The 54,605-nt window shown below is 58.1% G+C and carries 62 protein-coding genes and 3 pseudogenes (1 of these 65 running past the window's edge); 24 read left to right on the forward strand and 41 right to left on the reverse strand.

Translation table 11 applies throughout. The features are described 5' to 3' along the window. Window positions 1-108 precede the first annotated feature (108 nt). Window positions 109-870 (reverse strand): alpha/beta hydrolase family protein, encoded by a 762-nt coding sequence (locus PY650_RS26225; protein WP_285882513.1) that lies wholly within the window; start codon window positions 868-870, stop codon window positions 109-111. Between the two features lie 41 nt (window positions 871-911). Beyond that, window positions 912-1,184 (reverse strand): hypothetical protein, encoded by a 273-nt coding sequence (locus PY650_RS26230; protein WP_285882514.1) that lies wholly within the window; start codon window positions 1,182-1,184, stop codon window positions 912-914. A gap of 90 nt (window positions 1,185-1,274) precedes the next feature. On the opposite strand from PY650_RS26230, the gene PY650_RS26235 reads away from it, so the two are divergent. After that, window positions 1,275-2,066 carry a LytTR family DNA-binding domain-containing protein gene (locus PY650_RS26235; protein WP_285882515.1) on the forward strand — a complete coding sequence of 264 codons (792 nt, stop codon included), beginning with the start codon at window positions 1,275-1,277 and terminating at the stop codon, window positions 2,064-2,066. 258 nt (window positions 2,067-2,324) lie between these two features. Here PY650_RS26235 and PY650_RS26240 read toward each other — a convergent pair whose 3' ends face one another. Together PY650_RS26240 and PY650_RS26245 are read right to left on the reverse strand one after the other, a co-directional pair. Further along, complete coding sequence (locus PY650_RS26240) at window positions 2,325-2,492, reverse strand: hypothetical protein (protein ID WP_285882516.1); 168 nt, start codon at window positions 2,490-2,492, stop codon at window positions 2,325-2,327. Between the two features lie 739 nt (window positions 2,493-3,231). Further along, on the reverse strand, window positions 3,232-3,975 hold the full coding sequence (locus tag PY650_RS26245) for an ROK family protein (protein WP_285882517.1): 744 nt from the start codon (window positions 3,973-3,975) through the stop codon (window positions 3,232-3,234). A gap of 160 nt (window positions 3,976-4,135) precedes the next feature. Between PY650_RS26245 and PY650_RS26250 the strand changes: the two genes are divergently transcribed. The 3 genes from PY650_RS26250 (at window position 4,136) to PY650_RS26260 (ending at window position 7,356) form a co-directional block, all read left to right on the forward strand. Next, a complete protein-coding gene (locus PY650_RS26250) occupies window positions 4,136-6,544 on the forward strand; it encodes a glucan 1,4-alpha-glucosidase (protein WP_285882518.1) in 2,409 nt (802 codons plus the stop codon). Between the two features lie 149 nt (window positions 6,545-6,693). Further along, window positions 6,694-6,867 carry a hypothetical protein gene (locus PY650_RS26255; protein ID WP_285882519.1) on the forward strand — a complete coding sequence of 58 codons (174 nt, stop codon included), beginning with the start codon at window positions 6,694-6,696 and terminating at the stop codon, window positions 6,865-6,867. Window positions 6,868-6,894: 27 nt separating this feature from the next. Beyond that, on the forward strand, window positions 6,895-7,356 hold the full coding sequence (locus tag PY650_RS26260) for a hypothetical protein (RefSeq protein WP_285882520.1): 462 nt from the start codon (window positions 6,895-6,897) through the stop codon (window positions 7,354-7,356). A gap of 74 nt (window positions 7,357-7,430) precedes the next feature. On the opposite strand, the gene PY650_RS26265 is transcribed toward PY650_RS26260, so the two are convergent. Both PY650_RS26265 and PY650_RS26270 read right to left on the reverse strand, forming a co-directional pair. Then, entirely contained in the window at window positions 7,431-8,438 is a 1,008-nt protein-coding gene (locus PY650_RS26265; protein ID WP_285882575.1) for an alpha/beta hydrolase, read from the reverse strand. A 201-nt stretch (window positions 8,439-8,639) separates the two neighbouring features. Continuing rightward, window positions 8,640-9,083, reverse strand: coding sequence for a hypothetical protein (locus PY650_RS26270; protein WP_285882521.1), 444 nt, complete (start codon window positions 9,081-9,083; stop codon window positions 8,640-8,642). A 97-nt stretch (window positions 9,084-9,180) separates the two neighbouring features. Between PY650_RS26270 and PY650_RS26275 the strand changes: the two are divergent. Then, window positions 9,181-9,760: pseudogene (locus tag PY650_RS26275) on the forward strand (TetR/AcrR family transcriptional regulator). Between the two features lie 115 nt (window positions 9,761-9,875). Here the strand turns inward: PY650_RS26275 and PY650_RS26280 are convergent. Then, window positions 9,876-11,048, reverse strand: a complete 1,173-nt coding sequence (locus PY650_RS26280) for an MFS transporter (RefSeq protein ID WP_285882522.1) — start codon at window positions 11,046-11,048, stop codon at window positions 9,876-9,878. 115 nt (window positions 11,049-11,163) lie between these two features. Here PY650_RS26280 and PY650_RS26285 point away from each other — a divergent pair, with 115 nt between their 5' ends. After that, entirely contained in the window at window positions 11,164-11,487 is a 324-nt protein-coding gene (locus PY650_RS26285) for an ArsR/SmtB family transcription factor (protein ID WP_285882523.1), read from the forward strand. Between the two features lie 680 nt (window positions 11,488-12,167). On the opposite strand, the gene PY650_RS26290 is transcribed toward PY650_RS26285, so the two are convergent. Genes PY650_RS26290 through PY650_RS26305 form a run of 4 tightly spaced genes read right to left on the reverse strand, consistent with a single transcriptional unit; the run spans window position 12,168 to window position 14,742 of the window. Next, window positions 12,168-12,677: a DoxX family protein gene (locus PY650_RS26290; RefSeq protein ID WP_432761587.1), complete on the reverse strand. Its 510-nt coding sequence runs from the start codon at window positions 12,675-12,677 to the stop codon at window positions 12,168-12,170. Between the two features lie 2 nt (window positions 12,678-12,679). Beyond that, on the reverse strand, window positions 12,680-13,450 hold the full coding sequence (locus PY650_RS26295; protein WP_285882525.1) for an HvfC/BufC N-terminal domain-containing protein: 771 nt from the start codon (window positions 13,448-13,450) through the stop codon (window positions 12,680-12,682). A gap of 16 nt (window positions 13,451-13,466) precedes the next feature. Then, window positions 13,467-14,399 carry an MNIO family bufferin maturase gene (gene bufB, locus PY650_RS26300; RefSeq protein WP_285882526.1) on the reverse strand — a complete coding sequence of 311 codons (933 nt, stop codon included), beginning with the start codon at window positions 14,397-14,399 and terminating at the stop codon, window positions 13,467-13,469. Between the two features lie 37 nt (window positions 14,400-14,436). Next, window positions 14,437-14,742: a BufA1 family periplasmic bufferin-type metallophore gene (locus PY650_RS26305; protein WP_285882527.1), complete on the reverse strand. Its 306-nt coding sequence runs from the start codon at window positions 14,740-14,742 to the stop codon at window positions 14,437-14,439. Window positions 14,743-14,863: 121 nt separating this feature from the next. Here PY650_RS26305 and PY650_RS26310 point away from each other — a divergent pair. Then, window positions 14,864-15,617 (forward strand): annotated as a pseudogene (locus PY650_RS26310) (methyl-accepting chemotaxis protein); the annotation flags it as partial. Between the two features lie 7 nt (window positions 15,618-15,624). On the opposite strand, the gene PY650_RS26315 reads toward PY650_RS26310, so the two are convergent. From PY650_RS26315 to PY650_RS26335, 5 genes and pseudogenes are all read right to left on the reverse strand, one after another. Beyond that, window positions 15,625-16,260 (reverse strand): NrsF family protein, encoded by a 636-nt coding sequence (locus PY650_RS26315; protein WP_349644516.1) that lies wholly within the window; start codon window positions 16,258-16,260, stop codon window positions 15,625-15,627. Between the two features lie 163 nt (window positions 16,261-16,423). Continuing rightward, window positions 16,424-16,634: pseudogene (locus tag PY650_RS26320) on the reverse strand (aspartate aminotransferase family protein); the annotation flags it as partial. A gap of 59 nt (window positions 16,635-16,693) precedes the next feature. Further along, window positions 16,694-17,329, reverse strand: a complete 636-nt coding sequence (locus PY650_RS26325; RefSeq protein WP_285882528.1) for an NrsF family protein — start codon at window positions 17,327-17,329, stop codon at window positions 16,694-16,696. Further along, window positions 17,326-17,883 (reverse strand): sigma-70 family RNA polymerase sigma factor, encoded by a 558-nt coding sequence (locus PY650_RS26330; protein WP_285882529.1) that lies wholly within the window; start codon window positions 17,881-17,883, stop codon window positions 17,326-17,328. Before PY650_RS26330 ends, PY650_RS26325 begins: the two co-directional genes overlap by 4 nt. A 109-nt stretch (window positions 17,884-17,992) precedes the next feature. After that, entirely contained in the window at window positions 17,993-18,607 is a 615-nt protein-coding gene (locus PY650_RS26335) for a TetR/AcrR family transcriptional regulator (RefSeq protein WP_285882530.1), read from the reverse strand. Between the two features lie 334 nt (window positions 18,608-18,941). Here PY650_RS26335 and PY650_RS26340 point away from each other — a divergent pair, with 334 nt between their 5' ends. The 3 genes from PY650_RS26340 to PY650_RS26350 are packed head-to-tail and all read left to right on the forward strand — an operon-like array spanning window position 18,942 to window position 20,250. Then, window positions 18,942-19,091: a hypothetical protein gene (locus PY650_RS26340; RefSeq protein WP_285882531.1), complete on the forward strand. Its 150-nt coding sequence runs from the start codon at window positions 18,942-18,944 to the stop codon at window positions 19,089-19,091. A gap of 34 nt (window positions 19,092-19,125) precedes the next feature. Then, window positions 19,126-19,932: an SDR family NAD(P)-dependent oxidoreductase gene (locus tag PY650_RS26345; RefSeq protein ID WP_285882532.1), complete on the forward strand. Its 807-nt coding sequence runs from the start codon at window positions 19,126-19,128 to the stop codon at window positions 19,930-19,932. 15 nt (window positions 19,933-19,947) lie between these two features. Next, window positions 19,948-20,250 (forward strand): putative quinol monooxygenase, encoded by a 303-nt coding sequence (locus tag PY650_RS26350; protein WP_285882533.1) that lies wholly within the window; start codon window positions 19,948-19,950, stop codon window positions 20,248-20,250. A 51-nt stretch (window positions 20,251-20,301) separates the two neighbouring features. Here the strand turns inward: PY650_RS26350 and PY650_RS26355 are convergent, their stop codons facing one another. After that, window positions 20,302-21,048 (reverse strand): alpha/beta hydrolase, encoded by a 747-nt coding sequence (locus tag PY650_RS26355; protein WP_285882534.1) that lies wholly within the window; start codon window positions 21,046-21,048, stop codon window positions 20,302-20,304. Between the two features lie 174 nt (window positions 21,049-21,222). Between PY650_RS26355 and PY650_RS26360 the strand changes: the two genes are divergently transcribed. Further along, complete coding sequence (locus tag PY650_RS26360) at window positions 21,223-21,921, forward strand: DUF1223 domain-containing protein (protein ID WP_285882536.1); 699 nt, start codon at window positions 21,223-21,225, stop codon at window positions 21,919-21,921. A 433-nt stretch (window positions 21,922-22,354) separates the two neighbouring features. Here PY650_RS26360 and PY650_RS26365 read toward each other — a convergent pair whose 3' ends face one another. From PY650_RS26365 to PY650_RS26415, 12 genes are all read right to left on the reverse strand, one after another. Further along, complete coding sequence (locus tag PY650_RS26365) at window positions 22,355-22,771, reverse strand: CopD family protein (protein WP_285882537.1); 417 nt, start codon at window positions 22,769-22,771, stop codon at window positions 22,355-22,357. Further along, entirely contained in the window at window positions 22,771-23,520 is a 750-nt protein-coding gene (locus PY650_RS26370; protein WP_285882538.1) for a haloacid dehalogenase type II, read from the reverse strand. Before PY650_RS26370 ends, PY650_RS26365 begins: the two co-directional genes overlap by 1 nt. 36 nt (window positions 23,521-23,556) lie before the next feature. Beyond that, window positions 23,557-24,924, reverse strand: a complete 1,368-nt coding sequence (locus tag PY650_RS26375) for a 50S ribosomal protein L11 methyltransferase (RefSeq protein ID WP_285882539.1) — start codon at window positions 24,922-24,924, stop codon at window positions 23,557-23,559. 257 nt (window positions 24,925-25,181) lie between these two features. Further along, the gene (locus tag PY650_RS26380; RefSeq protein ID WP_285882540.1) at window positions 25,182-27,800 is read right to left on the reverse strand and encodes an MGH1-like glycoside hydrolase domain-containing protein; all 2,619 of its coding nucleotides are present in this window, start codon (window positions 27,798-27,800) and stop codon (window positions 25,182-25,184) included. A gap of 56 nt (window positions 27,801-27,856) precedes the next feature. Continuing rightward, complete coding sequence (locus tag PY650_RS26385; RefSeq protein WP_285882541.1) at window positions 27,857-28,012, reverse strand: DUF2934 domain-containing protein; 156 nt, start codon at window positions 28,010-28,012, stop codon at window positions 27,857-27,859. 137 nt (window positions 28,013-28,149) lie between these two features. Further along, window positions 28,150-28,332, reverse strand: coding sequence for a sigma factor-like helix-turn-helix DNA-binding protein (locus PY650_RS37470; RefSeq protein WP_432761588.1), 183 nt, complete (start codon window positions 28,330-28,332; stop codon window positions 28,150-28,152). 340 nt (window positions 28,333-28,672) lie between these two features. Beyond that, the gene (locus PY650_RS26390) at window positions 28,673-28,882 is read right to left on the reverse strand and encodes a hypothetical protein (protein ID WP_285882542.1); all 210 of its coding nucleotides are present in this window, start codon (window positions 28,880-28,882) and stop codon (window positions 28,673-28,675) included. After that, window positions 28,879-29,649 carry a hypothetical protein gene (locus PY650_RS26395; protein ID WP_285882543.1) on the reverse strand — a complete coding sequence of 257 codons (771 nt, stop codon included), beginning with the start codon at window positions 29,647-29,649 and terminating at the stop codon, window positions 28,879-28,881. Before PY650_RS26395 ends, PY650_RS26390 begins: the two co-directional genes overlap by 4 nt. Then, entirely contained in the window at window positions 29,649-30,737 is a 1,089-nt protein-coding gene (locus tag PY650_RS26400) for a Rieske 2Fe-2S domain-containing protein (RefSeq protein ID WP_285882544.1), read from the reverse strand. Before PY650_RS26400 ends, PY650_RS26395 begins: the two co-directional genes overlap by 1 nt. Next, window positions 30,734-30,895 carry a hypothetical protein gene (locus PY650_RS26405; protein WP_285882545.1) on the reverse strand — a complete coding sequence of 54 codons (162 nt, stop codon included), beginning with the start codon at window positions 30,893-30,895 and terminating at the stop codon, window positions 30,734-30,736. Before PY650_RS26405 ends, PY650_RS26400 begins: the two co-directional genes overlap by 4 nt. Further along, window positions 30,896-31,111: a hypothetical protein gene (locus PY650_RS26410; RefSeq protein WP_285882546.1), complete on the reverse strand. Its 216-nt coding sequence runs from the start codon at window positions 31,109-31,111 to the stop codon at window positions 30,896-30,898. It abuts the gene before it with no gap. Between the two features lie 7 nt (window positions 31,112-31,118). Next, window positions 31,119-31,835: an SDR family NAD(P)-dependent oxidoreductase gene (locus PY650_RS26415; protein ID WP_285882547.1), complete on the reverse strand. Its 717-nt coding sequence runs from the start codon at window positions 31,833-31,835 to the stop codon at window positions 31,119-31,121. Between the two features lie 237 nt (window positions 31,836-32,072). Between PY650_RS26415 and PY650_RS26420 the strand changes: the two genes are divergently transcribed. From PY650_RS26420 to PY650_RS26440, 5 genes are all read left to right on the forward strand, one after another. Beyond that, window positions 32,073-33,401 carry a tetratricopeptide repeat protein gene (locus PY650_RS26420; protein ID WP_285882548.1) on the forward strand — a complete coding sequence of 443 codons (1,329 nt, stop codon included), beginning with the start codon at window positions 32,073-32,075 and terminating at the stop codon, window positions 33,399-33,401. Window positions 33,402-33,430: 29 nt separating this feature from the next. After that, entirely contained in the window at window positions 33,431-33,913 is a 483-nt protein-coding gene (locus PY650_RS26425) for a hypothetical protein (protein ID WP_285882549.1), read from the forward strand. 92 nt (window positions 33,914-34,005) lie between these two features. Further along, window positions 34,006-35,634, forward strand: a complete 1,629-nt coding sequence (locus PY650_RS26430; RefSeq protein WP_285882550.1) for a thiamine pyrophosphate-binding protein — start codon at window positions 34,006-34,008, stop codon at window positions 35,632-35,634. After that, window positions 35,606-36,763, forward strand: a complete 1,158-nt coding sequence (locus PY650_RS26435; RefSeq protein WP_285882551.1) for an OpgC family protein — start codon at window positions 35,606-35,608, stop codon at window positions 36,761-36,763. Before PY650_RS26430 ends, PY650_RS26435 begins: the two co-directional genes overlap by 29 nt. Before the next feature lie 7 nt (window positions 36,764-36,770). After that, window positions 36,771-37,976 carry a CaiB/BaiF CoA transferase family protein gene (locus PY650_RS26440; protein WP_285882552.1) on the forward strand — a complete coding sequence of 402 codons (1,206 nt, stop codon included), beginning with the start codon at window positions 36,771-36,773 and terminating at the stop codon, window positions 37,974-37,976. Between the two features lie 75 nt (window positions 37,977-38,051). Here PY650_RS26440 and PY650_RS26445 read toward each other — a convergent pair whose 3' ends face one another. The 8 genes from PY650_RS26445 to PY650_RS26480 all read right to left on the reverse strand — a co-directional run bounded on the left by PY650_RS26445 (window position 38,052) and on the right by PY650_RS26480 (window position 44,619). Next, window positions 38,052-38,312: a hypothetical protein gene (locus tag PY650_RS26445; RefSeq protein ID WP_285882553.1), complete on the reverse strand. Its 261-nt coding sequence runs from the start codon at window positions 38,310-38,312 to the stop codon at window positions 38,052-38,054. A gap of 109 nt (window positions 38,313-38,421) precedes the next feature. Beyond that, entirely contained in the window at window positions 38,422-39,027 is a 606-nt protein-coding gene (locus PY650_RS26450; protein ID WP_285882554.1) for a DsbA family protein, read from the reverse strand. A gap of 40 nt (window positions 39,028-39,067) precedes the next feature. After that, a complete protein-coding gene (gene dsbD, locus PY650_RS26455) occupies window positions 39,068-40,897 on the reverse strand; it encodes a protein-disulfide reductase DsbD (RefSeq protein WP_285882555.1) in 1,830 nt (609 codons plus the stop codon). 41 nt (window positions 40,898-40,938) lie between these two features. Then, window positions 40,939-41,172, reverse strand: coding sequence for a hypothetical protein (locus tag PY650_RS26460; RefSeq protein WP_285882556.1), 234 nt, complete (start codon window positions 41,170-41,172; stop codon window positions 40,939-40,941). A 78-nt stretch (window positions 41,173-41,250) separates the two neighbouring features. Then, a complete protein-coding gene (locus PY650_RS26465; protein WP_285882557.1) occupies window positions 41,251-41,712 on the reverse strand; it encodes a YHS domain-containing (seleno)protein in 462 nt (153 codons plus the stop codon). A gap of 104 nt (window positions 41,713-41,816) precedes the next feature. Continuing rightward, complete coding sequence (locus PY650_RS26470; protein ID WP_285882558.1) at window positions 41,817-42,362, reverse strand: hypothetical protein; 546 nt, start codon at window positions 42,360-42,362, stop codon at window positions 41,817-41,819. 136 nt (window positions 42,363-42,498) lie between these two features. Beyond that, window positions 42,499-43,113, reverse strand: a complete 615-nt coding sequence (locus PY650_RS26475; protein WP_285882559.1) for an alpha/beta hydrolase family protein — start codon at window positions 43,111-43,113, stop codon at window positions 42,499-42,501. 594 nt (window positions 43,114-43,707) lie between these two features. Next, window positions 43,708-44,619, reverse strand: coding sequence for a LysR family transcriptional regulator (locus PY650_RS26480; protein WP_285882560.1), 912 nt, complete (start codon window positions 44,617-44,619; stop codon window positions 43,708-43,710). Window positions 44,620-44,737: 118 nt separating this feature from the next. On the opposite strand from PY650_RS26480, the gene PY650_RS26485 reads away from it, so the two are divergent. Both PY650_RS26485 and PY650_RS26490 read left to right on the forward strand, forming a co-directional pair. Continuing rightward, a complete protein-coding gene (locus tag PY650_RS26485) occupies window positions 44,738-45,295 on the forward strand; it encodes a carboxymuconolactone decarboxylase family protein (RefSeq protein WP_285882561.1) in 558 nt (185 codons plus the stop codon). Between the two features lie 331 nt (window positions 45,296-45,626). Next, window positions 45,627-45,893, forward strand: a complete 267-nt coding sequence (locus PY650_RS26490) for a hypothetical protein (protein WP_285882562.1) — start codon at window positions 45,627-45,629, stop codon at window positions 45,891-45,893. Window positions 45,894-45,937: 44 nt separating this feature from the next. Here the strand turns inward: PY650_RS26490 and PY650_RS26495 are convergent, their stop codons facing one another. Then, window positions 45,938-46,225, reverse strand: coding sequence for a hypothetical protein (locus tag PY650_RS26495; protein ID WP_285882563.1), 288 nt, complete (start codon window positions 46,223-46,225; stop codon window positions 45,938-45,940). Between the two features lie 276 nt (window positions 46,226-46,501). Between PY650_RS26495 and PY650_RS26500 the strand changes: the two genes are divergently transcribed. Then, window positions 46,502-47,482 (forward strand): MYG1 family protein, encoded by a 981-nt coding sequence (locus PY650_RS26500; protein WP_285882578.1) that lies wholly within the window; start codon window positions 46,502-46,504, stop codon window positions 47,480-47,482. A 20-nt stretch (window positions 47,483-47,502) separates the two neighbouring features. On the opposite strand, the gene PY650_RS26505 is transcribed toward PY650_RS26500, so the two are convergent. After that, a complete protein-coding gene (locus PY650_RS26505) occupies window positions 47,503-47,706 on the reverse strand; it encodes a hypothetical protein (protein WP_285882564.1) in 204 nt (67 codons plus the stop codon). 92 nt (window positions 47,707-47,798) lie between these two features. Beyond that, complete coding sequence (locus PY650_RS26510; protein ID WP_285882565.1) at window positions 47,799-48,488, reverse strand: DJ-1/PfpI family protein; 690 nt, start codon at window positions 48,486-48,488, stop codon at window positions 47,799-47,801. A gap of 85 nt (window positions 48,489-48,573) precedes the next feature. Here PY650_RS26510 and PY650_RS26515 point away from each other — a divergent pair, with 85 nt between their 5' ends. Both PY650_RS26515 and PY650_RS26520 read left to right on the forward strand, forming a co-directional pair. Further along, a complete protein-coding gene (locus PY650_RS26515) occupies window positions 48,574-49,524 on the forward strand; it encodes a GlxA family transcriptional regulator (protein WP_285882566.1) in 951 nt (316 codons plus the stop codon). A 284-nt stretch (window positions 49,525-49,808) separates the two neighbouring features. Then, the gene (locus PY650_RS26520) at window positions 49,809-50,246 is read left to right on the forward strand and encodes a hypothetical protein (RefSeq protein WP_285882567.1); all 438 of its coding nucleotides are present in this window, start codon (window positions 49,809-49,811) and stop codon (window positions 50,244-50,246) included. A 200-nt stretch (window positions 50,247-50,446) separates the two neighbouring features. On the opposite strand, the gene PY650_RS26525 is transcribed toward PY650_RS26520, so the two are convergent. Beyond that, window positions 50,447-51,361, reverse strand: a complete 915-nt coding sequence (locus tag PY650_RS26525; RefSeq protein ID WP_285882568.1) for a DMT family transporter — start codon at window positions 51,359-51,361, stop codon at window positions 50,447-50,449. Window positions 51,362-51,856: 495 nt separating this feature from the next. Between PY650_RS26525 and PY650_RS26530 the strand changes: the two genes are divergently transcribed. The 3 genes from PY650_RS26530 to PY650_RS26540 form a co-directional block, all read left to right on the forward strand. Continuing rightward, window positions 51,857-52,786, forward strand: coding sequence for a substrate-binding domain-containing protein (locus tag PY650_RS26530; RefSeq protein ID WP_432761589.1), 930 nt, complete (start codon window positions 51,857-51,859; stop codon window positions 52,784-52,786). 71 nt (window positions 52,787-52,857) lie between these two features. Then, a complete protein-coding gene (locus PY650_RS26535; protein WP_285882569.1) occupies window positions 52,858-53,844 on the forward strand; it encodes an ABC transporter permease in 987 nt (328 codons plus the stop codon). A gap of 3 nt (window positions 53,845-53,847) precedes the next feature. Then, window positions 53,848-54,605: the 5' portion of an ATP-binding cassette domain-containing protein gene (locus PY650_RS26540; RefSeq protein ID WP_285882570.1), read on the forward strand. Its footprint extends 10 nt past the window's final position; 758 of the gene's 768 nt are visible here — the first part of the coding sequence; the start codon lies at window positions 53,848-53,850; the stop codon falls past the right edge of the window.

Here is a 54,605-nt window from a genome sequence, read left to right on the forward strand (position 1 = left end):
AGTACCGATCCAGACCAGCTTGCGACCGACATGAGATTCCCTCCAGCTAAATGCCAAGAGTGAATCATGATTTCATATCAAACGCAACTGTAGTACTAGGCAGAAGAATTATGGTGACGCGTTGCTATTGATCAAATTCGGCGCGCGCGTGAGCGCGCGATCGAAGAATGCCGGGATCTCTTCGCCGAGTTGTTTCAGAAATTCCGTGCGATCGAAGCCGGGCGGGTTGGCGCTGATGTCGCCATCCAGTGTCTGGATCGGGGCGCTGGCGGTGTTCATGAAGGCGAAGTGCCCGGCATTGGCGATGACGCGATAGGCCGCTCCGGGAATGTTCTGGGCGATCCATGCGGCGTGAAAGCGCGGCGGCAGCCAGCGGTCCTTTTCAGCGGCGTAGATCAAGGCCGGGATGGTGATGGCCCTCAGGGATTGCTCCGTGAATATGACGCCGACGGGCGCCATGGCGACGATCGCGCGGATACGCGGATCGGCGGTCGACTCGAGCACGAGTGGCGCCTGCATTTGGCGAATGTCGCGGACCATGCCGCAAGTGATCGGGTCTTGCGCGGCGTCCTTCGCGCAATGCGCACCGATCCGGGATAGATCGACCCGCCCGCCCGCCAAGGCAACCACGGTGTAGCCGCCGGCCGAGTGCCCAGCGGCGCCGATCCGCGGGCCTTTGGCATCCGTCGCGATGCGGTCCCTCCATTCTGGATCCGCAAGCAGCGCGTCAATCAGACGCGAGACCTGGCGGGGCCGCTCCGTGAAGTAGACACCCTGCGGCTTCTGCCACAGTGAACCGTCTTGGTAATTGTCGCCCGGGTGACGCAGCGCCGCCACCAAATAGCCATCCCGCGCGAGGGCCTCGGCCAAGCTGCTTTGGCCGAATTCCGAACCGCCGGTCCCGTGACTGATCACAATGAGGCCTTTGGTCTTTGCCTCCGGAGCAGCCATGGGGGTCGCGTGGACCGTGACGACCCCACTATGATCGAGCGCGTAAGCGCCTGCGTCGGGTAGTACAGAGCGACCGGGATCTTCTCGGGGTTCGTGATGGAGGGCGGCACCTCGTAGGGCCGCCAGCCAGCCTCGGCCGCTCTCGCTGAGCCGAAGAGCAGGCCCATCACCATCGGTATGCTGAAGAACAGCAAGGCGGCCGAACGGAGCTGCTTATAAATCGCGAATGTCATTGATGCACCTCTTATGAGCCGCTATCTTGCTAGATAAGGGCGGCCGAGCAGATCGAGCCCGATTTCGCGAACGGTAAGGTTTATTCGCCAGTGACCATTCCCGACATCCTCTCGGCGACTGTGCCCCGTCAGTGGCGCCGTCCGGCCGTCATTTTGCTCCCGCTCGTCGTCGCGGCGGCGCTCGCCGTAACGGGTGCGTTCGGTACCTATGTCAGCATGACGCTTCCGCTCCGCCTTTTGCATTTCGTCGGGGTCGCCATTAGCATCTACGCAATCGTCTTTGCGCTCTGCGAAATCGTTCGGCGATTTTGGTTCGGCGACGCCTTGCCGTTTTGGGCGATGCTCGCGATTGGCTCCATCACGGCTCCGGCCGGCGGCTGGATCGTTCTCGAGGCCTTGGGCTTATCGGCGCCTCGGGCGCTTTCCCACGTCACCTATCCCGAGCTGACCACCCAGGTGCTGCTGTCCAACCTCGCTATCGGAAGCCTCGGCTGGACCTTGCTCGGGCAATCCCGCACAGGGAGCGCCGCATGCGAGGCGCTTAAGCAGCCGCGTTCGAATTCCGACCAAGCGTTGCGCGCGAAGCTTCCCATCGGGATCCGCAACGCCACCATCCTCGCCCTGAGCGCCGAGGACCATTACGTGAGGGTACGGACCGACCGTGGCGAGGCCTTGATCCTGATGAATCTCGCGGCCGCGATTGCGGCGCTCGGCGAGGAGGCTGGCGTGCGTGTCCATCGCTCGCATTGGGTGTCGCGCCAGCTCGCCGAAAAGGCGTCGATGCGAGGTTGCCGGCGCGGCGTCCGCGTCAATGACGATACGATGCTGCCGGTCAGCCGTTCGGGCCGAAAGCTACTGAACGAGGTCTGGACGGGCTACTAAAAGTCTCGGGATCATAATTGGGTGCGTTCTTTGCTGAATGGAAGATAGCTCCACCAATCTTGATCCCAGCATACGTACCCGCGGCCGCTCCAGCCCCGATACCAAAAGGGCCGCTGGGCGATCCTATCATCCCGCCAAGAATGCCGCCAAGGTATCCTCCAGCATATGCGAAACCCTGTTTAGCAGCTTCGTCAATCGCCGCCGACTGCGCATCCGCGTTTGCATCTACATACGCATCCGCTATCGCGCCAACTGCGGTCACCCGGTAGTAATCAAATTGGCATGATCTAGCGCATCCGCAATCTCGAAAAATCCGTATACCTCCTGATTTTTTGTCAGGCCGCTCAAGACGGAACCTGGACCGTCCCAAAACGACTCCCAGTTGCGTCTAATTTTCTGATTATTTTCGCTGTTATTGTCAGTCATTGCCAATCCCCCCAATTATTATCCTAGAGATTGCGGAAACCATTCCAAATGAATCGCGCTGTCTCAAAAGCCCAAAAAAATCTCTTATTGGTAGACTTCCTATACTCATCGTGACAGCCAAAATAAATTATATACTTCACAAACGCACCCGGAAGACAAAGTATTATAAATATAATAGCTACAAAGCCAGCATTTTTGAAATATAAATACAACAAATTAAAGAAGAAATGAGCGTAAATCTATACAAATATAGATATGCGTGATTTTTTACATGTTTTATTATTTCCAACATATCGTAACCTTACGGCTCTGAATTGAATCCAAGACTGGAGATCAAGATAGCATCCGATTTTATTTCGGCTCGCAGAAATAACATATAGTTTTATACCTCTGCTTATCTCTCACACTTCCGGCTGAACCCCTTCTACAATAAGGGTCCGGAGGGGCGTGGAGTGAGATTTGCTGCCGACCTAGTGGTGGTAAGGCCGCCTATCGTCCGACCGAGATAGCGGGAAGGAGCCTTTTTAAGCAGGCTCGAAGCGGTGCGATGTGCCTTCAAATGCAGCGCGTCGATCATCAGCCGATCGTGCTGACCAACCTTGCCGGCGAGGATCTGATTGAACACGTCCATGCGCTCCAGCGGATGAAGCGGTTCTAGTCTAGAGGGTTTCGGGCGGCCCAATGACGCGCGCGGCAATTCGGCTGTCGATGCCGTTAAATTCGCCTGTTTCGCTCTCGTTCAAATACGTAGGCTGTCGTCCAGCCAGACCCGGAAGCCACCGCGGAAGGCGTTGTCGTTATTGCCGCGCCGGCATTTGGCTGGCAGGTCCTTGAGCCGGTCGACATTGCCGCCGCCGATGACGATATAGTCCGGCAGCAGGGCCGCGCCCAAGCGCTCGGCAACGTCAAAAACCGATTTGCGCCATTTGCCCTTGCCCCGACGCTCCAGGCCGTGTTCACCGACATAATCTTCGAAGGTCGCCTTCCGGTAGGGCATATGTGCCAATTCCAACGGCATGCAAACGTTCTCGGCGATCATCGCCGAACCGAGGCCAGTTCCCAGGCCGAGGAAGAGCATCCGACCGGCTTCGTAGCTGCCGATCGCCTGCATCAACGCATCATTGACCATCCGCACCGGCCGACCAAGGGCTGCTTCGAAATCGAAATTCTTCCATCCCGGCCCGAGGTTGAACGGATCGGCTGCGGGGCGGTGGGCGACCACCGGACCGGGATATCCCATGGCAACAACGTCATAGTGCCAGTCGGCCGTAAGATCGCGCAGCGCCGCCACCATCTTGGCCGCCGTCATCTGCTGCCCCGATGCGACCGCACGTCGCTCGCCGCCGCTGCTGAGTTCCGCCTTCACGTGCGAGCCGCCGATATCGACGGCAAGCACGGTGCGCGCGGGCGGCGCGGAACCCTTCTTCGGCTTGCCATGGTCGTGTGTTTGCTCTGCTGCGGGTGTTTCCGTTATGTCAGCCATGCCTGACGCTCCTCTCCGGGCAGTGCCCTCGATCGTTCCCATGCTCTATCGGGCACAAGATCGACACCGGCTGTCAAGCCCAGGCGTATTGCAGATCGCTTAAATTCAATCCAGGATGGCTCATTGAAGAGGAGCGCAATACCAAACGGAGGATCAACACTTGGCCTTTCCGACACTGCTACCCGGCTCCATAGTTCCGCCTGGTGCCCCCGGCATCGAACCTCGCTGGACCTCGAGTGATAAAAGCGCGGTCGGCACGGCCGTCAGCACGGCGAGCCGCGTTTGGTTCACGGCAAGCCATGGCATCATCAACGAGATCTACACGCCGCGGCTCGATATGGCCTGTGTCCGTGATTTCGGTTTCATCGTCACGGCTGACGGCTATTTTTCCGAGGAGAAGCGCGACGCCGATCATCGCGTGCAGGCGATCGAGGACGGCGTTCCGGCTTTCCGCCTCACCAATATCGCCCGCGACGGTCGCTATCGCATCACCAAAACCATATTTTCGGACCCTGAGCGTGAAGTGGTGCTGCAGGACGTCCGCTTCCAGGCGCTGATCGGCGATCTCTCCGACTACCGGCTGCATGCGCTCGTGGCGCCGCATCTCGTCAACGGCGGCGCCGATAACACCGGCTGGTACGCTGATTTCAAGGGTAGACCGATGCTTTTCGCCGAGGGTTCTGGGCGGGCGCTCGCCGTTGCCGCCTCGGTGCCCTGGCTTGCCCGTTCTGTCGGCTATGTCGGCTTCTCCGATGGCTGGCAAACGCTGTCGCGCGGCGAAAAGCTCAAGGAGGAGTACCGCTGCGCCACCTCCGGCAATATCGCACTATCGGGGACACTCGACATTGGTGCGCACGAAGGGCGCGCGCTGATCGCCATCGGCTTCGGTACGCAGCCGGAGGAGGCTGCCTTCCGTTCCATCCTTAGCCTGGAACAGGGTATCGAGCCGGCACTGAAACATTATCGCAGTGGCTGGCGAGAGTGGCAGGCCAGCCTGCTTGCCTTAGACGAGCCCCGTGATCAGAGCCAGCTAAACCGCTACCGCGTCAGTACCGGCGTGCTTGCCACCCACCGCGACGATGCCTCCGGCGCCATCATCGCCAGCCTTTCCATTCCGTGGGGCTTCAACAAGAGCGACGACGACCTTGGCGGCTATCACCTGGTCTGGACACGCGATCTGGTGGAAACGGCCGGCGGGCTGCTTGCCGCCGGCGCCAAGGCTGATGCGCGCTCCGTGCTTGACTATCTCTCGGCGATCCAAGAAGCGGACGGCCATTGGGTGCAGAATGCCTGGCTCGACGGCCGGCCCTATTGGCACGGCATCCAGATGGACGAGACCGCCTTTCCGATCCTGCTCTACGACATGTTGCTGCGCGCTAACACGATCGACGCGTCGCAGAGCGGTCGATACCTACCGATGATCGAAGCGGCTGCGGCCTATATCGTCAAAAACGGCCCCGCCACCCAGCAGGATCGCTGGGAAGAGGATGCCGGCTACTCGCCGTTCACGCTCGCAGTCGAAATCGCCGGACTGCTCGCGGCGGCTGATGCGGTGGAAGCGGACGGACGGCTCGCTGCAGCCCAATATCTGCGCGAAGTGGCCGACGGCTGGAACGAGCGCATAGACGAGTGGACTTACGCCACCGATACCGAACTGTCGCGCAGCCTCGGCATCGAGGGTTATTACGTGCGCATCGCCTCGGCTACCGACGGCAGCTCGCAGCTCGGGCGTGACTTCATCCCGATCCGCAATCGCGACGATGGCGGTGCCGTCCTAGAGGCGGACCTGCTTCTCAGCCCGGACGCCTTGGCGCTGGTGCGCTTCGGCCTCAGGGCCGCCGACGATCCACGCATCCTCGGCACCGTTGCGGCGATCGATGCGCAATTGCGGTGCGACCTTCCAGCCGGGCCCTACTGGTACCGGTATAATGACGACGGCTATGGCGAGCGTGAAGGCGGCGCGCCCTTTGCCGGCAGCGGCGTCGGGAGGCTCTGGCCGCTGCTGACCGGCGAGCGCGCTCACTATGAACTCGCGGCCGGGCGACCGGACGAGGCGCGGCGCATGCTCTTAGCACTGGAAGCCTCCGCAAGCGAGGGCGGTCTCCTACCCGAGCAGATTTGGGACAGCGCCGACATACCGGAACGCGAGCTTTTTCTCGGTCGTCCCTCCGGCAGCGCCATGCCGCTGGTCTGGGCCCATGCGGAACACATCAAGCTGCTGCGCTCGATCCGCGACGGCGTAGTCTTCGACATGCCGCCGCAGACCTTTGCCCGTTACGTTGGCGCAAAGCCGGCACCCGCGCCTTTCGCCTGGCGACCGACTGCCAAGCGCGCGCGCATGGCGGCAGGCCGTGCCCTCCGCATCGAGCTCTCAGAGCCCGCCCTGGTGCACTGGTCTACGGACGGCTGGGCAAGCTTCACCGACAGCCCGTGCCGCGATACGGGCTTCGGCACCCACATTTGCGACCTGCCGACGAAGACGCTTGGCCCGGGAACGATCGTCTTCACACTCTTCTTTACGGAAAAGCAGCGGTGGGAAGACGTCGATTTCAAGATCGACGTGGTTTGAGACCGACCCACTTTCGATCTGGGGCCGCCTTGCCCTGGGCTCGGCTCTCTGCCAGCGCGCGCAATGGTTTTCATGGGCACGAGACTTCGTCGCCAACTTGACTGTCTCGATCCAATATGAGAACATATAGTGAACATATGGAGGTATCCATGACGAACTCGGAACAAGTCATCGAACGCGCCATGACCTTTGTAGCGGTCTCGAAGGCGCTTCGGGAACGCGAACAAGAACGGCGCGCTGCCTGGAAGCGCCGCGTCGACATCAGCCGGCCGTTACCACCATTGCCACGTGGCTTCCAGCTTTCCCTCAAGTTGGATCGATAAGACGTTTGCGGATGAGAACCGAAGGCCGTGTCAGCGGCGCTCGGGGATATCGAAGCCGTTTTCGCGGTGCGTTTTAGAGATGGCGCGCATCTGCGCTCTAGGCTGCCTGCAAAAAAGCGGCGACGTGACAAGGCGCATCAAGATCATCAGGGAACCACGACGGCGCCATGGCGTTTTCCCATCGGAGGAAAAACCATGGTTAAATTTGATCCGACGTTACCCCCGGTGCCCGCACCTGAAGCGGGGCTGCCAAATCCCATTCCGCGTCCCTCGGTCAAGCCGCCCGAACTGGACCGAAAAAATCTAAGCAGTGATGTCGACGCAGAAGACGACGATGAGGCCGCCTACGAGCGCGGAGCGGAAGCCGGCAAAAGGGGAGAGGCAGCCGAAAAAAATCCATATCCCGAAGATAGCAGCCGTGCCAAGGCATTCGAGCACGGCTATCTGGATGCGCAAAAGATAAGGCGCGACGACAAACCGCCGCGTTGACGTCATGCCTGATGAACGACCGTCATCGACGCGATAGGTTTTAATGGGCCTGCCACGGGCATTGATTGCGATGCCTATTCGTTGGGCCGATCCGCAAAGTGAGAAATCGCAAACGCGGCGACTTTTGCGTTCGACTTGCGCGCATCGTCAATCCAAAACGGGAAGATCTGCCATTGGTGAATCATACCGGGCCAAACTTCCGTGGTCACGTCGACCCCTGCCTTGCGTGCCTTGTCTTCCAGCCGCCGCGTATCGTCGAGCAGCGTCTCGCGCGAACCAACCTGCAAGAGCAGTGGTGGAAAGCCGGTCATATCGGCGTAGAGCGGCGATCGTTCAGGATCGGTGGGAGACCCGTCGCTAATATAGGCGTTGCGGATGGCCTCCAGTTCGGCCCTGCCCATAAACGGATCATTCTCGGCGTTCGTGTTCATGCTCGCCCCGGTTGCGGCGAAATCGGTCACCGGGCTCATCGCGACCACAGCCGCCGGCAAAGGCCCCTTGATGCGAAGCTGGTTAAGGGTGGCCTCGATGGCCAGGGTTCCGCCCACGGAGTCTCCGACGATCACTATGTTCTCAGGCCTATATTCCGAAGACAGTAGCCAACGATAAGCAGAAAGAGCGTCATCGATCTGGGCTGGAAACGGGTGTTCGGGCAACAGACGATAGTCGACCAGCAGGACGTCGGCCGACGCCGCCTTCGCAAGTGAGCCCGCTATATTCCGGTGCGTCCTCAGGGAGCCGCTGTAGTATCCGCCACCGTGGAGATAGAGGATCGCGCGCCGGCCAATCGGATGATGCAGCCGTGCAGGCCAGATCAGATCGGCCTCGACGCCGTTGGCATTGACATTGCGGATCTGGACACGCGTCGGATCCGGCGTCGACGCCATGAGCCGTTCGAAAGCAGCGCGCCGCTGGCGGAGGTTCTGAGCGTCGTCGTAATATTGGTGCAGGGTTCTGATCAGCTTTTCGATCTGGCCACTCGAGGCTTTTGCTTGGGTTACGGCATCAAGCGCCAGAGCGGATGATGCCGGAAAAAAGGCTGTGGCGGCCGATGCGATTAAAATTGCCAAAAAAAAGCGCATGAAGCGAAGTGACCCAAATTCGTTCATACGATTAGCCTTCCTACCGCAGAGACCAGATGCAATATTGTAATCCCACGGTAAAATGATGGGTGAGTCAAGCGTGGTTAGCACGACAGGAAATACCGCCATCGGGCCCCTGGCCGACGACCAGTGCCCAAAGTCGAGATCGGAGGGGTCGAGATCGGAGGCGAACGCCTGGCGTCAGCTGTAGTGCACCCCTTCATACAGCACGTAACCCACAGGATGGTGCGTGAAGTGGAGAACCGGCAGTACCGGGTTGCTATTATCTTCAGTGGGATAGGCTGAGGCGATGGAAATATACTCGCCCTGCAGCTCGATCGGTTCGCCTGCTTTCAGATCGGCAATTTCATGGTCGAGGCCTTCGTTGTCGCCGAAACGCACGGCAACGAAGACTGTCTGGCCATTGATGTCGCCATCGCCGCCTTCAAACTTCAGGACCGTTTCGATCTTCACCGTGAAATGCTGATGGTTTGCACCGTGGTGGTTCTCAGGGGCCTCGAACACATGCGCTATCTCTCCCTGCACCCGAGCCAGAGGCGCTCCGAGAGAATGCGAAAACCGGTGGTGGGGAAGTATCTTATTTGCCCGATTACTCATCTCAACCTCGATAAATGCAGAAGCCAAACCAAAGATCCGACCATTTCATTATCTCCAATCGATTGCACGCAGGTGACACCGTCAGCGGATTGAGCCCCGGCACTATTTTCTGCCGAAAAAGCCGATCCTGGTCTTCCTCATTGATATCAGCGTCAATCTCGGCGAAGCGGCCGAGCAGGCCGCACGTAAGGCGTTCGCTGCCGACGCATCGATGGATGAACTCACTTCACAAGATGGTCTTACCCGTGGGGCCCTCTATCATGGCTTTGGCGACAAGAAAGGACTGCTTGCTGCTGTCGTTGCCCAAGTCGATGGCGAGATGTCCGCGCGCGCAACAGATAGCGGCGGCAGCGGCAACCCTATGGGACAGGCTGCTGGCTGAAGGCGGTGCATATATCGAGATGGCGCTGGACCCGGAAGTCCGACGAATCGTCTTGTTGGACGGGCCTGCCTTTCTGGGTGACCCTTCAAGGTGGCCCAGCCAGAATGCCTGCCTGAGCATAACGAAGCTAGCAGTCGCCGATTTGATCGCTGACGGTGTCATGAAGCCGGTCGATCTCGAAGCTGCGTCACGCCTTTTGAGCGGCGCGGCTTTCAATGCCGCCCTATGGGTTGCCGCCAGCGACGATCCGCAGATCGTCTTGCCGAAAGCCATTGAGGCTTTCCGGCTAATGGCCGAAGGGTTTCTGGCGGATCGAGATTGAGTTGGTTACAGGCTCACCGACAAAACCATTACCGATGCCTGGAATCATAGGCCATTTCTGGCGACTCGCGGTCTTGGACGTTTTGGCTGTCGCCGGGCGCGTCCGAAATCGATCGCTATGTCGGCACAATCACTTGCGCCGAGCGTCTGCCAAGGAGAAGAAATCCAAGAGCGGCCAATTCAAAGATTGCACCCGCCATGCCAATCATCGCCAACGAGGTCCATTGGACCGTCGCCGCCCCCATTACAGCGCCGATTGCAGCCCCTAGATATATGGCCGAGGAATTCAGCGACAACGTCACCGGCGCCAGGTGGGGATCGATCACTAGAAGTCTGACCTGCTGCACCGCCGGCAACGACCAACCAAAGAGCGCCCAGATCGTGATGGCGCCCACGACCCCTGAAAAGGCCCAGCCCGCCGGAGCGAAGGTCGCAAGCAAGGATAGCGCCGCAAATGATACGGCCATCATCGCTGTCGCCAGAATTAGAAACTGGCGCTTGTCCCATCGGTCGGCAACATGTCCGCCAATGGTATTGCCGGTCGCAGCTGCGACTCCGATGACAAAAAGCGTGAACGCCACGCCCTGCGGCGATATCTTGAACACAGTTTCAAGGTAGGCGCCGAAATAGGTGTTGACAGTAAACGCCCCGATCAGGACGAGGACTGTCAACAGCAGCACCGCCAGAACATCGGGTCGCCGAGCGACAGCCAGCCTCCGGCTGAGGCTGATGGCCGGAGGGCTGGGCGAGCGCGGCAACTTGGCGATGATGCCGACCAAAGCGACCGCACCAAGAGCGGCCACGCCGATGAACGTCGCGCGCCAGTCGAGCCGGGCCGCGATCAAGGTTCCCATCGGCACCCCCAGCACAAGCGCAATCGTCATGCCGCTATAGATAAATGATAGCGCGCGCCCCCGCCGATCTGGCGCAATCGTCATAGAGGCGTAACCGGCCGAGGCTGGCATGAATGTTCCTGCGGAAAGCGCGAGCAGGATGCGCGCAACGGCAAGTGCCGCATAACCGGGAGCAAACGCGGCCGCCAAGTTGGACAGAGTAAACGCAGCCATAGCGCCGATCAGAAGCACTTTTCGCGGAACGTTGGCGGTCGCAACGGCAATCAGTGGCGACCCGACCGCATAGGAAAATGCGAATATCGTAACCAATTGACCGGCCGCAGCAATCGACACACCCAGATCGTGCGCCATCCCTGGAAGAATACCCGAGATCATGAAACCTTCAGTGCCGATCGCGAATGCTCCAAGAGCCAACCATATCAAAGTGCGGTACATAGCAGGATTTTGTTCCAATGTTCAAGGATTATTGAACATATGCGTCCGATTGCGCCTCACTGTCAAGTAGTCCAACAACTATTGAATTAAATGAAAAAGGTTTCTAATATGAGGCATGGCCAAGGAAATCTATCACCCCACCATCGAACAGATCGACCTTTCGGCAGTGCTGGACGCAATGAGCGACCCGACACGACGTGATATTGTGCTTCGGCTCGCTGAGTTGGGCGAAGAGAAATGTTCGGCTTTTTTGGATTTTGGCTCGAAGACCAATTTGACCTATCATTATGGCCGGTTGCGCGAAGCAGGTATCACGTCGACGAGAGTCGAAGGAACGCAGCGGCTGATTTCGTTGCGCCTGGACGATCTCGAGGCAAGATTTCCTGGTCTTATGACCGCCATTCTCTTGGCTGCGCCACGGAGCAAATCTAAAGCCTGAAGGTGGTGCAAAGCATTGAGGTTTCGACGACGGGTCGAGTTCGCTACCCTGGAATGGGTTGTCGGTGCAACCACCGGCGAATTGTCGAGCCCATCGGAAATATTCTTCCAGCCGAAACCGGGGAGAGTTTTACACCACGCTGGACGCGTCAGCTATGGCCGCATTACTTAAGCGAAATGGCCTCCGGCAAACCCGGGGGCGGTTCAGCGGCATTTCAGGGAGTATCTCGTCGATCACGCTCAGCATCCGCCCGACCGCAACACTATCGCATCGATAGAAGACATACTGGCCATCCTTACGAGCCGCTACCACCGCGGCCATTCGGAGCGCCGCCAGATGGCGCGAAACGATTGACTGTCTATATCCGGTGAGGCTGCAAATATCTCTAGGTAACGTTCCCTCTCGCAAAGGATAAGCAAAATGGTCAGGCGGAGCGGATTGGCCATCGCGTCCAAAAGGGCGACCGCACTGTCCGTGTTTAGCATGGTCGTAGGATCAGAGCTTCGTTTTGTCATCCGCGATAAAGTTTGCGAGCCGGCCCTCGACGCGTCTCGTACCTGGAACACCAAGTCGGTCAGATAAGCTGGAAATAGATCGCCCGGACCGAGCCCGACCGATCTACGTGTCGTCAGCCAACGGACCTTTGGTCAATACAAACCGAGACGGCTGGCAACGCCTTATCAAGAAGCAGGATAATTAAACCGGCGCGAAAGCAAATGGTCGACTGACAGGTTTCCGGGTCCCCAGGCCATGAGTGAAAGCGCCATCGCTGCCCAGGTAATATGGATTGGCCAGCCGTCCGGTACAGTGAGTTCGACGATCAGCGTCATGAACAACAAGCCAGTCGCCGCAAAGCGTGTGGCGAGCCCTAGCACCAATAGGATCGGAAAGGTGATTTCCGCGCAGCCGGACAGGAACGCCATAGTTACCGGCGCGGGATAGGGATAGGGGCCGCCTGGCAAATGCAACATGAATTCGTCGGTAAACAGAGTTACAGCCGTGTCGTTCAACTGCAGAAACCCGTCCCATTTCAAAATGCCGGATTTCCAGAAGGGAACCGCGAGTGCCAGACGCATGACGGCCTGGACGAAGGTGGGACGAGCAACCGTCATGACGAGCTTCTTGGCCGTCGCAACAAGGGAGACGACCGGCTGAAGCCTGTCTTTGAAGGAAGGTTGTGTGGTCATCATCATCATGCGTCTCCCAGATTGATGGATGTGAACACCCCGGCCTCGATCATCCCCGCTACGCTGGTCGAGATGTCGAAAGAGGCGCAGGCATCGACTGCCTTAGCCGCGGCGACACCGAGTGGTTCGCCGGCAATGAGTTGGAGCAGGAAGAGCGCGCTTCCGTCCGGCAGGTGACGGACCATTACGTCCATGCCGGGCCGTGTGATCAGTGCATTCTCCGGTTCGAAGGTTTCGATTGGATCGACAGGATCCCCGTTGCGATTGGCCGCAAAAATAGTCAGGGCAGGATACTCAGAACACACGATCCTCGTTGCAGGGTGTGGTTCGAACACCAGATCAGCGAGGCGCTCTGGAGGTACTGATGCTAGTGCTTCAGCAGCCAGTGCCGCGACGTCTGCGGCATGATAGGCGTCCAGCCAAGCGCGTTCGATCCTCGCGACATCGGCAAGCCAAGGCACCGACTGCGCATACTCATATTGGGCGATGAAGTCCGGGAAATCATGGCCGTATTCGAACAACAGCGGCGAAGTCGGCGGGGCGGCGCGTAGATGAAAGCGCGCCATGGCACGGAAAAATTCGTCGCCGGTAAGGCGCCGAACCGCCGGGAAAATTCCGGCAAGGGCGTTAATAAGGCTCACCGTGACGTTGTTCCGATAGACGTTGAAACGTTTGATTGCCTGTTTGCCGTTTGGGCCCGTGATACCCACCGGTGTTTCGATGTCGGGGTTGGTCAGGGCTGGCGCGAACGTTTCCGCGTAGGCGAGCGGCGTCATACCCGCGGGAACAATTTTAAGCTGCGACATGGCTGTGATCCGGCAATGCTATGGAACTGAAGCGATCCAGGATCGCTTGGGCTGCAATTGCCTCGCCACGGAGTATCGGCCAATCGGGTATATTGCTATCCCATTCGATCAATGTCGGGATAGGGCCGCGGCGGCTGATCACGATCTCATAGAGCTTCCACACTGCATCCGCGACGGGGCCATCGTGACTGTCGATCAAAAGGAGATCGCCTTCATCATCGGACTGCTCGGCGTGGCCTGCGAGGTGGATCTCGCCGACTGCAGCAAGCGGAAAATCCGAAAGATAATCCAGTGCTGAAAAGCCGTGGTTTGTCGCGGAGACAAAGACGTTGTTGACGTCGAGCAACAGCCCGCAACCGGTGCGCCGGGCGATCGATCGAATGAAATCGGTCTCGCTGATCGTCGATTCTCTAAAGGTCACATAGGTGGACGGATTTTCGAGAAGGATCGGGCGTCCGATCGCTTCCTGGACCTCGTCGATGTGCTCGCATACTCGCGCCAGGCTCTCCGGCGTATAAGGGAGGGGAAGAAGATCATTCAAATAAGTCGTCTGGTGGGTCGACCACGCAAGGTGCTCTGACACAAGGGCAGGTTCGTAGCGCTCGACGAGCGAGCGGAATCGCTCCAGATGCGCCTTGTCGAGCGGCTGAGGTCCGCCGATCGACATGCAGACGCCGTGAAGCGATACCGGACTATCACGGCGGATCTGTTCGAGCATCCTCAGCGGAGGTCCGCCGGCACCCATATAATTTTCGGCGTGGACTTCGAAGAAGCCTCTCTGCGGTCCGTCGGCGACGATTGCCGGCAAATGTTCGTGCTTGAAGCTTGTCCCCGCCAGACCTGCGATCGGATGGGTCGGAAAGCGGAGAGGAAGCGCCGTGTTCGGTGACGCGTCCATGGCAGTGTGGGTCTGTTTCATCGTTCTTCTCCGCTTTCCAATTCTGGTGGCTTGCGAGTTAGATTGCCTTCAGAGAGCCGTGGTTGCCGTTCGGCAGCTTGATCGACGTGCAGGTGCCGCCCTGCACGAACTTCCAGGAATTACCCTGGAAATCGACCGTCGATGTACCCTGGCAGGTCGTGCCCGGACCAGCAGCGCAATCATTCTGGCCCTTGAGGGCGACGCCGAAGCACTTTTCCTTGTGAGCGGCGACGGCGGCGCTGGCCTCTGCTTTCGTGAGCGGCGCAGCGCTGACCATCGACGCAAGTGCGGTCGTAACAGCGCCGGCAAGCACGACGGATGAAATTGCAGTTTTGACAGACATGAAGATCTCCATATTGGATAGACGCTCTCGTTGAACGCACAAAGAGTTCGCAGATGGCTGTTGGTTCGTTACCGACGCCGTGATCACTAGTTTGTGATCCTTTAGATGAAGACCTTCATGCATGCGGAACGCCGCTGGCGACCTTTCGCGGCGAACCGAGCAGCAGGCGGCCTCGATTGGGCAAACCGCTGCCGCCCTGGGGCTAATTACGAATGCCGTCAGGATTCTACGGGCCGAGCCGAAGAGGCGGGGAAGCTTGTTGAACGGACCCGGGTGGGGGCGGAAAATTCCGGCAACGTGGTATGCTAAGCCGTGGCAACGATCCACAAAATCGAAAAATCCTCTCTCGAGATTACGGGGATTATTTCGCTTATCGACGAAATCGCATCCAAACAAACCTTCTTACACTGAATGCGGGGGTGGAGGCCGCTCGGGCCGGAGAAGCCGGTAAGGGCTTCGCCATTGTCACACAGGAAGTACGCGAGTTGGTCCAGCGTTGGGCTGTCTCCGTCAAACAGATCAAAGATCTGATCACGTCGTCGAGCATTCAGGTTCGATCGGGGGTATCGCTCGTGAACGAAACCGGCGCTGCACTTGAAAACATCGTCGGTGAAGTGCGTGAGATTACCCTGCATGTCACCGCGATTGTCGCGGCCGCTCGAAAACAGTCAACAGCCCTGCAGGAGATCAACGCAGCCGTCAATGTAATGGATCGCGCGACGCACTATAATGCGACGATGGTCCAGCAGACGAGGGACGCCAGCCGCACTCCGGCTCAGCAGGCCGAAAACCTCAATGTGCTCCTGGCTCAGTTTTCAATCGCTCGAAAAGACGCCGCAACAGGGATGAATCGCAGGCGCCTGGCGGCGGCCTAGCGCCGCGTTACCAGCGTAAAAACCGTTTGCCCGCGAAATATCCGATGGTCACCACGATCAGCGTTGCAAGCGGATACCAGGTGGCCACGAACAGCGGGCTGTCATCGAAGCAGTTGGATGCATAAAGCGTCGCCGCAATCCCGACGGAGACGAGACCCGCCAGTGCGCCCGCGGCCCCAGGATTTCCAGGAGCGCCTTGGCGCATGGCGAGAAAGAGGAAGAAACCGGGAAAAGCAGACAAGGCCGGAATGATTGTCAGGCAATGCAAGGCATTATGGCCGATCAACTTGGGCACCCAAAGATTAGATGGCGTGACCAGTAACTCGATAACGGTCGCCGACAACAATAGAATCGGCGCGACAAGAAGCAACCAGCGCCGCCTGCCGAGATCCCTGCCTGGGCGAATTGCCGGATCTACCAGCGGCGCTGCGGCAGCAAATAGGGAGAGCGTCACAACAAACTTGAAGCAAAATCTCACCGTTTCGATCGCCTGGGAAATATCGTGCCGAAACCCCAGCGTTAAAAAGAAGGCTGCGCCGGAAATCAGAGCTCCGACGGCAACGGCGCCCGATAATAGGTGGGCAGGGTTTATGGGGCGCCGCGTGTCCTGCGCTATCAGGTTTATCAAGTCTTCGGTGTTCAACAGGGCAATCCCTACTAGATGATCCGCTACCCGCGGCTCACATTGATCTACACTTTACCCATATATATGAGAGCTTCCCCTCAACGCATCAAGCGCCTCACTGTCTCCCACGGGGTTCACGTGATCGACCGCAGGACGTGGCTCAAGGTGGTCACGATCTCTGAGCAAAGTCGAGTTCCATAAGCTGTCGGTGAACCGCGTCAGCGATGGATTCGCGCAGTCCCGTCGAGGATTTTCCGGCCATCCCGATCCTCGAAAAACATGCCCTTGGCCGCGGCGAGCATTCGGGGCGCGGCCTTGAATTGTCGGTTCGCCTTAAGCGGCATCCAGAAGTTAGAGAGCGATTGTTCATTTGTATGTGTTGTTGTCGTCATGATTTCCGCGGGATCAAGTCAGTCATCTTCATTCGCGTCCTGGCGACAGGCATATAAACCTACCACCGTAGAAGACTGCGACCGACCAAAGCTCCGGTCGCCACCACGGCCGATATGGCAATCGGATACCAAAGCAGGACGAAAAGCGGACTGTCATCGTTGCAGTTCGCGGCATAGAACGTGGCTGCAATCCCGGCGGAAGCCAATCCAGCGATGGCGCCCGCAAGCCCCGGTCGCGTCGGAGCACCGTGGCGAAGTGCGAGCAGGAAACATGCGAGCGGTCCTATCGAAAGCAAGGGAATAATCGTCAGACAGAGCCTGGAGTTATGCCCGATCATGCGCGCTCCCCAAGTTGCCGCAGGCATTACCGATAGCTCGACGATTGCCGCGCCGGCCGCAAATATCAAGGGTATTAATAGGCTCCAGGCCGATAACTTTAGGGGTACGCCCGGCTTGCCAATTCGGAACATCGCAATGCTGCCGGTTGCCGCCAGCGCGATGGTGATCACGAATTTGAACAGGAAGCGTGCGGTTTCCATCGCATTGTCGATATCGGGGCGGAAACCGATAGCAAAGAAAAAGGCGATCGCGACGATCAGGATCGAGGCGATTGTCGCCTGCTGAAGCATATGGGTCAGGTTGGAACGAACGGGCGCATCCTGCACGATCAGCTCAATAAGATGATCTGTCTTCATCTGGCCCCCTCCGAGTACAAGGCCGATAACGCTTTCAAAGCGCGATGGAGCGCCACACGAACGGCGACTTCGGTCATCTTCAGACGTGCCGCTGTTTCGCGGACACTCGAACCTTCGATGGAGATCGATCGTACAATCGTCCGCTGGGGATCTTTGAGGCGCGCCAGGATCTGCTCGACATCCATACGATCGCCAGCGTCCAGTCGCTCCTCGCTTTCGAGTATCGCGATAACGTCCTCCAGCGGAACGCTCGCCTGTCGGCCTCGTCTGCGAAGGCTGTCGATCAATTTGTTACGAACGAGTGCAGCCATCCACGGCCCCAGAGGTCGAGACGGGTCCCAGGTACCGCGTTTCAGATGTATAGCCAGCAACACTTCCTGTACCACGTCCTCAGCCTCACTTGTCGGCGCGCCATACTGCTCGCACCGTCTACGGGCCATCACACGCAGATGGGGCGTCACGGCTATCAGTAATTTTTGATAGGCTCTACCATCGCCCGCAATTGCGGATCGCATCCAGGAAGCCCATTCTTGTTCACGCGCTGGGTTGTTCATCCGATACGCTCTATTTCGAGAGGAAAAGAGGAATCGTTACACGAGGACTGCCGTTTTTTTTTGATGGCTGCACCCATGGCGAAATGAAATTCGAAAAATGGGCATATCCTCATGGTACTGCCCATTCCAAGCGGGATGATCCGACGGGTTCAAGCAGACCGAGGACGGGTTTGATGAGACCCTCAAGGAGTTTTCTCTCAGGCCGCGTGCGCGCAAGGACACGAATGCCAAGCAATGTACTCAGAAGTGTTCCTGCAAGATCGGACGCGGCCTGCCGGTTGCTTATCGTTCCATCCTCCTGGCCCCTATCCACGCAGCGTCGAAAAAAGCCTTCCACTTGCACCAGTACCTCCGCCACGACCCTTTGAAATTCCTCGTCATGTGGTGCCACTTCAAGCGCGGAGTTCACCAACATGCAGCCCTTGCGTTTAACATCGCTGAGCGATCGATCGATGATTTCATCAAAAAACGCTTTGACGGCGAGCAGCGGTGGCTTTGATTCGAACCGCCCGACCCGATCACCAAAACTGCGCTCGATATAGAAATCCAGTGCGCGCCGATAAACGGCGCGCTTGTCGCCGAAGGCGTTATAGACACTGGCCGTGGTCAATCCCATTGCTTGAGCCAAATCGCGGATCGACGTCGCCTCGTATCCCCGTTCCCAGAAATGCTCGACAGCCAACTCCAACACCTTTGCTTCATCGAATTCTCTCGGTCTGGCCATGGAATCAACTCTCAGAAATTTGATCGTGCTTCCAGCATAACTGGAACTTTCAGAGATACGTTTTATAACGATTGATTTAAAACGCAATCGTGCGCCAATCACGGATGCGTACGGTTCCGATTGCGGTTGTGTGTCCAACATGAAGAGGGATGAATGAAAATGTGCCTTGAGCGGGAGCTGGCTGACTCCTACGCAGAGTTTGAAGCAAGCGCACCTCCCGGTGCCGCCGCGTTTTTGAATTCAAAGATCGAAAAACTGACCGCGGCCTTTCCGTTCGATCGCGTTCCAAAGCCTGGGGATCTGGCTCCGGAATTCTCCCTTCCGGGCGCCACGGGTGAACCAGTTTCGCTGCTGGAGACGCTCGCAGGCGGTCCTCATCGGCAGCAATGGTCGCGTCCAGCTCGCTCACGCGGAAACGGACTACCGCAAGCGTCTGGCTCCGGAGGCGATTGTCGAGGCGCTTCGGGCTTCCAAGGCGGCATGAACCGAACCGAAAATAAACCAAGCGAGGTCAAGTTATGAATCTGGAAGGAAAACGTGTTCTCGTCACCGGCGGATCCAGTGGTATCGGATTCGCTATCGCTCGGGCCTTGCTTGGCAAGGGTGCGCGTGTCGTCATTACTGGACGAAATGCCGAACGGCTCTCCCAAGCGGTGAAAGATCTTCAAGCGGGCGGTCTGCCAGCTTCTGGCTTTTGTGCCGACATTGCCGCGGCCGAGGGGCGAGCCTTGTCGCTCGATAGGGCAATTGAGATCCTTGGCGGCCTGGATATCCTGGTGAACAATGCCGGCGGCGTTCGCGCGGGACGCCTGGAAAAGACGACCGAGGAGGAGATAAGGACGATGGTAGAGGTTGATCTTGTCGCCCCGATCCTCCTGACGCAGGCAGCCCTTCCTCATTTGCGCGCGTCCGGCGAGGGGCTGATTGTCAACGTGACGTCTGGTATCGCCTTGATCGGTGCACCGTTTTACACGACCTACGCCGCAGTAAAAGCAGGCCTTTCACGTTTTGGCGAGGCGTTGCGCCGCGAATTGAAAGGTGAAGGCATCCACGTGTTGACGCTTTATCCCGGGGCAACCGATACGCCGATGATGCAATCTTCCAAGGCCGGACCAGAGCTCGGGTTCACGCGAGAGCCCGCAGGGGCGGTGGCGGACGCTTTGATCGATGGCATCGAGACCGACGCTTTTGAAGTCGTCCGCGGCGGCGAGGCTCGTGCCAAAATGATTGCGGCCAATCGCGACAATCCCGCCGCGGTCGACGACCGATTCCTAACGATGAAATCCGCACTCGAAGAGGCCGTCAGCGGCCATTCGGCGCTCTAAAAAGAGGAGATGATCATGACCAAGGTTGCATTGTTTGTTCAATTGAAAGCCAAGTCCGGCAAGGAGGAAGAGGTTGCGGCCTTCCTTAAGAGCGCACAGACGCTGGCTGAGCAGGAACCATTGACGGTCGCATGGTTTGCGGTTCGTTTCGATACGTCGACCTTCGCCATCTTTGATGCGTTCGAAGGAGACGAGGGGCGTCAGGCTCATCTGCAGGGCCAGATCGCAGCGGCGCTGATGGCAAAATATGACGAGCTCTTCGAGGGGCCGCTGGAGATCAAACAGCCCGACGTATTGGCCGATCACCTTCCCGGCTGAAACACCCACTCCTGAGCCGGCGCCCGAAGCCGGCTCCGGTCGATTGACAGGTCAGGTCCGCGGAAAGGCGCGGTCGAGAAAAGCCATAACGTGCTTCCAGTTTTCCGAGGCTCCTTGCGGATCCTCGTCGATACGAAGCGTCGACGATCCGTGGACGCCGTTCTTCGGTATATATTGAATCGCCCTGTGATCGGGCACCGCTTTCGCCAGCGCCCGACCGCTCGATATCTCACCACCGTCGGGCGCCGAAGTGATAAAGACCGGAATCGAAAGCTTGGCCGCCTCCTTCGCGATAGAATAGCCCTGAATATATTCGGCCGGTGAAAAGGCAAGGAGCGCTTTCACCTCAGGGTGACGAGCGGCGACGACGAACACAAGCGCTGACGAATAACTGGAACCCCAAAGAGCGATTGGTCCTTCGTGTTGCAGACTGGCGTAGGTGACGGCGGCCTCAAGATCAGGAATTGCGTCGGCGAAATCCGAGCCGCCTTTAGCGTGTGCAGTGGTTTTGTTGACGTCGCCCCAGAGATCGCCGCCGGAGCGTTGGTCGATGGCCAAGGTGGTGAACCCGGCCTTGTTGAGAACCGGCGCCAGCGGTGCATATTCGCTCTTGTTGGAGCCGGCCATATGAAACAGAAGAATTGTCCCGCGCGACCGGCCCTCAGCCTGGCGGAAGTCTCCGTACACTTTCACGCCGTCCTTAGCATCAAACGATATCGGTTGGGCAAAAGCCGGATCAGCCAAGGCAGGACCGTTGGCCAGGGCAACGGCAAGGAGCATGGGGCGGAATAGGTTCATGATTTCTTCCTCGGACATTGATTTGTACCGTCGCCAAATACGCGCGCCGATGAACTGCCGTTACATCGCCACGTTCCGATCACTAATACGTGAAGGTGTAACGATGCCCGTTACTTGAGCGAACTTCTGTCACCGCACGGATCGTCCGGCGCGGTATCGATCGGGAGTCGCACCATGAATTTTTTCCTCAGGATCGGCAGCATTATGCTTTTTCCTTCATTGGCAGCAACTGCGGCAATGCCTGTCGCGGCTGCAGACCGGCAGCCAACCGTTGTGGAATTATTCACCAGCCAAGGTTGCTCGTCCTGCCCTCCGGCCAATGCCAACCTCATCAAGATCAGCAACCGGAAGTATGTTCTCGCACTGAGCTTCTCCGTGACCTACTGGGACTATCTCGGCTGGAAGGACACGTACGGAAAGCCGGAGTTTACAGAACGGCAAGTGACCTATGAGCCTGCCCTGAGACAGGCCGGTCCCTACACACCGCAAATGGTTTTCAACGGCGCGACGACGGCTGTCGGAAATAGCCTTCCCGAAGTCGAGTCGCTGCTCGCCGAAACACCTCCATTGAATGGTCCCGCACTCGCGTTCAACAAAGACCATATCGAAGTCGGATCGGGCTCCGACGCCGGCAATGCCGATGTATGGCTGGTGCGCTATGATCCGCGCGTCGAGGCGGTGCCGGTTGCACGAGGAGAAAACGGCGGTGCCACACTTCAGCATACGCATGTCGTTCGTCGACTGGTTAGGCTCGGAACCTGGGACGGAACTAAGACGTCTTTCCCCCTTCCAATTCCCGATGTTGGCTTGAAAACCGCAGTGCTGGTGCAAAAGGTTAACGGCGGAAGGATCCTCTCGGCAATCACTGATTAACTGCCGTTGCAAAGCCGAGGCCGATTGTTGTGATGGGCGGCCAGACCTTGGCTTCGAGCTACATCCTCAACGATGGATGGCGGCACCACCATCTGGCTGAGAAGCCTAACTCTCGAAGAGGCAAGGAATGCTGTCGCTCGATTTTTCCCGATCGCACTCGCGGAAAGCGGCGAAACAGTCAAGTCAAAGACCTGGCGAGAAGAGCGTCTGTCTGCTCTTTTATCGGGTACATTTGATGGGTTGCTGGTCAGCCCTGCCATGGCCCACCGGCTATGCAGGCTCGCCGCGGAGCCCGATATCGAGATGGGATCGAACCAACAGGACGGCGGATGGGCTTTTCGCAAGGCGTCGGCACGTTCCGCCTTTTGAACCCTCTGGCACACGTCCCTGACCTCGCGGACACGTGCCAGTCAGAACAGGCCGTGAGATCACGTCAGAAAGGTTTGGTGACGGCCAGCCAGTCGATCGCTGCAAAGGCGAGAAGGATCGCAAGCGGCGCCCATGTGATCAGCGCGGTCGTATGCACCGCCTGAAGCTGACGCTTCAAAGCGATCCCTTGGATGGTATGTAAACCGGTCAGGAGCGCGGCTGGAACCAACTTCAACAGAAGCCAGAGCGACGTACTCCAACCGGCACCGAAAGCCATCGTGAGGCCTGCAACCCAGATGACGGCAAGCGCCGGGGTCGTCACCAGCCCGTCCCACCGGAGAACGATTTCCCCGAACCGGCGGGCGGCGCCTGTGTCATGCGGCATCGTCGTCACTGTGCGCAAAGCAAATGCCGTGGCAAGTATCCCCGCAATGAAGAGAATGACGGCAAAGACATGAACGGCCTTGACATAGAGATACATCAGACGCTCCGTCCCTGATCGCCGAACAGCTTGGGGATCTCGGCCAACGAACGCACCGTCACATCTGCCGAGTGATCCAGCGTTTCAGCCTGACCACGCAGAAGATCGAACAATGCACGTTCATCAACCTTCAAAGGGAGATCATCCAAGGCTCGATCGGTCGAGCGCGCAACGCGCACGACCGTGAAACCGAAATTCTTTGCGCCGCAAATATCAAAGCCATTCGACGACACGAAGACCACCTCGTCGGGCGTTACGCCGAGCTCCTCCCCGACCAAGGCATAGGCGTCCGCAGCAGGTTTGAATACCCGTTTTCTATCGACGCTCAAAATGCGATCGAAAAATCGGTCGAAGCTGGAGTTCTTTACCAGATCGGAAAGCATCGCCGGGCTGCCGTTCGAAAGTATAGCAAGCTTCTGCGGCGCCAGCCGATCCAGACAATTTCGCGCGTCATCATAAGGCCGTAGACTGAGATAGGCGGCGGCGATCTGTTCGACACGTCCCGCGTCCGCCTCCAGATGAAGCGAACGAAGCGTATAATCAAGGGCACGCTTCGTCAGGTCCCAAAAGTCCTCGTATCTGCCCATCAGCGACGTCAGCCAGGTATATTCAAGCTGCTTTATTCGCCATATGGCGGTGATCAGGCTCCCGTAGCCTGGAAAGGCAACCTCTACCGCTTGCTCGACCGACTGGACATCGTAAAGCGTGCCGTAGGCATCGAAGACGACCGCCTTGATCTTTTGTTGCACCAACTTTCCTCTCGTGAACTTGGATTGCAGGTCGTTTCAGTCGGTGATCGGCGCCGCCATGACAATCAGACTGCTTCGATCGTGACCGACGATGACCCTGAATGTCGAACCTTCCTGGACAGGTACCGGCGCGAGGAAAGGATGCAGGATCTGCAGCCATCCTCCGTCAGAATAATCGTCAGGGTGGTTCTCAAATTCTATCCCTTCGGCAAGATCGATTTTCAGCCATTGCACCATGCCGGCCGCCATTCCATCGGAAACGACGGGAATGTCGATCACGCGGTATTCCTCGCTGTGGATCGTGCCGGTGAGATCGATCACCTGGAGATCGACATCGTGTGACAACCGCTTCCATTCCGTCATCGTCCCGTGCACCGGAAGCTTGTTCGGCGCGAGCGATGCGAAGCCAGAAACATCGAACCCTGAGACCTGATCGACAAAGGCATATTTGGTCAAGATTTCACTCTGCACAAGACACCCGACCGCAGTCGCGCGGCGCGGAATGACGAGCGCGTCCTCGTTGATCAAACGCTTGCGCGCATCCTCGAAGGTGGTGAGGACGTCTTCGGCAAGAAGGTCGCTGGACAGGATCTCGGAGACAAGGATATCGGCGCGCCGATTGATATCCTGGCCGACGACCAGTTCGGAGGAGCTCTTGTTAAGGACGACGATACGATCAGAAAAGCCATTCTGCTCGACAATCTCTTTTGCAGTTGCCGCGATCACCGGCACGACCTCGCAGGTGACGACTTGTTTTGCCCCAGCTCTGGCAGCCATCAACGACAGGAGCCCACTGCCGGTGCCGATATCAAGAACGCGCGCGTCCGGCCCTCGCTCGGCGATTGCTTTTACAATGGCCGCTTCGAAGGCGTCATTCCGTCGAGTGTCGTTCAGCATGGGAATATGCCAGAACGGCACGATCCGTGACGTCAAGCGACGAACCTGATGTCGAGCCAGGACGTTTGTCGGTTGATGGCGCACCAGGATGCGGAACTTCTCAAGAGCGTCGTGCTGTCGATTGGCTTGAGTAAGCGCGACGGCGAGATTGTTCAGTGCAAGCATATTGTCCGGGGACCCCAAAGTGGCAGCCTCGAAGCAATTGACTGCTTTCTCCGCGTCTCCGACCTTCAGATGCAGCGCGCCCTTTTCCAGAAGCGCAACCGGGTGGTCGGGTCGGATCTGAAGCAGGTCGTTCCAGTAAGCGATCGCAGCCTCGTACTTTCCCTTTGCGCCCACTACGCCGGCGAGCAACGGCAAAATGTCCGCGATCCGATAGCCATGGTTCAGCACCTCGACATAATACTGCTCTGCGCGGTCGAGATCGCCGGAGGCATGAAATGTCATCGCGTCATTTAAGAATTCGCGCGCCTTCGAGTGGTCTTGTTGCAAATTTTCAGCCGTCATCAAATGTCCCCAAGCGGCAAGGTCGATTCTCGTCCGACTTCGCTGGCGAAACCCGCTTCGTTACAGTCGCTGGAAAAAATAATTGCTGTGCGTCGTTTGCCCATGGCGGGGGTGGTTGCTCCAACGCCTGCAGACCTGCCTCGAACGACCTCCAAGCAGCAATCGCATCCTCCCCATTATCCGCGGGCCACCTTCCAAAATTCGATCGCCGTTTCGGCCGTGGTTGCGATCAATCGCGACGTCCAAGGAGGACAACGTCACCATCGGATGAGATTGGCAATAAGCGCGGTCCAGCCAGTTTGATGGGACGCGCCGAGGCCCTCGCCGGTATCGCCATGAAAATACTCGTGGAACAGCAGGTGATCATCAATCACCGAGCTTGACGACAGCGAGGTCCGGTACCCATTGGCGTCCGCCACGAAGAGCCGTTGAAGGCGCCGGTTTAGTTCATCCGCGACACCGGCGAGATTGAGCATTACACCCGAACCGACAGGGCATTCCACGCGGTAACCGTCGCCAAAGTAGGCGTGGAACTTCCGCAGGCAGTCGATGAGCAGAAAGTTGACCGGCATCCAGATCGGCCCTCGCCAATTCGAGTTGCCTCCGAAGAGTCCGTTCACGGACTCACCGGGCGTATAGGCGGCGTCAAAGCGCATACCGGCAAACGCAAGATCACATGGGGCCGCAAGATGGGCTTTCGACATGGATCGCACGCCGAAATCCGATAGGAACTCCTCCGGATCGAGCATGCGGCGAAGAAGGTCCTTCAGCCGATCGCCATGTAACAACGAAAGAAGGGTGCGCTCGCCTGATCCCGGCTCGGTCCATTTGGGAACCAAGTTTGCAAGCTGCGGCCGGTGCTGAAGGAACCAGTGCAGGCGTTTCGAAAACTCCGGAACTTTGTCGAGCATCGCCTGATCTAGGACCTCGACTGCAAAGATCGGGATGAGTCCGACCATCGACCTCGCTGGAATTGCCTGGATCTGGCCTCCTCTTATATGCAGCGTGTCGTAGAAAAAGCCGTCTGCTTCGTGCCAAAGGCTTTGCCCACTGCCTGCTACGTCAGCCATCGCGCCGGCGATCGAGAGGAAATGCTCGAAGAATTTTGTCGCTACATCCTCGTAGACCGGGTCCGTCATCGACAGTTCGAGCGCAATGCGCATGAGGTTTAGCGCATACATAGCCATCCAGGCCGTGCCGTCGGCCTGGTCGATCGACGCGCCGTCCGGCAGGATTTCCGAGCGATTGAACGGACTGATGTTATCGAGACCGAGAAAGCCTCCCTGAAAGATATTCCGGCCCCCACTGTCCTTGCGGTTGACCCACCAGGTAAAGTTCAGCATCAGCTTGTGGAATATCCGCTTGAGAAAATCGGTATCGGCGACACCGGTATGGCTACGGTCCGTCTGATAGACCTTGAGCGCCGCCCAGGCATGAACCGGCGGATTGACATCGCCGAACTCCCACTCGTAGCCTGGGAGTTGGCCGTTTGGATGCATGAACCATTCGCGTGTGAAAAGAACGAGCTGGTCTTTGGCAAAACCCGGATCGACCAGAGCCAGCGATACACAATGGAAAGCAAGATCCCAGGCCGCATACCAAGGATATTCCCATGTATCTGGCATCGAGATGACGTCGGCATTGTTGAGATGGCGCCAGTCGGCGTTTCGGCCCTTTAGCCGCTCGGTTGGCGGCGTTGGCTGAGCCGGGTCCCCGGCCAGCCAGATCGGAACGTCAAAGTAATAAACCTGCTTTGACCAAAGCATGCCCGCGACCGCCTGCCGATGGATTTTGCGCGCATCTGCATCACGGATACCGGCTTGCACAACTTCGTAAAATTCGTTTGCCTCCGCGATGCGCTGGTTGAAGATCACGCCGAAATCTTCGAAAGGTTCGTTTGCAATGCCGTCCGGGCGCCAGCGTATCCGGATCTCGCGGCTCCCTAGAGCCGGCAGATCAAGAAATACGCGTGCCGCCGCCTTGGTGCCGTGCCCGTCGGTGCTGACGGCGGTCTTCGCCCCGTTGACGACGTAATCGTTGATGCCATCCTTGAACGGGCCAAGTCCCGGCGATCCAAACAAAAGAGGCGCGTTGGTTTCGTTTTCACAAAACAGCAACTCCCCACCACTGTCGTTGCTAAAGCGCCACGTCTTCTTGCCGGCACGGAACGCAAGCACGTCGCCCGATGCAGTCGCATTGAGGATCGGGCGTTCACTGCCGGGTTTCCATGACCATGTGTTTCGTGCCCAGATGTGGGGGAGGACGTGGATGCGAGCGGCGCTGCGTGCAGCATTCTTGACCGATATCCGCATCAGGATGTCATCGGGTGCTGCCTTGGCGTATTCGACCGTGACATCAAAAAAGCGCCCGTCGGCAAAAATACCGGTGTCGGCAAGTTCGTACTCCGGCTCCAACCGCGAGCGTTGTCCGTTAACGCGTACCAGTTCCTCATAGGGAAAGGCATCCTGCGGGTAGCGATAGACCATCTTCTGGTAGGAATGCGTCGGTGTGGCGTCGAGGTAGTGGTAGACCTCCTTGACGTCTTCACCGTGATTGCCCTGCTCGTTGCTGAGACCAAACAACCGCTCTTTGAGAATTGTGTCCTGGCCGTTCCACAAAGCCAATCCCAGGCACCAGCGCATGCTCTCATCACAAAAGCCGGCAATCCCGTCTTCACCCCAGCGATAGGCGCGGCTGCGAGCTTGGTCAAAGGTGAGCGCATTCCATGCATCACCATTGGCACTGTAGTCCTCTCGCACGGTTCCCCATTGGCGCTCCGCCAAATAGGGTCCCCACCGGCGCCAACCAACGCCATCGGCCGTTTCGAGGAGACGCTTGCCTTCGGCGGTCTCGAATATTGAAGTTTTCAGCGTCATGGATTAAACTCGTTTGCCGAGAGTGTTTCGGGCAGGTCGTTTCCTGCCCGAATGTATCACGAGACTTTCTTCTTCGAGCTCTTGGGCTGAGATGGCGTTTCATTGGCGCTCGCGGCGTCGCGTGCCCGGTGCCAATGCTCGTCGGCCTTTCCCTCAGGCTGACCGTCTTCAAGCCAGAGCATATAGGGCATGATGGCGAATATGCTCCTCATCGATTTCCTTAGTTGTATCTTCGATATCAACTTCCACAGTGACCTGCCTTTCTGGAGTAGAGTTAAAATCGGTTCATGACCGTCACCTTGGCATAGAAAAGGTGAGCCAATCCTTTTCGCAATAACGAGGGAAAACGTTACAGATTGGTGCTGGCGTGCGTAAATAATGCCAGCCTTGCCGCAAGGAGCGTATGATTGATGTCTCTGATGGTCGTCTGCAGAATTTCATTTGTCTGCCCGTAGGCCAGGCCTTCAAGATTGGAAAGCAGCACGGCAGAACGCTGCTGTAATGGAAGCCGCGCAATCCGAGTAAAAGTTATATCGGGGTGAGATTGTCCTTGCCACTGACGTCCACGGGACCCGAGACGCCACCGACGAGGAGCAGATTCTCAATTTGCCACTCGAGATGGATCGGCTCTAGAAGCAGAATATCTTGTTGTCTGCTCTCTTGCGGGAGCTTCGGATAATTATTTGCCATCGGCATGTTGCCTCGACCGGACGATCTGCGACAGCTGGGTCGAGAGAAAGCAGCAGTGCGAACCGCCAAAGTTGTGAAAGCCTTCTTCAAGCACTTGGCGCGAATGCGTCGACAGTGTCATTGTTCGCGATCATTCAACGGACTTTAGAGAAAAGCGCTTTTGCCATCGCGACGGTGCCCGACTACCGCATCAGCTTTGACATCACGCTGTTCAGGCCGGAGAGCACTCCGATCGCCACCATGCCAAAGATCACGTATTGCAGTTCTTCAAACGGCGTACCGTCGAGGTAGTCGAGGCCATACTCCCAGATGGCAAAGATCACCATTGCTGCGATCGTTGCCAGCAACAGCCCGAACAAGTGACGTCCAAAGCCTGAGACGTGACCGGTCATGCCCCAGCTCCGTCAGCGAAGCGCTCGACCTTGAAGATGAAGAGGTCATCGCGCCGCTCGATATTTCCTTCAAGCACCACCGGGACGCTGGTCTTGTCGAGAAGAGCCGCCGGCATCGGGCCACCATCCTTCGACGCGAGCATAAAGAAAATGCGGCCGTCGACCGGCGCGGTGGAGACGAAGACCGGCGGGACGCCGCCTGAAATACAAAGATTGGCGCAAGCCTTGTGCGCGAGGCCCGTCCCCGGCTTCATCGCACCACCGCCGCATTTTCCGTCGCAGATCTCGCCCGTCAGCCGCCATCGCCCGAGATCCTGTGGCGGCGAGAGCACCGGAGCCGCGGAACCTTGCTGGTCGGCGGCCTTCAATTCATCGCCGCCGCCGACGAGCAGCATTTCGAGATCTCCGCGCTTGACGAAGATGCCGCCGACCCGGGCAGCCTTGCCGGCAAGCGGCAGGGCTCGGTCGTCAACACCGAATTTGCCCGAACCCGCCAGCATGATGGCGCGTGGCGGCGCGGTTCCATTCCCGGGAACGCGCAATATCGGATAGGGTTTGACTTCCATCGTGCCAATCAGATGCTCACCATAAAGTTCGTCGGCATAACTTCCCGCGCCAGGGCTATCGGTGTTGACAGACAGAAGCACGGAAGCTGACGCCATGCCGGCGATGAAGAACACGATGAAGCCGATCATCAGTGCCCTGACATCGGCCGGTACCTTCTTGAAATAGCCAACGAAAAATCCGCGTTCAGCTGGCTTCAGCATCATGCTTCTCCTTGCTTTGCAGGGGCGGCAATCAATTCTTCGGGGATGGGAAACGGCTCCAGTTTCGTTCCGAGCGGCAATGGTTCTGGATCGACGAGCACGCTCGATCCCCGAAGCTGGACACGATATTTACGGATACGCTCACGGAATGGGGGTGGCGAACAGCCATCGTCGAGGCGGTATTGGTAGCCATGCCATGGACATGTGATGAAACCGAGAACGACCTTGCCCTCGCCGATCGGTCCGTTCTGGTGCGAGCAGACATTTGACACGGCCGACAGGCCACCCTTCGAGCGAAACACCGCGATGCGTTCGCCGCCCGGAGACGCGCCGATGATCGCCCTGCCCTCGGCAATCTCCGAGAGATCGCCGACAACGATCCAGGGTTCCTCTGGCGCTTTGGTCGAAGCGGCAGCATCGGACTCAACTTCGCGGCGCCCGGCGATCAGATGCAGCGTTGAGAGCAGCACCAACCCACCGACCAGGAGTAGCCCAAGAGCGAGATCGCGGCGATCGAGAAGTGCGCCAAGCGCCACATGCAGTATGACGGCCGCGTAGGCGAAATAGACGCTCATGTGGATCGCCTTCCACAAGGGCGGCGTGAGGAAGGAGAGCCAAAAGTCGTGGCTGGTCGCTGCGAGGATAGCCAGAATGACGAGCGCAAAAACGCCGAAAAGCTCAAAGGGAAAACCTGCAATACTGGTGAAGCTGGTATTGCTGGTAAAAAGAGCCGTCAGCTCATGGGTCGGGCTGTAGGAGAAATACCAGCCGAGCACGTAATAGGCATGCGTCGCGGCGACGATCGCAGTCATCACGCCGAAGTGACGCCTGTTGTAGAGCAGCGGAATAAAGCGTGTATCGATGCGGGCGAGTGGTCCTATTGCCAGCACGATCGTGAGCATCAGCAGCGCCAGCGACCCGAAAGCTCGCATCCGCTGTGTCGGAAGATCGACATCGCGCAACGCCGGCGAAAGCATCGGACCCGCCTTCAGGAATATCAGAATATAGATTGCAATGCCGGTGAAAAGGACACCGTCGTAGATCATTTTGGTCCGGTTCCAGATAACCGGCTTGTAGGATACGGTCATGGTTGCGCCCCCTCAGTGACTTTGCCGTCGAGACGGATTGCCGGCGCGTCGGTCGGCAGTTTCGGAGCGCTTGCAAAGATGATGGCAAGCAATAGCGGCAGAGCGAGTGCAAGTCCGGTCCAGATTGCCGCATGGGCGCGACGATGGCGGCGCTGCATCTACCTCTCCCCTTTTGCAAGGCTTATCCAACGCCAGATGACGACTGGCCAAAGGAGAACAAGACCAGGAACAAGCAAGGGCCTTACCGCATACGCATCATGGGCGCCAGGATCGACCTTGTCGAAGCCGTAAAGCAGAAATGCGGCAGCAACGACAAGGCCCATACCCGCCCACAGCATCAGTCCCACGGATACCGGATCGGTCGAATCAAACATGAAATCCTCACACCGGTCCTGTCGCCGAGATCGCCGCGCCGGTGACGATGCCACCCGCCGGCGAGACAAGAAAACCGATAAGCTTGGCGATATCGGCCGGCTGAACCCAGCCGTCGGTCTTTGCATTCGGCATCGCCGCACGGTTCTGCGGCGTATCGATCGTACCAGGCAGGATACAATTTGCGGTGATGCGTCTATTGCGGTTCTCGGCGGCAATCGCTTCCGTGAGCCGGATGACAGCTCCTTTCGATGCGGCATAGGCTGCCTGGTTGGCGCCAGCCTTCAGGCCCGGTGCCGCCGCGATGTGGACGATACGGCCATATCGCGCTTCCTGCATCGGTTTCAGGACCGCGGCACTGATGGCATAGGCAGTGCGGGCGTTCATCTGGAACATATGGTCCCATTGATCCAAGCCCTGCTCCTCGACCGCGCCGGTTTGGAAGCCGCCAACCGTGTTGACCAACGCATCGATCCGGCCAAAGGCTTCGAGCGACCGTCGAACGGCGTCCTGACAAGCGGAAAGGTCGGTCAAGTCGACGTCATCGAGCTCCAGGATTTCGCCTGTTTGCCCGCTTCTCGCGCGAAAACCTGGTTCCCGTAGATGTCGTTGGACCGCCGCGACGTTCGCGCCGCTTTCAATCAATTCGGTGACGACCGCTTTACCGAGATTGCCACCGGCGCCGGTGACCATCACGACGAGATCGCTTCCTGATACTTCCGGCATTGGCGTGTTCCCTTCATTCACCCGACACGACTTCTATCGAGCTTCCTACGAACTAGACATTCATTTTGTTACAGATGTTTTAAAACTTATCATTGTCATTGCTCGCAAGATTCTTTGTTGCAGCAGCGAAAAATACCAACCGATGTAACGAACCTGATCGCACGACCGTAAAGGCAGCATCGGACCTGAGCTTTTGATTTTCCAATGCGAGCTAGGGCCCTCCTCGAGGAGAATAGCATGAAACGCGATGCATATGATCTTGCCACCAGCACGGACAGCGTGGAGGCACAGCGGGCATTCGAAGGCGCCGTGTTCGCAATTGCCGCGCACAGGCCAAACACGGGGGCGGCACTTCAAGCGACGCTTTTAGCCGATCCCGACCACGTTGCCGGTCATGTGCTCAAGGGTTTCGCCAATCTGATTCTCGCTCGATCGGAGCTGGCAACGGTCGCCGCCACAGCGCTCGCCGACGCGCGTATCGCCTTGGCAAAAAAGTGCGGCGGTACGGCCGACGAACGCATTCTTGTGGCAGCACTCGAAGCCGCTGAGAGCGGCCTCTTCGCACAGGCCGCCCGTATCCTGGATATCGGTTTCGAAGATCGTCCGGCCACCATTCTTCCTTTCAAGCTTGCGCACGCGCTGCGTTTCATGGTCGGCGACGCGGTGGGTATGCTGGCCGCGAGTACACGCGCGGCACACCATGTCGATACGGCAAGCGGCGCCGCCGGCTTTGTGCTTGGCTGCCATGCCTTTTCGCTTGAAGAACATGGCCATTATGATGAGGCACTGAAAGTGGGCCAGCGGGCGGTTGCGCTCCAGCCAGACGATTCCTGGGGCCTGCACGCCGTTTCTCACGTGTTCGAGATGCAAGGCGATGCGAAGCAGGGCATCGACTGGCTGGAAGGCAGCCGCAAGGCATGGTCGCGGTGCAATAATTTTTCGTTCCACATGGCGTGGCATCTCGGCTTATTGCATCTCGAGCGCGGCGATCATGATCGTGTCCTCGAACTTTACGATGACGAAGTCCGGCCGCAGCAGACGGACGACTTTCGCGACATGGCCAATGCGATCTCGCTATTGTGGCGCCTCGAGCAGTCGGGCGTGCATGTCGGCAACCGCTGGATGGACGTCGCCGAGATTGCCCATCGGCGCAAAAGTGACACCACACTGATCTTCGCAGCACTTCACAATCTCGCAGCCATGGTCGCTGTCGGTGATCGCGAGGGTATTTCCGAATTGGTGGCGCAGATCGATGCCAGGGCGCTCGGCCTGGACGACCAGGCTCGGATCGCGGCCGAGATCGGTGTTCCGATGGCGCGTGTCCTTGCCGGGCTCGACGCACCGGCCGACCAGCGGATGATCGACCGGATGGTTGCCAATCTGCCGAAGATCGGCGGCAGCAATGCGCAGCGTGACTTTTTCGTCCTCGCCCTGGCCAAGGCGGTGGGCGCTGGCGGCGATGGTGCCGCCGTCCACCGCATCGGCCAGCTTCGCCAGCAGCTGAAGGCGGACGACCGGCTTTTCAAATCGATCGAGCGCTCGGTCGGCATACGCCTGTCGGCCTGAAGATCAACAATCGAACAAGGAGAACGTCAATGTCCATGATGGAAATGCAGAAGGCGAGCGTCTTTCCCGAGATCCAGCCGAGTCTTGGCCGCACGATCGTGCTCGCCGGCCTTGCCGCCGATATTACCTGGGAGATCTGGGCGCGCATCATCACGCCGCTTTGGGTCGGTGGCCCGCTTGAACCTGCAGCTCTTGTTCAGTCCGTCTTCGGCTTCAACAATCTGCTCCTGGCCGAAGCTATTCACGCGACAGTCGGCATCATCTTCTACCCGATCGGCTATCTGTTCATCGCACGCCCCCTGCAGAGAGTGATTTTTCCGAAGCTGCCGCTCTTGCTCACCGGCATTGGCTTTGGCACAGGCCTCTGGGTCTTTGCGCTCTATGTGATGGCGCATCTGTTTGCCGGATTGCCGCCGTTCCTCGGCTTCATCACACTGACCTGGGCCTCGCTGATCGGCCATGTCCTCTTCGGCACCGTCGTCGCGTTCGTCGTCCGCCAGACCGAACGATAAGGTGTCGCAGGAGAGGCCTGCCCGGTCCCATCATCCATCCGCCGGGCAGGCTTCTCACCCAAGATATTCCTCTGTGAAATGGCTTGCTTGCAATGTCTCAATCTCAAAAAGCTGATCGCGTTGCCGATATCGTCGCCAAGACACTCTACGCATACCGGGTGCGTCATTCCTTCGGTGTTCCAGGCGGAGAGGTCGTCACTCTGATCGACGCTCTGCAAGCCGCGGGGATCGCCTTCAACCTGACCCGCCACGAAACGTCAGCCGCCATCATGGCAGCCGGCGCCAGCACCATCACCGGCAATCCTGAACTGCTGGTGACGACCGTCGGTCCAGGTCTTGCAAACGCTGTCAACGGGATTGCCGATGCGGTTCAGGAGCGCGTTCCGCTGATCGTTATCTCCGGTATCGTCGATCGAGCCACCCGCGCTCGCTATACACATCAGGTGATCGACCACGCCCAGCTCCTTCGTCCGCTGGTCAAGGCCTCTTTCGAAGTCGAACCTGAAAGCGCTACTTCCACCGTCGCACGCGCTGTCGCGATCGCCACCACGGAGCCGATGGGGCCAGTGCATCTGGACCTTTCGCCCGCGGTTGCAGCAATGATCGCTCCGAATGTCTCTGTGGCTACGCCTCCGAAGCGGTTTACAGCAAGTGCTTCAGTGACGGATCCGACTGTTCGCGCGCTCTCGGAGCGCCTCCGCACTGCCGACCGGCCGCTAATCATCGCCGGCATGGAGGCGGTACGCAGCTGCGCCGGACCGGCGCTGCAACATCTGGCCGAAACGATCGGAGCGCCCATTATCACGACCTACAAGGCGAAGGGCATCATTCCCGAAGACCACCCGCTGTCCCTTGGCGGCGCCGGCTTGTCGCCGCTTGCCGACCGCGTCCTGCTCCCCTTGTTCGAGAAGGCGGATCTGGTGCTTGCCTTCGGCTATGATCCGATCGAGATGCGGCTCGGCTGGCTCGATTTCGTGGCCGATCCGACGCGGCTCATCGATATTTCCAAAACTCGTCCCGATCATGCCATGCATCACGCCGGTACGTGGATTTCGGCGGAAACGAGAAGCATATTACAGGCGCTCAACGGTTCGATCGTCGAGCGCAAAATATGGGCCGGCAGTGAGCCGGCTGAAGCCAAAGCCGAACTCGATCGCGTCTTTTCGACCAAGGCGGCATGGGGCCCTCACGCCATTGTCGATCACCTGAACGAAGCAGTCGGGTCAGACGGTCTGGTCACGGTCGACAGCGGTGCCCACCGCATTCTGCTCTCGCAGAAATGGCGCGCGGCAGCACCGCTCTGCCTGCTGCAGTCGGCCGGCTTCTGCACGATGAACGCCGCTTTGCCGCTGGCGATCGGCGCAAAAGTCGCCGCCCCCTCGCGGCCAGTGTTTGCGGTCATGGGTGATGGTGGTCTGGAGATGGGTATTGGCGAACTTGCGACCGTTCGCGATCTCGGCCTGCCGCTGACGATCGTCCTGTTTCAGGATCGCAGCCTTGCTCTAATCGCAATGAAACAGGCATCCGCCGGCCTGGCGCCAGCGGGGGTCGCCCTCGGTGAAACAGATTTTGCTACCGTGGCATTTGGGTTCGGCGGCTACGGCGTGAATGTGGAGACGATCGATGACTTCCGTAACGAGCTTGAGGCTGCCGGCAGACGCAAAAGTTTCAGCCTTATCGCCTGCAGGTTCGATGCCAGCGCCTATAGCGGCGCCTTCTGATGCCGTGCCGGCGATAGCGCCGACCGGCCTGAAGACAAAGCGTCCCCGCGATCCGCGCCTCGACTTCTTCCGTGGCGTCGGCATGCTCATCATTCTGCTTGCGCACATCCCCAGTGACGGCTGGGCGCTCTGGATCCCCGCACGCTTCGGTTTCTCAGATGCCACGGAGATGTTCGTCTTTCAATCCGGCATGGCTTCGGCAATTGCATTTGGCTCGACTTACGACCGCAACGGCGCCATTGCGCTGACTACCCGTGTCACGCAGCGCATCTGGCAGATCTTCTGGGCCCATATCGTCGTCTTCATCGTTGTGGCCGCCATCATGGTGGTCGCCGGAACGCGCTATGACGGCGTCACTTATGTCGACAGCCTGAACCTCGTACCGTTCATCAAGGATCCTGGCCGTCTGCTGGTCGGCTTGCTGACGCTAACCTACGTGCCGAACTATTTCGATATCCTGCCGATGTACATCGTCATCCTGGCGTTGATGCCGGTGATGATCTTCGCCTCGAAGGCAAACCGCTACCTGCCGTTATTTCTGATGACCGTTCTATGGCTTGCCACGCAGTTTGGCCTGACGCGCCTGCCGGCGGAGCCCTGGTCGGATCGCCCCTGGTTCTTCGATCCGTTCGGCTGGCAATTTCTGTTCTTCACCGGGTTCTTCCTGATGCGAGGCGTCCTGCCGGCACCGGGCTACGACCGCCGTCTGATGGCGCTAGCGATTGCCGTTGTGATCGCTACGGTGCCATTCGCCTGGGTTCGCTTTCAGGAGGTGCACCCCTTCTTCCAGATGGCCGCCGCCCGCATTGCTCCCCTCACCGACAAGACTGACTTCGGCTTGCTGCGCTTCGTTCACTTCATCGCCCTCAGCTACATCGTCGTCCATGTGGTTGGTGAAAAGGGCGTACGGCTGCGCGGTCCGGTCGTTCGGGTGTTGACCGTCGTCGGCCAGCAATCGCTCGCCGTCTTCATCACCGGCATGGTGATCGCTCAGCCGATCGGTATCGCGCTTGATCACGTTGGCCGCACGACAAGCGCGGAAGCTGTTGGCAACCTGTTCGGGTTCGCGACCCTCATCGGTACGGCCTATCTCGTCCGCTGGTTCAAATCCTCTCCTTGGAAATCGTGAGGCAAATATGTCTGCTCATCAAAAGCCCGCCAGCCTCTCGGGGCTGCGCATCCTCGATCTCTCCCGTATCCTTGCGGGACCAACGGCGACACAGCTCCTTGCGGATCTCGGCGCCGACGTCATCAAGGTCGAACGGCCGGGCGCCGGCGACGACACGCGTGGCTGGGGTCCGCCGTTTGTCCGGAATGCCGATGGCAGCGACAGCGATCTCAGCGCCTATTTCCTCTCGGCCAACCGCAACAAGCGATCGATCGCGATCGATCTTGCGACCGAAGAGGGTGTGGACCTCATCAAGCGGCTGGCGGCGATTTCCGATGTCGTCGTCGAAAATTATAAGCCGGGGGACCTTGCCCGTCGTGGCCTCGGCTACGACGATATCAGCAAGATTAAACCGGATATCGTCTGGTGCGCGATTTCCGGCTTTGGCCAGAGCGGGCCTTACGCCGAACGCACGGGCTATGACTTTCTGATCCAGGCCATGGGCGGGATCATGAGCATTACCGGCGACAGCGATGCGAACGGCGGACGAGCGGTTAAGGTCGGTCTCGGGATCGCGGATGTGATGTGCGGCATGTACGCGACCGCAGGCATTCTCGCCGCCCTTCGCCATCGCGATCGCACCGGCGAGGGCCAATATATCGATCTCGCTCTCTATGACGCACAGGTCGCTTGGCTGATCAACGCGGCAACAAACCACCTGGTCTCCGGCAAGATACCCAGTCGGATCGGCAACAGGCATCCAAACATCGCTCCCTACCAGACTTTTGCGACGGCTGATGGCGAAATTGCAATTGCAGTCGGAAACGATCACCAATTCCAGAGGTTTACCGCCGCGATCGACAGGCCCGAACTATCCGACGATCCGCGCTTCCGCCGCAATCGCGATCGGGTTGTCAACGTGGATGCCCTCGACGCCCTGATCACCGACGCTCTCGCAGTCGACACCGCCGAGGGGTGGGTAGAGAGGATTCTTGCGGCAGAGGTGCCGGCAGGGAAAGTCGCCGATATCGGTCAGGTCCTGAGCGACCCACACACACTTGCCCGCGACATGGTCGTCACCATGCACACTGATGGCCACGGTGATGTAAAACTGCTTGGCAATCCGCTGAAAATGTCGGCAACGCCGGTGCAATTCCGGCGCCCTCCACCGCATGTCGATCAGGATCGCGACCAGGTTCTCGCCGAGCTCCAGGAAATCGAAGCCCGGGGATAGTGCATTCTTACACCTTATGAAGATGCGAGACCCATCTCCGCGGAAATGGGATCCTTTCGAGGGAATGGCTATTGGTCAGGCGTCAACGCTCATCGCAAGGACGCGGCTGATCTGGGTGAGGTCCCTGCCACTTTCGGCAGACCAGCGGTTGAAAGCGGCCTGGGCCGATAAGAGATCCCTCTTGGAAGTCGGGGCACGATCAACCACACCCTCTCGAATGAGTGCGAGTACGACATCGCGCGTGAGGATGAGTGTCGGCTTGCCAATCGCACGAAGAAAGCGTCCGGCAGTTTCTCCGCCGAGGTGACTGGCCCGCGCCTTCAGGATAGCAAGCAATCCCACATGATCGTTGTCGGGCCACTCGGCGAAAAAATCGTCCGGCGCTGCTCATCCCTTCGAACGCCCTCTCTTGGCTATGAATTCCGTCAATTGCGAACGTCTCTTATCAAGCGGCCCGCGCTTGGCGAATGGCTTCAACCAACTGATCCTTCACGAGCACTCCAGAATAGGTCATCTTCCCGATAACGAAGGACGGCGTCCCAGCGAAATTAAAGGCCGTTGCCTGATTATAATTGCGGGTCAGGAGATCGGAAATCTTCTTGTCGTTCCGCTGAACAGCCTCCGCAATCTTCGAGAGATCGAGGCCTGCCGTGGTCAGAAGCCTTTTCACGTCGTCTTCACTGAGCGAGGCCGGCGTCGCCATCAGCGCTTCCATGGCTATTTCGTAGGCACCGATCTCGTTTGCGCCAAGCACCGCTTGCGACGCAAATACGGATGCATCACCGAATACAGGCCAATCCTTCATGATGAGCCGAACATTGCCATCTTCGGAGACGGCTGCCTTGACGTCCGGATGACTCTTTTTGCAATAGGGACATTGATAGTCGAAAAACTCGACGATCGTCACGTCACCTTTCGGGTTCCCGAGAACGGGAGCATCGGGATCGCGAAACACGTCATCTTGTGTCAGCTGGGCGGCAAAGCCAGCAAGCGGGGTGGATGCAAGAGCGCTGCTGGCAGCAACCGAAAGAAATTGCCTGCGATTGAACATATCGTTCTCCCATTCTCGAATGTCGAGGCTCTAGATTTTGCTATATGCCGGCTTTTGCGGCCGAAGCTGCTTTTAGAACGTCATCTGGGCCGAACTCGCCGATCAGACGCCCACCTTTTGCTTCCTGATGATCCGGGCGGAAGAAAATCATCGTCGGCGGCCCGACGACACCCAGTGCACGCATCAGATCGCGCTGATCGGCACCGATATTCGTAAGATCGACTTTGAACGTCTTCAGCGGCGTTAGGGCATCGGCAATCTTCTGCTGGGAGAAAACATTGCGCCGGATCGAGCGGCAGCTCACACACCAATCGGCGGTGAAATAGACAAGGCTTGCCTTTCCGTCCAGACGCGCCGCATCGAGTTCAGTGGTGAGCTGTGACCTTGACGCAAGCGTTGCCATCCGTGCTTCCGGGTTCGTCCGAGAGACGGTTTGCACGCCGCCAAACCCGTCGAGTGGGCGTACCGGATCGATCGACCCGGCCGCAAGGCCGACGACGAGTATCACTGCATAGACGGCCGCAAGCAGGCCCAGCGACTGCAGGCCCATTCGCATTGGCGTGGTACGGCCCTTCGTGACGTCGAAGGCACCCAGAAAGACTGCAATCGCCATTGCCCAGACAGCCCAGAGACCAAGCGGTAGCGACTGGGAAAGCACTGGCTGCGCCGTCCAGATCGCGAATGCGAAAAAGACAAAGCCGAACACATGTTTGACCGATGCCATCCACGCGCCCGCTCGTGGCAACGCCTGACCACCGGCCGTCCCGAAAATGACCAAGGGAACGCCCTTGCCGAGACCGAGGGCGAACAACAGTGTTACCCCAAGAGCGATATCTCCGGTGCGGGCGACATAGAGAAGCGCGCCGGCAAGTGGAGCGGTCACGCACGGGCCAATGATAAAGGCTGACGAAAATCCAAGTATGGCAGCCGACCCAACCGAACCGCCGCGCCCTCTGCCGAAGCGGCTGAGGTTCGCCACCCATGCCGCAGGCAGCTGCAGTTCAAAAAGACCAAACATCGACAACCCGAGCAGAGCAAAGATAAGCGCCACAGCGACAACCGTGATCGGAGACTGCAGGGCTATCTGCAGGTTCTCCCCTGTCCAGGCCGCCGCCGCACCGAAAATGCCAAACGCGGATGCGAGTGCTATTGCATAGCTTGCCGAGAGGATGAAGCCGCGGCGCGCGTCAAGCTTCTCTCCCTCGCGGGACAGCGTTGCGGCAAGAATTGGGTAAAGCGGGAAAACACAAGGGGTAAATGCCAGGAGAATGCCAAATCCGACGAATGCGGCAAGAAGAAGCGGAACACCGCCGCGTGACAGGAAGCCCCCGACGATGTCGTCCTGATCTGCGACCGCAATGTCGGGTGCCACGGTTGCGGATCTTTGTACATCCTTTGTTTTGTCCGCCGGTGCGGTCTTGGACCATGCCGACTTTCCACCTGTTGGTGGTGAAAACACAGGCTGTTCGGAGACAGCAAGTGTCGCGGGATCGATGATACGGCGGGCTGGCGGATAGCAGAGTCCGTGCTCCTGACATCCTTGATAGGTAACAGTAACAGAAGAACTGACAGGACCGAGCTCCGCATCGGCGCGGTCGAAATAGACCTCGGATTTGCCGAAATTGGGATCGTTCTTTTCGACGCCTGGCGCGGTCAGCAATCGAACGGAGCTACCGTCGGAAGCTTCGGCAGAAAGATACTGCCGATAAAGGTAGTATCCTGACGGCATCTCCCAATGGAGATGAATGCCACCGTTTTGCGCCCGATCCACTGAAAATTTGAACGCGTCGTTCATCCCAAGCGGCGTCTCGGCGGCAAACGCCGAGCCGACAGCGAGAACGAGAAGGAACACAGAGGCCAAGAAACGCATAATTTGCTCGCGGAACATGGAACTTCAGAAATGCCAAGCTGTCACGCGACACATCGCACCGGCTGACCCACATAGCTCGCCATCGCGCGCAACAGGCCCTCCGCATCCGAATGTTCGGCGTCCAACAGATCGGCGAGCGCCACAATGACCTCCAGCCTGTCCCTGCCAATGGCGGTCGCACCATCGATGAGGGCGTTGAGATCGGTCACCACCGACCTTTGACATTCGCGAAGTCGGTTCGGATGGTGATGCGAAAGACGAGGTGGAGTAATCATGGCTCAGGATCCCAAAAATAACGTCAGCGTCCCGCCCGCCCAGAGACTTGGGCAGGCGGTTCTTGGTGAAGGCGTCAGTCACGGAGCAGGCTGCGCTCTCACCGTGTCCCAGTTGGCATTTGCCTTTTTGATGTAGCCGCTGATATCCGAACGCCAGGTTCCCAGAACCTCGTCGTTGTAGTTGAGATAGAGTTTGTCATCGACCACCGTGAAGGCCTGCGGCTGGGTGGGAGCTTTGTGGCCCTCAGCGGTCCCGTAGGCACAGTATCCGCCATATTGGGGAGCAAAATGTTCCGGATCCTTCACGAAGGCATCACGATGCGCCGCTGAGGCAAAATAGAATGTTGCGCCCTTATAGGAGGTCGAGAATTCCTGTGTGCCCTTTACCGGCTTATGATCGGTGAAGTAGGCAACGGCGTCGTAACCATTGATAGCGATGCCATTGGTTGCATAAATTTCGTCGGCGAAGGCGATCGATGCGGAGGACAATGCGAGGGTGGCAGCCGCAGCAATGGGCACCATACGCGGGATGAAAGTCATGGTCTTTTCCTTTGCAGTTGAGACGAACGATCCCGATACGCTGGTTATCGACCGGTCGTTACATCTCGCACCCTTCACGAATTCGTGCGGCCCGCCCAGAGGGACTATTGCGAGCACATTGCGAGCGCGACTTGAGACCGAAGCCGGTGGATTTCGCGATCCTTCTCGGCAGATGCGCGCCGCAACTGGTCAAAGCTGCCGTCGCTCGCCCGCGAAATCTCCCAGAACGTTACGTTGAAGATGACCGGAATTGTGGAGGCCTTATCGCGGGCGCGTAATTGCTTTTGCCGCAACGGATCCTCCGCTGTCGCACGTCCCCAGACTTTGAGCGTGCAGTCGCCGCCGACAACAATGCGCGCAACGGCTTCAATGGCAGCGCCCGACCGGCCGGCAGCGTGGAAAAACGCGTCCGCTCCGACGTGAAGCCGCAATGCGGTAGCATCGATGACATGCGGCAGCATGGCGACGCCAGTCTCGGCCTCGAAGACAATACCAGGACGGACACGAGAGAAATCGATAGGGAGTTCACGCTGGGACTGAATAAGGTGCGCGACGCTTGGTGTAATCACTTGCCCCCAGACAGCCGCACCTTCTGCGAAGTGATGGATGATGGAGTGGCCCATGCTGGGACATACGATGGAATGCAGCATGATCAAGTTTCCTTTGTAACGGTTGGACCGAACGTCTGGGTCGAACTTCGCCGAGGCTGAACACCTTGCTGTCCATTAGTTCGCAAGAAGCCGCCCGGTTGTTACAAGGAGCTTCAGCTAATTTTCGGGAAAAGAATCACCGCGGAAAGCCAACAGCCGTCAGAGCGGCATCAAGCATATCGGCTCGGGCCTCGTGGCCACCATCATGGATGCACATGATGCTGTCACCGCGGATGCAGCCGGGAACATCATCACATTCGACGCCGTCGAGCGTGATCGTCTTCGCAGCCTTTACATCGCATTTTGCGCGCGAACGCAAAATAGCCATGCTGTCGTAGGCGTTCCCCTGATGAAAGTTTGCGCCGATCGCGCGGCCGGCGAGCGGAAAGGTCTGATCGGCGGTACCGTGAAAATGGATAATCCGCGGAACATCCGCAACACAATCTTCGGCCTTTGGAAGCGGGTCCCAGAAGACGCCAGAGAAGGTGATCATGGCGACTGCTTTTTCCCCCTGTTGGCAAGCCGTATACCAGGCCATCGAGGCGCCGATGGAAAACCCTCCGATGACTGTTCTATCATGCGTGAAACCATAGCGTTGTCGTAGATCATCGAGGACATCGGCGACAAAGGTCTTTTCGTCTCGTCCGGGGCGGGCGCTGTGTGGGAACGACCAACTGCCATCGATCCCGTCGACAGCGACATAGGCGAGGTGATGCGAGAGTGTCATATCGACAAGCGGACGTTGCTGCATCTGCAGCTCCGCCGAACTTTTGTAACCGTGAAAGTACACATATATGCCCTTCACATTACCATCCTTGGGCAACTCGATTCGATAGTTTCCGCCTGGTACCTGGCATGCAACATTGCCGCCACAAGAAACACCGGCAACGGTTACGGACGGCATGGCGAGGAGAAGTAGAACAACGGTAAAAAGACGCGATAGCATGGGCGGACCTCTGTTGATCGATCAGCCAGCTAACGCACCGCGTCACTCAGAGCAATTTCCTGCCTCATCAAATTGGCGAGAGGAGAGGATGACTACGATCAAGAAAACGGGAACGACCGTTCGGTGCCGCCTTTGATTCCGACCCGATCGCGAACACGCTGAGGTTACGCAGTTCCTCGAGGAGGCCTTAGATGCCGGCGCGACGCTGGTCCGCTTCCGCTATGCGATATAAGGGAGAAATTTCGCCTGAATTTCCCATAGTCGCATGCGCAAGGTACTCGATCTCTCCTCTGATCTGACCATGCGCGTGCATATGGCTACATTGCGCAAGACGCTGCTCAAATCCATTAAAACAACGTAACAACCCTCTCGGTGAAGCGGAGAAATGTGTCAATCATATCACCTCGCCTGCAGCCTGGGATCTGCGTCAAATTCCGAAGCAAAGAAATCGATTGCCGCGCGCACCTTATGCGGCAAGTACCGGCGGGAAGGATAGACCGCACTTATCGGCAAAGGTGAAGTTTCGAACCCTCGGAGAAGAACCCGAAGTTGACCATTCTCGATTTCTCCTTCGACGAAATGCCATGTGGGGACTTGCCCTACCCCTAAGCCCTGAAGAACTGCTTCGCGAACCGCCTCTGTTGTGTTGACATATATCGGACCGCCCGCGGTGATTGAGAACGGTCCATCTGGACCGATGAAGCTCCATTTCGGCCCTGTCGTGTTTCGGTTATAAACGATGCAGTCGTGATCTAGCAAATCTACCGGGTGCTGCGGTATTTGACGACCCGCAAGGTACTCTGGAGTGGCGACCACAGAAAATTGCGAGCTTCCGATCTTCCGGGCAACCAAGGAGGCGTCGCCGACTTCGCCGATGCGGATAGCCAGATGGATGCCTTCCTCGACCAAGTCGGAATACCTGTCTTCCATCATTAACGTTATCTGCACATGCGGAAAAAGTGTACGAAACCGCGGCAGCCGCGGGATCACGTGCAGACGGCCGAAGACCCCGGAGCACGCTAACTTCAACATCCCGGTTGGGGTTCCTTTTCGACGTCCGACGGCGCTCTCAGCCTCCGCGGCAGCCTCAAGCGTGCGGCGAGCATATTCGTAGAAGACGCGTCCGTCGTCGGTGAGGGCGAGGGCCCTTGTTGTACGTTGAAACAAAAGGCAGCCCAGATGATCTTCGAGGACCGCAATATGACGAGAAATCGTCGGCTGCGATGTGTTGTACTCGCGCGCTACGGAGGTAAAAGAGCCGGTCTCAACGACGCGAACGAAGGTGCGGTAGTGTGTGAGCGTATCGGACATCCATTCAGTTTGCGTATGAATGAGATAAGATCAAGGCCTGTTATCGCGTGCTCGTAAATGTGGCAAGGCTTCTTCCAGCGACGACTGTCGACACTCGACGATATAACGGAGAAGCCCGATGAACCACATCAATGTCCCAACGCGCGACGAAGTCTCGCCCGCCAACCAGCAGCTCTTCGACCAGCTTAAAAGTGAACTCGGGGTGGTACCGAACCTCTATGCCACACTTGCCCATTCCGAGAATGCCCTCGGGACTTATCTGGCACTTCAAAACGCCAGATCGAGCATCCCCGGAAAAGCGCGCGAAGTCGTCAATCTAGTCGTCAGTCAAGTCAACGAGTGCGACTACTGCCTCGCAGCTCACACAGTTATTGCCGGAATGAACGGCTTCACTCCTAGTCAAATCCTTGAGATCCGCAAGGGACAAGCCTCCTTCGATCCGAAGCTGGACGCGCTGGCGAGACTCGCGCGAGATATCGCCATCAGACGTGGGCACGCAGATCCTGCGCTTGTTGATGCATTTCTGAGCGCCGGCTGGACGAAAGAAAATCTCGTCGACGCCATCGTTACGATCGGTGACAAGACGGTTACCAACTACCTCCACGCCACAACAAACGTGCCTATCGACTTCCCTATGGCTCCTGCCCTTTCGTCGGAATCGATCACAGACTCGTAAGCGGGAAGCGTCGCAACTTTTGGTTCAAAAATCAAAATGACAGCCAGCTCCGCCAGCTGTCACCGCCAAGCGGCGTCCCGGCCAGTTCGGCAAACTTGGCACCCGACAACCGAGAAATCGCGTAAATCGCCGGTTTGATAACCAGCTAGGGGACGTCACAGTGTACTCGGCAAAACCAGCTCGGTAGCAAACGAGCGGCCCCAGCATCGGGACCCGAGACTGGAAACCATCGGTTAACCACCCGCTCCTACCCTCATATCCGGTGAGTCCACTGTGGAACCGCGTCGTCGCTCGGGTCGGCGATGGCGCTCAACATGCGAAGGACACTTGGATGGTTGACGATATCGCGAGAAGTTCAAGCTCTGCTGAAGAGCAGATGTCAGACGACCACTATTGCGAATATCCCGGATGTGTGAAGCTGGGCAGGCTCCGTTACGACGTCGAAGAGGCAACCCAATGGTTCTGTTTTGCACACAAATGGGACGACTACCGGCACGGCAAAGCCCGACGCTCGTACTTCGACGACGAGGCCCTGGGAATAGATGCCATCATGATCGAACCGCCGGCCGCTGTCCGCATAGCACGGCGATCGCCTTAAAGACGACGAAAGGGAGCAGCCCTGCTGCCCCCTTCGCGGTTCAATTAGTGGATCGCAAGGCTTGTCGCCGGATAGGGATGCCTCAGACGGAATTGCGATATCAACGTCATCGCCTGTTGCAGCAGTATATTCGCAGCTTCAATTTCGTCAGTGGCCAGGTCGTCGACAGAGCCGCTGATAGCCAAAGCGAGATTGCGGGAGTTCTCGGCGTAAGTACCCTGCCCTTCCAATGAAGCTTCCTTGGAGGTTTCTTCCAGCGTATCTACAACCGCCGACAATATTTCTTGCCGTTCCTCGATCGTCATTTCGTCAATAGATTTGAATGCAACCATAATTCATCTCCTCACGGGGAGAGAAACCCTTGTTTCCCGTTATCAACTATTTGGCAATGACTGCCTTCGACTACAACGGCCGTCCAATGCAATTAACGCATGGCACCCATCTGCTTTGCTCAATACGGGCGCCTGCTGGCAAAAAGGGCCCGACGGGCCATCAGGGCCTGACAAACCCAGCCAAATGATCGAATGACGGGTTGAGATAAGATCCGGCAATGGCTATCTGGTGCGATCTGAAGCGACCCCTCTTTGAGCAACAAGGTACGTGCCGGCATGATCCCAGATTTCCTCGTTACCCATTCCGGTGGCTTCCATGCCGACGAGTTGCTCTCCAGCGTTATTTTGACCCGGCTTTTCCCAAAGGCTCGTCTGATCCGCAGCAGGGAGCCGGAATGGATCACGCCCGGCATTGACCGCATCATCTACGATGTGGGTGGTGCATATGACGCCGCAGCGCGGATTTTCGATCACCATCAGCGCGGCGCGCCGTTGCGGGAGGATGGCCAGCCGTACAGTTCGTTCGGCTTGATCTGGAAGCATTTCGGCCGTGATTATCTTGAAGCCTCGGGGCTTCAAACGACTGACGTCGAGGCGGTACATGCCTCTTTCGATGCAAGCTTCGTCCTGCCGGTCGATCTCGTGGACAATGGCGTGCTTAGCCCCTCTGTTGCCGGGCCGCTGGCTGGGTTCACCTTGCCTGCTCTGCTGGAAACACTAAAACCGGTTTTTGACGACGTCGATCCCCAGGCAGAGGACCGTGGTTTCCAAAACGCTCTTGCGATCGCCCGCAGTTTCGTCGAGGCCAAGATTGCCCAAAGCGCTGCAAAATTGCGAGCCGAGGCGCTTGTGCGGCAGGCAATCGAAGACGCAGGCCAAGGGCGAATTCTTGAACTCCCGATGGGAATGCCCTTTCGCCCTGCCATCGTGAAGGCAGGCGCCGATCATCTGCTGTTTGTCGTTCATCCGCGCGCAACGGATTGGTGCCTAACCGGCATTCGCCGCGCAGATGATGTGTTTGAGCTACGGGCGGATCTGCCTGCGGCCTGGGCGGGCCTGACCAATGGTGATCTGGAGGCGGCTTGCGGCATCGAAGGAGCGAGCTTTTGCCATAATGGCCGTTTCATCGCCGCCGCCAAGACCCGAAAGGCCGCTCTCGCCATGGCTGAGCTGGCGGTAAAGGAGGCTATGTCCACCGGGTTGAAATCAGTCGTCAACGCCAGCTTGTCTTCGCGCGCAAATACCCCCGCCGGCTAATTCAGGATGTGCCGCCCGCGCTAAACGCCTGCATCATCGTCGAAGATCCAACGATGTGCCGTCTCCTTAAGGTGCAGATTGGGGATGGCTCCCGCTCTTTGCGCATCTCGATAAGCGTGCCGTGCGACGTCGAACGACGTTACCCACAGGATGGAACTCAAAAGCATCGCAATGATGTAAGCTTTGGCAGTCATCGAAGCATCGTCCTCGGCAAAATCCTGCATCCAATATCCAGCGACACTGACACCTGGCTGAACCGAGGGGACCCTTGTCACTGAGGCTTTGGATGGCTTCTAGCAGGTTTTGGGAGGCTTGGTTAAGCCGGCTTGCGCTCAGAGGCGATCAGGCGGGCGAGAATGGCCTCGCGCGCCATGCGTGAGCCGGCGAGACGCCGCCTTGTTCTCGCAATGACATCGGCTGTCGCCTCTTCAAGCGTGCCGGAATGGAAAGGCGGCTGCGGCGCATATTCCAGCGAGAGCTGAACCGTCTCTGCTTCCTCCTTTCCAAAAAGTGCGGCAACGACGGCCAGCCCGAAATCGATGCCAGCCGTCACTCCGCCGGCGGTGATGAGATTGCCGTCCTGAACTATACGGCCGGCAGTCGGAATGGCGCCGAAATTTGCCAGGAAATCCTGGGCATTCCAGTGCGTTGTCGCCTTCTTGCCGTTCAAAAGACCGGCGGCGCCAAGGACAAGCGATCCGGTGCAGACAGAGGTAATGAAACGTGCCTGAGCCGCCCTTGAACGAATGAAGGACAGCACCGTCTCGTCTTCAAGCAACGCATTGATACCGCCGCCCCCAGGCACACAGATAACATCGAGCTTTGGGCAGTCGTCGAATGTTACCGTCGGCTGAAGGGCCAGTTTCGTTGCGGAAATGACCGGTTGAGTGTCTTTCCAGATCAGATGGACCTCCGCGCCCTCCGTCGAGGCGAAGATCTCGTATGGGGCTGTGAGATCGAGTTGCTGAATGCCGGGAAAAACGAGCAGTCCGAAATGGATAGTCATGGTGCGTCTCCAATGGTTGACTTCGGCAAGCTTACGCGATCATTGTTTGGCGTATTTGCCAAAGTCCCCTCATTTTGAGCCAACCATGCGCCGCGTTGAGATCCTAGCCTTCGAGAACGCCCAACTGCTTGACATAACCGGTCCGCTGCAGGTCTTTACGAGCGCCAACGAGGCGGCACGCGCGGCCGGTCAGCCGAGGCCCTATGACGCGATCGCCGTAGCAACAAGCCGGCAAACGGCAACAACCTCGGGTCTGACGCTTGCCACAGCCTTGCTGCCCGATAACGATGAGACGATCGATACTTTGATTGTCGCCGGTGGCGTCGGCGTCAACAATGCATGCGAAGATGGAGCTCTTGTCGACTGGATCCGCCGGCGTTCACAGAGCGCGCGGCGCACCGCTTCGGTCTGCAGCGGCGCCTTTCTTCTCGCCGAAGCCGGACTTTTGGAAGGCCGGCGCGCGGTAACGCATTGGAATAGATGCAAGGAGTTTTCCAAGCGCTTTGCGAATGTGCGGTTGGAACCCGATCCAATCTTTGTCGAGGATGGCGACATATGGACCTCGGCAGGCGTCACCGCCGGCATCGATCTGGCGCTTGCGCTGGTGGAGGCGGATCTCGGCCGAAAATTGGCCCTCGCCGTCGCGCGCGAACTCGTCGTCTTCCTGAAGCGGCCGGGCGGCCAGGCTCAGTTCAGCACGATGCTCTCGCTGCAGGAAAGCGGCGATCGTTTCGACCGGCTTCATGGGTGGATCCTCGATAATCTGCGCAAGGACCTTTCGCTGCCGGCGCTTGCCGAACAGGCCAATATGAGTGCGCGCAGCTTTTCGCGGCACTATCGCCAGGCAACCGGCCGCACGCCTGCCAGGGCTGTCGAGGATATCCGTGTGGAGGCCGTCCGGCGCCTCCTGGAAGAAGGCTTTTCGGTTCGCCAGGCGCGCATAAGATCCGGTTTCGGTTCGGACGAGACCATGCGGCGGAGTTTTCTCAAAACATTCGGAACGACCCCGCAGGCCTTTCGCGATCATTTCGGGTAAAGGAATGGTCGCAAGGACGCGAAGCCGCGTCATTTCGAAAGTTGGCGCAATGCGCTTGTCTAAAGCAAAGGTATCGGCGCAAAGGAATCGGCGCTGAAGCGCGACCTTTCGAGCATCCCGGATCGCTCTGCCGGAAGACGAGCACGCTGAGGAGATCACATTTCTCGTTCCGCAAATCATCCGGCAGCCCAACGTGACTGGACAACTCGTCTCTTTGGGATAATCATCGTTTCGGGCTGAAGTTACATCGAAGGGGACCAACTATCGCCATATAGGAGGCCGAGATGAAGCAGCATGCACGCGATGACTTGCAGAAAATTGCAAAAGTCGATCAGGACTTCCTTAATCGAGAAATGTCGCGAACCCAACGGCTCGAACGTTGGATAGATCTTCTCGAGCGGAGTCCCCGACAGTTTCTTTCCACTTTGCGCGAAACCGAATTTCAGCCTAGTGAGACCAGGGCGGCAATGCGGACGGACAGTTCCCCAATCTCCGTCGCCTTTGCAGATCCGGTTCTTCGCGCCGCTGGTTTGGAAAACGACAGCTACGGGGAAGCAAAGCGCTTCTTCGAACTCACGGATCATGAGCTGCACGGAATTGTCTGCTACTGCCATTTCGGCGAAACGGTCAGTTCTTCCGTAGTCGCACGCTCCATTCGTCCGCTGCTCGCCGGAAGGCCACCGAGCCTGTTTGCCCGGTTGCGCAGGATGCTGACGCTATAGTCTACCCTAGGCGTTGCCGGCCGAGGCTGCTGGCCTTGCGGCGACGCCTCCAACTTGGTTGGATCGCATAACTAGGCTATCGACAGCTAAGTGTTGGCTTGGCAATCCCTGAGAATGCTAATTCTCAAGGGTCGCCTTGGCCGACGCCTGACGAATGGACCGATAGGGCGGCACATGCCGGGGGCGGCATGTCGCAAGGTTCAGTGCCCATCCGGCGGGATGGCCTCCTTGGGAATGTCCCCCGTAAGATTCTTCCGGTGAAAGATAAAGAGCCCCGCGATGACGATCACCGCGGAGCCCAGCAGAATTTGGCTGTCCGGCAGGTCGCCGAAGAAAAGGAAGCCGAGAGCAATCGCCCAGACAAGCAGACTGTATTGCAGCGGCGCAAGCAGCGAAGCCGGAGCAAGCTTCAGCGAGCGGGTGATCATCATGTGAGCACTGCCGGCCACAATCCCGAGCGCCAGCATCGCTGTGAAATCGAGTGCTGACGGGGAACGCCAGTTGCCGATGCTGAGCACCAGCCCGGTGATCAGGGCGGCAACCGTCTGCCAGGTGACGAGTGTCACGTCGCTCGTCAGACGCAGGCGACGGCCGAGCACCAAGGTCAACGCAAAAGCGAGGCTACCGACAAGAGCAAAAATCGATGGCCAGGATAGCATGGCAGCGGAAGGTCTGAGCGCAATTATAACGCCGATGAAGCCGATGACCACCGCGAGCCAGCGACGCCAGCCGATCGTCTCGCCGAGGAAGAAATGCGAGAGCGCCGCGACATAGATGGGGCCGGCCATGTAGAAGGTCATGACATCCGCGAGCGGCAAATAGGCGACGGCAGCGTAAAACAGCCCGACGTCGGCGGTCGTCAAAACGACGCGCAGGATCTGGAGGGGCACGCGCTCGATGCGAAACAGCATGGCGCTTCCCTGCCTTGCGATCAAAGGCGCGAGGATGAGAAAGGAGCCGAGCGAGCGCACCACCAGCACTTGCCCGACGGGGAAGCTCGCGACCAGCCATTTGCCCATTGCGTCGTTCAGCGAAAAGAGAAAATCGCCGAGCAACATCAAAAGCACGCCAATGACCAAGACATTGCCGGAATTACCGGCCACGCGAACACTCATGGCGCCCCTCTTAAAAAATGGATGTAGCGCGGGCTTTAACCGGTTTTGGGTTTTTCCCGCAAGCGGTCGCCCGGAAAGTTCGATTAGATCCACCTTCTTTGTCAGAACGGCACACAGCGATCGTGGAAGGTGGCCTTCCATGCTTGCCCGATTAAATTGGCCGCGACATGGTCGTGGATTTGCAAAGTTTAATACAATGTAGGCGAACGTGTCCGCGGCAACGATGCTGCCGCCGAAACGCAATTGCAGGTGTCACACCAATTTCGGCTGCTTCAAAATGGCGACCCCGTTCATTCACACTTTCGTATTCTGCTCCGCCGGTACAGATTCGAGACCCTGATCGCTTGACATCTTCTTCAACCTACGGCTGGCTTTAGGACGTCAAAATGACGCAGGCAGTTAAGCCATTTTGATGTTGACTGGGGAGGTCAGCGGGTCAACCGCCCGGCCGAATAACCGGGCCAAGGGAGGAGATTTCACGTGCTAAAGAAAGCTATCACGTTACTCTCGGCGATCGTCATTGCCGCAGGAGCCGGCTTCGTTTCGGCCGCCTACGCGCAGGGCAAAACCTACTACTGGATTTCGCACGGCTCACCGGCCGATCCTGTCTGGACTTATTTCCTGGCAGGAGCCAAGCTCTGGGCCGAAGACACCGGCAATAAGGTCAATACATCGTTCCACAACGGTGACGTTCCCGCGCAGCAAGAGGCTGTGAGGGCAGCAATTTCGGCAGGCGCTACCGGGATTGTGACCACCAGCCCGGACCCGGGCAGCCTCGTCCAAGTCGTCAAGGAAGCCAACGCCGCCAATATCCCAATCATCAACTTCAACACCCCCGACCCTCAGGCGAGCTTCAATGCATATGTCGGCGGTGACAACAAGGCTTTCGGCCGCAATTGGGCACAATATCTGGTTGACAAGAAGCTGGTAAAATCCGGTGACTTCGTCTGGATGCCGGTCGAAGTTCCCGGCGCGACTTACGGCGTGCAGGAAGAGGAAGGAATATCCAGCGTCTTCAAACCGCTGAACATCACCTGGGAAGTGACGGACGCAACGCTGGACCAAGCCGAAATCATTACGCGCATGTCGGACTACCTGACCGCCAATCGCTCGAAGGTCAAGGCAATCATCGGGCTCGGCGACCTTGTCACTGGAAGCATCAAACGGGTGTTTGATCAGGTCGGCGTCAAGCCTGGCGAAATCCCGGTCGTCGGCTGGGGCAACTCACCCGATACCACCCAGGAAGTTCTGACGGGCTACGTGAATGCCGCCCAATGGCAGGACCCGCAGGCAACCAGCTACATGGCTTTGTCAATGGCAGCCATGGCGGCCAACAAGATCCCGCCCGGCTTCAACATCATCACCGGCGCTCTCTATGAAAAGGACAAAGCGGCGATCTACGACAAAATTCTCGCCGGCAAATAGCATCGTCGAAAGACTTACTGGCTGTGTCACTCGGTTCAAACCGGGTGACACACCCCAATCGGTGAGCATCCATGCAACAACCTTCCCCTCTTCAACGCTTTGTTTCGAAGCCCGAATTCGGTCCGTTCGTTCTGTTAGTCCTTGAGCTCGTGATCTTCTGGTCATTCAATTCGGACTTCCTCTCGCTTCAAAACATCAGCAACACCCTCTCCTTTACCGTCGAACTCGGACTTATCGCACTGGCGATGACGCTGCTGATGACCGCAGGAGAGTTCGATTTGTCCGTCGGTTCGGTGTTCGGCTTTTCTGCCGTTCTGATGTGGACGGTCTATAACGGCAATCTGATGCCGCTTGGTGCCGCCTTCCTCGTGGCACTCGCACTCAGTCTCTTCATTGGCTTTGCCAATGGGTGGTTCGTCACCAAACTCTCCATCCCGTCCTTTCTCGTGACGCTCGGCATGCTCCTGGTGGTGCGAGGCACCGCCCTTTACATCACCGACGGCTTTCCGCAGCACACCTGGACGGCCGGAGGCAACTGGTTTGCCGCACTCTTGGCCGGGAGCTTCTTCATGGGCGGCTTCCGCATGTATATGTCGGTTCTGTGGTTCGCACTGGCGGCGTTTGCCGCCCACTTTATTCTCACGCAGACGAAATTCGGCAATTGGATACAGGCTTCCGGTGGCAATCCCAATGCGGCGCGCGCTCGCGGCGTCAACGTCAACCGAACCAAGATCTACCTGTTCATGGCGTCTTCGGCCATGGCAGCACTTGCAGGTGTGATCAGCTCGATCCGCACGTCGGCCGCAAATCCAAATAGCGGAACCGGCTACGAGCTTGAGGTGATCGCGATGGTGGTCATTGGCGGAACGGTATTGACCGGTGGGCGTGGCACGATCGTCGGAACGGTGCTCGGTATCTTCATTCTGCGCATCATGCGCAATGGTATCGTGATGGTCGGGGTACCAGGGCTTGCCTACAATATTTTCATCGGAGCCATCATCCTTGGCATGATGGCGCTGCATTCATGGCTAGAACGGCGACATAACGCGGGAGTGTAGACCATGTCCGAAGACCTTATCCGCATGGAGAAGATCAACAAATTCTACGGCCGTGTCCATGCGCTGCGCGACGTCAGCCTTACCGTCGAAACGCGCGAGGTGGTGGGCCTGCTTGGTGACAATGGCGCGGGCAAATCAACGCTGATCAAGGTGTTGTCCGGCGCCGTGCCACTGACGAGCGGAGACATCATCATCAAGGGGAGAAAAGTCGAGCTTAAAAGCACGGCGGATGCAATTGCGAACGGAATTGAGACGATCTTTCAGGATTCGTCCCTCGTTCCGCAGCTGTCGATCGCCCGAAATCTCTTTCTGGGGCGAGAACCCATCAAGGGAAGTCGCTTCTTTGGCCAATTGGACCAAGAAACGATGAACGCGTCGGCCCGCGACCTCTTGAAACGTGTCGGCATAACTAAGGATATTCCGCCGGAAACCGCCATTACTGCCCTGTCCGGGGGTGAACGCCAAGCGGTCGCGATCGCCCGCGCCATGCAGTTCGATAGCGACCTGATCATCTTGGACGAGCCGACCAACAATCTGGGCGTTGCCGAAACGCAAGGGGTTTTGCGTTTCGTCCGCGAAGCGCGCGACACAGGCCATTCCTGCATTTTCATCGCCCACAACATCCACCATGTCTTTCAGGTGGTCGATCGGATCGTCGTCATGCGGGGCGGAAGGGTGGTGGCAGACGACATAGATCCCAAAAAGACGACAATCGCGCAGGTCGAAAGGATCATTACCGGTGAGGAAATGCTCAATGCCAT

The organism is Martinezella calliandrae (genome assembly GCF_030272695.1).
GTDB classification, from domain to species: domain Bacteria; phylum Pseudomonadota; class Alphaproteobacteria; order Rhizobiales; family Rhizobiaceae; genus Rhizobium; species Rhizobium calliandrae.

What these genes read in the sequence shown, in the direction of transcription:
- PY650_RS26325 (WP_285882528.1), bottom strand. Translation starts at nt 17,329, where the DNA reads ATGAAGACAGATCATCTTATTGAGCTGATCGTGCAGGATGCGCCCGTT.
- PY650_RS26265 (WP_285882575.1), bottom strand. Translation starts at nt 8,438, where the DNA reads ATGCGCTTTTTTTTGGCAATTTTAATCGCATCGGCCGCCACAGCCTTT.
- PY650_RS26330 (WP_285882529.1), bottom strand. Translation starts at nt 17,883, where the DNA reads ATGAACAACCCAGCGCGTGAACAAGAATGGGCTTCCTGGATGCGATCC.
- PY650_RS26345 (WP_285882532.1), top strand. Translation starts at nt 19,126, where the DNA reads ATGAATCTGGAAGGAAAACGTGTTCTCGTCACCGGCGGATCCAGTGGT.
- PY650_RS26405 (WP_285882545.1), bottom strand. Translation starts at nt 30,895, where the DNA reads ATGCAGCGCCGCCATCGTCGCGCCCATGCGGCAATCTGGACCGGACTT.
- PY650_RS26290 (WP_432761587.1), bottom strand. Translation starts at nt 12,677, where the DNA reads ATGATGACCACACAACCTTCCTTCAAAGACAGGCTTCAGCCGGTCGTC.
- PY650_RS26240 (WP_285882516.1), bottom strand. Translation starts at nt 2,492, where the DNA reads ATGACTGACAATAACAGCGAAAATAATCAGAAAATTAGACGCAACTGG.
- dsbD (WP_285882555.1), bottom strand. Translation starts at nt 40,897, where the DNA reads ATGCGTTTCTTGGCCTCTGTGTTCCTTCTCGTTCTCGCTGTCGGCTCG.
- PY650_RS26255 (WP_285882519.1), top strand. Translation starts at nt 6,694, where the DNA reads ATGACGAACTCGGAACAAGTCATCGAACGCGCCATGACCTTTGTAGCG.
- PY650_RS26425 (WP_285882549.1), top strand. Translation starts at nt 33,431, where the DNA reads ATGTCCATGATGGAAATGCAGAAGGCGAGCGTCTTTCCCGAGATCCAG.
- bufB (WP_285882526.1), bottom strand. Translation starts at nt 14,399, where the DNA reads ATGAAACAGACCCACACTGCCATGGACGCGTCACCGAACACGGCGCTT.
- PY650_RS26505 (WP_285882564.1), bottom strand. Translation starts at nt 47,706, where the DNA reads ATGCAGGATTTTGCCGAGGACGATGCTTCGATGACTGCCAAAGCTTAC.
- PY650_RS26355 (WP_285882534.1), bottom strand. Translation starts at nt 21,048, where the DNA reads ATGAACCTATTCCGCCCCATGCTCCTTGCCGTTGCCCTGGCCAACGGT.
- PY650_RS26450 (WP_285882554.1), bottom strand. Translation starts at nt 39,027, where the DNA reads ATGTTCAATCGCAGGCAATTTCTTTCGGTTGCTGCCAGCAGCGCTCTT.
- PY650_RS26500 (WP_285882578.1), top strand. Translation starts at nt 46,502, where the DNA reads ATGATCCCAGATTTCCTCGTTACCCATTCCGGTGGCTTCCATGCCGAC.
- PY650_RS26430 (WP_285882550.1), top strand. Translation starts at nt 34,006, where the DNA reads ATGTCTCAATCTCAAAAAGCTGATCGCGTTGCCGATATCGTCGCCAAG.
- PY650_RS26305 (WP_285882527.1), bottom strand. Translation starts at nt 14,742, where the DNA reads ATGTCTGTCAAAACTGCAATTTCATCCGTCGTGCTTGCCGGCGCTGTT.
- PY650_RS26385 (WP_285882541.1), bottom strand. Translation starts at nt 28,012, where the DNA reads ATGAGGAGCATATTCGCCATCATGCCCTATATGCTCTGGCTTGAAGAC.
- PY650_RS26350 (WP_285882533.1), top strand. Translation starts at nt 19,948, where the DNA reads ATGACCAAGGTTGCATTGTTTGTTCAATTGAAAGCCAAGTCCGGCAAG.
- PY650_RS26365 (WP_285882537.1), bottom strand. Translation starts at nt 22,771, where the DNA reads ATGTATCTCTATGTCAAGGCCGTTCATGTCTTTGCCGTCATTCTCTTC.
- PY650_RS26435 (WP_285882551.1), top strand. Translation starts at nt 35,606, where the DNA reads ATGCCAGCGCCTATAGCGGCGCCTTCTGATGCCGTGCCGGCGATAGCG.
- PY650_RS26485 (WP_285882561.1), top strand. Translation starts at nt 44,738, where the DNA reads ATGAACCACATCAATGTCCCAACGCGCGACGAAGTCTCGCCCGCCAAC.
- PY650_RS26375 (WP_285882539.1), bottom strand. Translation starts at nt 24,924, where the DNA reads ATGACGGCTGAAAATTTGCAACAAGACCACTCGAAGGCGCGCGAATTC.
- PY650_RS26230 (WP_285882514.1), bottom strand. Translation starts at nt 1,184, where the DNA reads ATGACATTCGCGATTTATAAGCAGCTCCGTTCGGCCGCCTTGCTGTTC.
- PY650_RS26515 (WP_285882566.1), top strand. Translation starts at nt 48,574, where the DNA reads ATGCGCCGCGTTGAGATCCTAGCCTTCGAGAACGCCCAACTGCTTGAC.
- PY650_RS26360 (WP_285882536.1), top strand. Translation starts at nt 21,223, where the DNA reads ATGAATTTTTTCCTCAGGATCGGCAGCATTATGCTTTTTCCTTCATTG.
- PY650_RS26415 (WP_285882547.1), bottom strand. Translation starts at nt 31,835, where the DNA reads ATGCCGGAAGTATCAGGAAGCGATCTCGTCGTGATGGTCACCGGCGCC.
- PY650_RS26410 (WP_285882546.1), bottom strand. Translation starts at nt 31,111, where the DNA reads ATGTTTGATTCGACCGATCCGGTATCCGTGGGACTGATGCTGTGGGCG.
- PY650_RS26535 (WP_285882569.1), top strand. Translation starts at nt 52,858, where the DNA reads ATGCAACAACCTTCCCCTCTTCAACGCTTTGTTTCGAAGCCCGAATTC.
- PY650_RS26460 (WP_285882556.1), bottom strand. Translation starts at nt 41,172, where the DNA reads ATGATTACTCCACCTCGTCTTTCGCATCACCATCCGAACCGACTTCGC.
- PY650_RS26480 (WP_285882560.1), bottom strand. Translation starts at nt 44,619, where the DNA reads ATGTCCGATACGCTCACACACTACCGCACCTTCGTTCGCGTCGTTGAG.
- PY650_RS26280 (WP_285882522.1), bottom strand. Translation starts at nt 11,048, where the DNA reads ATGTACCGCACTTTGATATGGTTGGCTCTTGGAGCATTCGCGATCGGC.
- PY650_RS26525 (WP_285882568.1), bottom strand. Translation starts at nt 51,361, where the DNA reads ATGAGTGTTCGCGTGGCCGGTAATTCCGGCAATGTCTTGGTCATTGGC.
- PY650_RS26390 (WP_285882542.1), bottom strand. Translation starts at nt 28,882, where the DNA reads ATGACCGGTCACGTCTCAGGCTTTGGACGTCACTTGTTCGGGCTGTTG.
- PY650_RS26295 (WP_285882525.1), bottom strand. Translation starts at nt 13,450, where the DNA reads ATGACGCCGCTCGCCTACGCGGAAACGTTCGCGCCAGCCCTGACCAAC.
- PY650_RS26420 (WP_285882548.1), top strand. Translation starts at nt 32,073, where the DNA reads ATGAAACGCGATGCATATGATCTTGCCACCAGCACGGACAGCGTGGAG.
- PY650_RS26490 (WP_285882562.1), top strand. Translation starts at nt 45,627, where the DNA reads ATGGTTGACGATATCGCGAGAAGTTCAAGCTCTGCTGAAGAGCAGATG.
- PY650_RS26285 (WP_285882523.1), top strand. Translation starts at nt 11,164, where the DNA reads ATGGCCAAGGAAATCTATCACCCCACCATCGAACAGATCGACCTTTCG.
- PY650_RS26440 (WP_285882552.1), top strand. Translation starts at nt 36,771, where the DNA reads ATGTCTGCTCATCAAAAGCCCGCCAGCCTCTCGGGGCTGCGCATCCTC.
- PY650_RS26475 (WP_285882559.1), bottom strand. Translation starts at nt 43,113, where the DNA reads ATGCAGCAACGTCCGCTTGTCGATATGACACTCTCGCATCACCTCGCC.
- PY650_RS26520 (WP_285882567.1), top strand. Translation starts at nt 49,809, where the DNA reads ATGAAGCAGCATGCACGCGATGACTTGCAGAAAATTGCAAAAGTCGAT.
- PY650_RS26465 (WP_285882557.1), bottom strand. Translation starts at nt 41,712, where the DNA reads ATGACTTTCATCCCGCGTATGGTGCCCATTGCTGCGGCTGCCACCCTC.
- PY650_RS26495 (WP_285882563.1), bottom strand. Translation starts at nt 46,225, where the DNA reads ATGGTTGCATTCAAATCTATTGACGAAATGACGATCGAGGAACGGCAA.
- PY650_RS26510 (WP_285882565.1), bottom strand. Translation starts at nt 48,488, where the DNA reads ATGACTATCCATTTCGGACTGCTCGTTTTTCCCGGCATTCAGCAACTC.
- PY650_RS26395 (WP_285882543.1), bottom strand. Translation starts at nt 29,649, where the DNA reads ATGCTGAAGCCAGCTGAACGCGGATTTTTCGTTGGCTATTTCAAGAAG.
- PY650_RS26380 (WP_285882540.1), bottom strand. Translation starts at nt 27,800, where the DNA reads ATGACGCTGAAAACTTCAATATTCGAGACCGCCGAAGGCAAGCGTCTC.
- PY650_RS26335 (WP_285882530.1), bottom strand. Translation starts at nt 18,607, where the DNA reads ATGGCCAGACCGAGAGAATTCGATGAAGCAAAGGTGTTGGAGTTGGCT.
- PY650_RS26400 (WP_285882544.1), bottom strand. Translation starts at nt 30,737, where the DNA reads ATGACCGTATCCTACAAGCCGGTTATCTGGAACCGGACCAAAATGATC.
- PY650_RS26470 (WP_285882558.1), bottom strand. Translation starts at nt 42,362, where the DNA reads ATGCTGCATTCCATCGTATGTCCCAGCATGGGCCACTCCATCATCCAT.
- PY650_RS26245 (WP_285882517.1), bottom strand. Translation starts at nt 3,975, where the DNA reads ATGGCTGACATAACGGAAACACCCGCAGCAGAGCAAACACACGACCAT.